This is a genomic window from Polaromonas sp. DSP2-3-2b2 (assembly GCF_049895905.1).
Lineage (GTDB): Bacteria > Pseudomonadota > Gammaproteobacteria > Burkholderiales > Burkholderiaceae_C > Polaromonas.
Window position 1 is genome coordinate 1 of the sequence record NZ_JAFCTH010000021.1, and the last position, 56,124, is coordinate 56,124.

At 63.7% G+C, this 56,124-nt stretch carries 51 protein-coding genes and 2 pseudogenes (1 of these 53 only partly in view); 19 read left to right on the forward strand and 34 right to left on the reverse strand.

Translation table 11 applies throughout. The annotated features are described in order from the left end of the window. Nucleotides 1–123: 123 nt before the first annotated feature. The 4 genes from ACP7AD_RS15045 to ACP7AD_RS15060 form a co-directional block, all read right to left on the reverse strand. Nucleotides 124–363, reverse strand: a complete 240-nt coding sequence (locus ACP7AD_RS15045) for a helix-turn-helix transcriptional regulator (protein WP_426148562.1) — start codon at nt 361–363, stop codon at nt 124–126. 387 nt (nt 364–750) lie between these two features. Continuing rightward, complete coding sequence (locus ACP7AD_RS15050; RefSeq protein ID WP_426148563.1) at nt 751–1,326, reverse strand: RcnB family protein; 576 nt, start codon at nt 1,324–1,326, stop codon at nt 751–753. A 499-nt stretch (nt 1,327–1,825) separates the two neighbouring features. Then, on the reverse strand, nt 1,826–1,975 hold the full coding sequence (locus ACP7AD_RS15055) for a hypothetical protein (RefSeq protein WP_426148564.1): 150 nt from the start codon (nt 1,973–1,975) through the stop codon (nt 1,826–1,828). 268 nt (nt 1,976–2,243) lie between these two features. Then, entirely contained in the window at nt 2,244–3,377 is a 1,134-nt protein-coding gene (locus ACP7AD_RS15060; RefSeq protein WP_426148565.1) for a sensor histidine kinase, read from the reverse strand. Between the two features lie 461 nt (nt 3,378–3,838). On the opposite strand from ACP7AD_RS15060, the gene ACP7AD_RS15065 reads away from it, so the two are divergent. After that, entirely contained in the window at nt 3,839–4,255 is a 417-nt protein-coding gene (locus ACP7AD_RS15065; RefSeq protein ID WP_426166200.1) for a response regulator, read from the forward strand. 131 nt (nt 4,256–4,386) lie between these two features. Here the strand turns inward: ACP7AD_RS15065 and ACP7AD_RS15070 are convergent, their stop codons facing one another. Continuing rightward, nucleotides 4,387–5,400 (reverse strand): hypothetical protein, encoded by a 1,014-nt coding sequence (locus ACP7AD_RS15070; RefSeq protein WP_426148567.1) that lies wholly within the window; start codon nt 5,398–5,400, stop codon nt 4,387–4,389. A gap of 1,118 nt (nt 5,401–6,518) precedes the next feature. Between ACP7AD_RS15070 and ACP7AD_RS15075 the strand changes: the two are divergent. Next, a pseudogene (locus ACP7AD_RS15075) lies at nt 6,519–6,845 on the forward strand (cation:dicarboxylate symporter family transporter); the annotation flags it as partial. On the opposite strand, the gene ACP7AD_RS15080 reads toward ACP7AD_RS15075, so the two are convergent. Beyond that, nucleotides 6,837–7,589 (reverse strand): 2OG-Fe dioxygenase family protein, encoded by a 753-nt coding sequence (locus ACP7AD_RS15080; RefSeq protein ID WP_426148568.1) that lies wholly within the window; start codon nt 7,587–7,589, stop codon nt 6,837–6,839. The pseudogene ACP7AD_RS15075 and the gene ACP7AD_RS15080 sit on opposite strands and share 9 nt — an antisense overlap. Before the next feature lie 149 nt (nt 7,590–7,738). On the opposite strand from ACP7AD_RS15080, the gene ACP7AD_RS15085 reads away from it, so the two are divergent. After that, nucleotides 7,739–8,035 carry a DUF1840 domain-containing protein gene (locus tag ACP7AD_RS15085; protein WP_426148621.1) on the forward strand — a complete coding sequence of 99 codons (297 nt, stop codon included), beginning with the start codon at nt 7,739–7,741 and terminating at the stop codon, nt 8,033–8,035. Between the two features lie 79 nt (nt 8,036–8,114). On the opposite strand, the pseudogene ACP7AD_RS15090 reads toward ACP7AD_RS15085, so the two are convergent. The 12 genes and pseudogenes from ACP7AD_RS15090 to ACP7AD_RS15145 all read right to left on the reverse strand — a co-directional run bounded on the left by ACP7AD_RS15090 (nt 8,115) and on the right by ACP7AD_RS15145 (nt 22,087). Next, nucleotides 8,115–9,033 (reverse strand): annotated as a pseudogene (locus tag ACP7AD_RS15090) (Bug family tripartite tricarboxylate transporter substrate binding protein). A gap of 130 nt (nt 9,034–9,163) precedes the next feature. Continuing rightward, the gene (locus ACP7AD_RS15095; protein WP_426148569.1) at nt 9,164–10,171 is read right to left on the reverse strand and encodes a tripartite tricarboxylate transporter substrate-binding protein; all 1,008 of its coding nucleotides are present in this window, start codon (nt 10,169–10,171) and stop codon (nt 9,164–9,166) included. Nucleotides 10,172–10,337: 166 nt separating this feature from the next. Beyond that, nucleotides 10,338–10,820: a hypothetical protein gene (locus tag ACP7AD_RS15100; protein ID WP_426148570.1), complete on the reverse strand. Its 483-nt coding sequence runs from the start codon at nt 10,818–10,820 to the stop codon at nt 10,338–10,340. Further along, a complete protein-coding gene (locus ACP7AD_RS15105; protein WP_426148571.1) occupies nt 10,766–11,671 on the reverse strand; it encodes a ferredoxin reductase family protein in 906 nt (301 codons plus the stop codon). The genes ACP7AD_RS15100 and ACP7AD_RS15105 overlap by 55 nt, the downstream gene beginning before the upstream one ends. Before the next feature lie 513 nt (nt 11,672–12,184). Next, on the reverse strand, nt 12,185–13,435 hold the full coding sequence (locus ACP7AD_RS15110; RefSeq protein WP_426148572.1) for a phenylacetate--CoA ligase family protein: 1,251 nt from the start codon (nt 13,433–13,435) through the stop codon (nt 12,185–12,187). 275 nt (nt 13,436–13,710) lie between these two features. Continuing rightward, nucleotides 13,711–14,520: an ABC transporter ATP-binding protein gene (locus ACP7AD_RS15115; protein ID WP_426148573.1), complete on the reverse strand. Its 810-nt coding sequence runs from the start codon at nt 14,518–14,520 to the stop codon at nt 13,711–13,713. A 96-nt stretch (nt 14,521–14,616) separates the two neighbouring features. After that, nucleotides 14,617–15,945, reverse strand: coding sequence for an ABC transporter substrate-binding protein (locus ACP7AD_RS15120; protein ID WP_426148574.1), 1,329 nt, complete (start codon nt 15,943–15,945; stop codon nt 14,617–14,619). A 66-nt stretch (nt 15,946–16,011) separates the two neighbouring features. Then, a complete protein-coding gene (locus ACP7AD_RS15125) occupies nt 16,012–17,088 on the reverse strand; it encodes a branched-chain amino acid ABC transporter permease (RefSeq protein ID WP_426148575.1) in 1,077 nt (358 codons plus the stop codon). A 30-nt stretch (nt 17,089–17,118) separates the two neighbouring features. Further along, on the reverse strand, nt 17,119–18,048 hold the full coding sequence (locus ACP7AD_RS15130) for a branched-chain amino acid ABC transporter permease (RefSeq protein WP_426148576.1): 930 nt from the start codon (nt 18,046–18,048) through the stop codon (nt 17,119–17,121). A 165-nt stretch (nt 18,049–18,213) separates the two neighbouring features. Continuing rightward, nucleotides 18,214–18,999, reverse strand: a complete 786-nt coding sequence (locus tag ACP7AD_RS15135; protein ID WP_426148577.1) for an ABC transporter ATP-binding protein — start codon at nt 18,997–18,999, stop codon at nt 18,214–18,216. Nucleotides 19,000–19,009: 10 nt separating this feature from the next. Next, a complete protein-coding gene (locus ACP7AD_RS15140; protein ID WP_426148578.1) occupies nt 19,010–20,956 on the reverse strand; it encodes an AMP-dependent synthetase/ligase in 1,947 nt (648 codons plus the stop codon). 147 nt (nt 20,957–21,103) lie between these two features. Continuing rightward, complete coding sequence (locus ACP7AD_RS15145) at nt 21,104–22,087, reverse strand: ABC transporter substrate-binding protein (RefSeq protein WP_426148579.1); 984 nt, start codon at nt 22,085–22,087, stop codon at nt 21,104–21,106. Between the two features lie 344 nt (nt 22,088–22,431). Between ACP7AD_RS15145 and ACP7AD_RS15150 the strand changes: the two genes are divergently transcribed. The 7 genes from ACP7AD_RS15150 (at nt 22,432) to kdpE (ending at nt 31,469) form a co-directional block, all read left to right on the forward strand. Then, nucleotides 22,432–23,139, forward strand: coding sequence for a Crp/Fnr family transcriptional regulator (locus ACP7AD_RS15150; protein ID WP_426148580.1), 708 nt, complete (start codon nt 22,432–22,434; stop codon nt 23,137–23,139). Between the two features lie 293 nt (nt 23,140–23,432). Next, nucleotides 23,433–23,531: a K(+)-transporting ATPase subunit F gene (gene kdpF, locus ACP7AD_RS15155; protein WP_426148581.1), complete on the forward strand. Its 99-nt coding sequence runs from the start codon at nt 23,433–23,435 to the stop codon at nt 23,529–23,531. Beyond that, nucleotides 23,531–25,339, forward strand: coding sequence for a potassium-transporting ATPase subunit KdpA (gene kdpA / locus ACP7AD_RS15160; RefSeq protein WP_426148582.1), 1,809 nt, complete (start codon nt 23,531–23,533; stop codon nt 25,337–25,339). Before kdpF ends, kdpA begins: the two co-directional genes overlap by 1 nt. A gap of 19 nt (nt 25,340–25,358) precedes the next feature. Next, nucleotides 25,359–27,434 (forward strand): potassium-transporting ATPase subunit KdpB, encoded by a 2,076-nt coding sequence (kdpB, locus tag ACP7AD_RS15165; protein WP_426148583.1) that lies wholly within the window; start codon nt 25,359–25,361, stop codon nt 27,432–27,434. Between the two features lie 18 nt (nt 27,435–27,452). Beyond that, nucleotides 27,453–28,043: a potassium-transporting ATPase subunit KdpC gene (gene kdpC, locus ACP7AD_RS15170; RefSeq protein ID WP_426148584.1), complete on the forward strand. Its 591-nt coding sequence runs from the start codon at nt 27,453–27,455 to the stop codon at nt 28,041–28,043. 18 nt (nt 28,044–28,061) lie between these two features. After that, on the forward strand, nt 28,062–30,761 hold the full coding sequence (locus tag ACP7AD_RS15175) for a DUF4118 domain-containing protein (RefSeq protein WP_426148585.1): 2,700 nt from the start codon (nt 28,062–28,064) through the stop codon (nt 30,759–30,761). A 9-nt stretch (nt 30,762–30,770) separates the two neighbouring features. Continuing rightward, nucleotides 30,771–31,469 (forward strand): two-component system response regulator KdpE, encoded by a 699-nt coding sequence (kdpE, locus tag ACP7AD_RS15180; RefSeq protein WP_426148586.1) that lies wholly within the window; start codon nt 30,771–30,773, stop codon nt 31,467–31,469. 85 nt (nt 31,470–31,554) lie between these two features. On the opposite strand, the gene ACP7AD_RS15185 is transcribed toward kdpE, so the two are convergent. Continuing rightward, entirely contained in the window at nt 31,555–32,079 is a 525-nt protein-coding gene (locus ACP7AD_RS15185) for a DUF2244 domain-containing protein (RefSeq protein ID WP_426148587.1), read from the reverse strand. A gap of 184 nt (nt 32,080–32,263) precedes the next feature. Between ACP7AD_RS15185 and ACP7AD_RS15190 the strand changes: the two genes are divergently transcribed. Together ACP7AD_RS15190 and ACP7AD_RS15195 are read left to right on the forward strand one after the other, a co-directional pair. Further along, nucleotides 32,264–33,100: a pseudouridine synthase gene (locus ACP7AD_RS15190; protein ID WP_426148588.1), complete on the forward strand. Its 837-nt coding sequence runs from the start codon at nt 32,264–32,266 to the stop codon at nt 33,098–33,100. 129 nt (nt 33,101–33,229) lie between these two features. Then, nucleotides 33,230–34,579: an esterase/lipase family protein gene (locus ACP7AD_RS15195; RefSeq protein ID WP_426148589.1), complete on the forward strand. Its 1,350-nt coding sequence runs from the start codon at nt 33,230–33,232 to the stop codon at nt 34,577–34,579. A gap of 27 nt (nt 34,580–34,606) precedes the next feature. Here the strand turns inward: ACP7AD_RS15195 and ACP7AD_RS15200 are convergent, their stop codons facing one another. Next, nucleotides 34,607–34,789: a hypothetical protein gene (locus ACP7AD_RS15200; protein WP_426148590.1), complete on the reverse strand. Its 183-nt coding sequence runs from the start codon at nt 34,787–34,789 to the stop codon at nt 34,607–34,609. Here ACP7AD_RS15200 and htpG point away from each other — a divergent pair. The 3 genes from htpG to ACP7AD_RS15215 all read left to right on the forward strand — a co-directional run bounded on the left by htpG (nt 34,778) and on the right by ACP7AD_RS15215 (nt 38,977). Beyond that, the gene (gene htpG / locus ACP7AD_RS15205; RefSeq protein ID WP_426148591.1) at nt 34,778–36,667 is read left to right on the forward strand and encodes a molecular chaperone HtpG; all 1,890 of its coding nucleotides are present in this window, start codon (nt 34,778–34,780) and stop codon (nt 36,665–36,667) included. The two genes, ACP7AD_RS15200 and htpG, sit on opposite strands and share 12 nt — an antisense overlap. A gap of 181 nt (nt 36,668–36,848) precedes the next feature. Continuing rightward, complete coding sequence (locus tag ACP7AD_RS15210) at nt 36,849–38,423, forward strand: L,D-transpeptidase family protein (RefSeq protein WP_426148592.1); 1,575 nt, start codon at nt 36,849–36,851, stop codon at nt 38,421–38,423. Then, nucleotides 38,420–38,977, forward strand: coding sequence for a YcbK family protein (locus ACP7AD_RS15215; protein WP_426148593.1), 558 nt, complete (start codon nt 38,420–38,422; stop codon nt 38,975–38,977). Before ACP7AD_RS15210 ends, ACP7AD_RS15215 begins: the two co-directional genes overlap by 4 nt. 213 nt (nt 38,978–39,190) lie before the next feature. On the opposite strand, the gene ACP7AD_RS15220 is transcribed toward ACP7AD_RS15215, so the two are convergent. From ACP7AD_RS15220 to ACP7AD_RS15240, 5 genes are all read right to left on the reverse strand, one after another. Continuing rightward, entirely contained in the window at nt 39,191–39,754 is a 564-nt protein-coding gene (locus ACP7AD_RS15220) for a M23 family metallopeptidase (protein WP_426148594.1), read from the reverse strand. Then, a complete protein-coding gene (locus ACP7AD_RS15225; protein ID WP_426148595.1) occupies nt 39,747–40,268 on the reverse strand; it encodes a L,D-transpeptidase in 522 nt (173 codons plus the stop codon). The genes ACP7AD_RS15220 and ACP7AD_RS15225 overlap by 8 nt, the downstream gene beginning before the upstream one ends. 96 nt (nt 40,269–40,364) lie before the next feature. Further along, the gene (locus tag ACP7AD_RS15230; protein WP_426148596.1) at nt 40,365–41,414 is read right to left on the reverse strand and encodes a serine/threonine protein kinase; all 1,050 of its coding nucleotides are present in this window, start codon (nt 41,412–41,414) and stop codon (nt 40,365–40,367) included. Nucleotides 41,415–41,520: 106 nt separating this feature from the next. Continuing rightward, nucleotides 41,521–41,940, reverse strand: a complete 420-nt coding sequence (locus ACP7AD_RS15235; protein WP_426148597.1) for an organic hydroperoxide resistance protein — start codon at nt 41,938–41,940, stop codon at nt 41,521–41,523. Nucleotides 41,941–42,007: 67 nt separating this feature from the next. Next, on the reverse strand, nt 42,008–42,502 hold the full coding sequence (locus tag ACP7AD_RS15240; protein ID WP_426148598.1) for a MarR family winged helix-turn-helix transcriptional regulator: 495 nt from the start codon (nt 42,500–42,502) through the stop codon (nt 42,008–42,010). Nucleotides 42,503–42,617: 115 nt separating this feature from the next. On the opposite strand from ACP7AD_RS15240, the gene ACP7AD_RS15245 reads away from it, so the two are divergent. Beyond that, nucleotides 42,618–43,562 carry a class I SAM-dependent methyltransferase gene (locus ACP7AD_RS15245; protein ID WP_426148599.1) on the forward strand — a complete coding sequence of 315 codons (945 nt, stop codon included), beginning with the start codon at nt 42,618–42,620 and terminating at the stop codon, nt 43,560–43,562. A gap of 118 nt (nt 43,563–43,680) precedes the next feature. Then, a complete protein-coding gene (locus ACP7AD_RS15250; protein WP_426148600.1) occupies nt 43,681–44,346 on the forward strand; it encodes a hypothetical protein in 666 nt (221 codons plus the stop codon). 178 nt (nt 44,347–44,524) lie between these two features. On the opposite strand, the gene ACP7AD_RS15255 is transcribed toward ACP7AD_RS15250, so the two are convergent. From ACP7AD_RS15255 to ACP7AD_RS15275, 5 genes are all read right to left on the reverse strand, one after another. Further along, a complete protein-coding gene (locus ACP7AD_RS15255) occupies nt 44,525–45,550 on the reverse strand; it encodes a chemotaxis protein CheB (protein ID WP_426148601.1) in 1,026 nt (341 codons plus the stop codon). A gap of 152 nt (nt 45,551–45,702) precedes the next feature. Beyond that, the gene (locus ACP7AD_RS15260) at nt 45,703–46,557 is read right to left on the reverse strand and encodes an ABC transporter permease (RefSeq protein WP_426148602.1); all 855 of its coding nucleotides are present in this window, start codon (nt 46,555–46,557) and stop codon (nt 45,703–45,705) included. Further along, nucleotides 46,554–47,495 (reverse strand): ATP-binding cassette domain-containing protein, encoded by a 942-nt coding sequence (locus ACP7AD_RS15265; protein ID WP_426148603.1) that lies wholly within the window; start codon nt 47,493–47,495, stop codon nt 46,554–46,556. The genes ACP7AD_RS15260 and ACP7AD_RS15265 overlap by 4 nt, the downstream gene beginning before the upstream one ends. Before the next feature lie 211 nt (nt 47,496–47,706). After that, a complete protein-coding gene (locus ACP7AD_RS15270; RefSeq protein WP_426148604.1) occupies nt 47,707–48,927 on the reverse strand; it encodes a glycosyltransferase family 4 protein in 1,221 nt (406 codons plus the stop codon). After that, complete coding sequence (locus ACP7AD_RS15275) at nt 48,924–49,673, reverse strand: polysaccharide deacetylase family protein (protein WP_426148605.1); 750 nt, start codon at nt 49,671–49,673, stop codon at nt 48,924–48,926. Before ACP7AD_RS15275 ends, ACP7AD_RS15270 begins: the two co-directional genes overlap by 4 nt. Nucleotides 49,674–49,890: 217 nt before the next feature. On the opposite strand from ACP7AD_RS15275, the gene purT reads away from it, so the two are divergent. Beyond that, a complete protein-coding gene (gene purT, locus ACP7AD_RS15280) occupies nt 49,891–51,093 on the forward strand; it encodes a formate-dependent phosphoribosylglycinamide formyltransferase (RefSeq protein WP_426148606.1) in 1,203 nt (400 codons plus the stop codon). Between the two features lie 27 nt (nt 51,094–51,120). After that, on the forward strand, nt 51,121–52,218 hold the full coding sequence (locus ACP7AD_RS15285) for a mechanosensitive ion channel family protein (protein WP_426148607.1): 1,098 nt from the start codon (nt 51,121–51,123) through the stop codon (nt 52,216–52,218). Nucleotides 52,219–52,477: 259 nt separating this feature from the next. Here ACP7AD_RS15285 and ACP7AD_RS15290 read toward each other — a convergent pair whose 3' ends face one another. The 4 genes in view from ACP7AD_RS15290 to ACP7AD_RS15305 are tightly spaced (at most 29 nt apart) and all read right to left on the reverse strand, a layout consistent with a single transcriptional unit that may run on beyond the window. Next, entirely contained in the window at nt 52,478–53,713 is a 1,236-nt protein-coding gene (locus tag ACP7AD_RS15290) for an acetate/propionate family kinase (protein ID WP_426148608.1), read from the reverse strand. Then, nucleotides 53,710–55,146, reverse strand: a complete 1,437-nt coding sequence (locus tag ACP7AD_RS15295; protein WP_426148609.1) for a bifunctional enoyl-CoA hydratase/phosphate acetyltransferase — start codon at nt 55,144–55,146, stop codon at nt 53,710–53,712. The genes ACP7AD_RS15290 and ACP7AD_RS15295 overlap by 4 nt, the downstream gene beginning before the upstream one ends. Before the next feature lie 29 nt (nt 55,147–55,175). Continuing rightward, the gene (fabI, locus tag ACP7AD_RS15300; RefSeq protein WP_426148610.1) at nt 55,176–56,003 is read right to left on the reverse strand and encodes an enoyl-ACP reductase FabI; all 828 of its coding nucleotides are present in this window, start codon (nt 56,001–56,003) and stop codon (nt 55,176–55,178) included. 11 nt (nt 56,004–56,014) lie between these two features. Next, a protein-coding gene (locus tag ACP7AD_RS15305) for a PHA/PHB synthase family protein (protein WP_426148611.1) crosses the window boundary here: on the reverse strand, nt 56,015–56,124 show its 3' portion. It continues 1,630 nt past the right edge of the window; only the last 110 of its 1,740 coding nucleotides appear in the window; the start codon falls outside the window, past its right edge — the gene reads right to left on this strand; its stop codon occupies nt 56,015–56,017.

The following is a 56,124-nucleotide window of genomic DNA, read 5'->3' on the forward strand; positions in this document are numbered from 1 at the left end:
ATATTTTTGCCATTTCCGTTTTCCTTGTCTGAATTGAACCACTCAGCAAGGGATACGTTTTTCAGGGGCAAGGTCAGAACGCCAGGCACCCGGCCGGCCGAGGTGGCGACGAAGCGGGAAGGGTCAAACGCCCGCGATGGGTTGCTCATGACGCGCTCCTGCTGACGGCTGGACTGCCACAGGCTGAAGCCGGGCTTGAATCCAAGCCTCCACGGCTGCCCCGTCGTACTTGATGGAACTACCGATCATGATGTGAGGGGGAATGTCGGCAGGGCTTTGCGCACGAAGCCGCTCGATGGTGGTGACCGACAGGCCCAGCCGTTTGGCAAGCCAGGCAGTCGATTGGAGAGAGTTGGGGGTCATTTTTTGTCCTTTGTAATGACAGCAGATATTTGCTGATCATTTGTTCGCGCCAAAGGTGACAAAAGATGACGGTTTGGGGCGGCTGAATGTTTTCAGCAGAATGAGACGACGGTTCATGACCGCTACTCTGTCCCTGACCTGCGATGGATATTTTTCACTGACACGGCTGGCACACCGACACGGATCAGGCGTGTTCGTGGTGCCGGTGTATCGGCTGTGCCGGTATCAACCATCAGGTGTTCGGGAGGTTGACCGCCTATTCACCAACGTACCGTGTCCCAATACCCAGCCGCTGACGGCAATCGGGTAGGCAGCGCTTAACGTGCCCCCACAGGTGTCACTGCTGCTTTGCCCGTGATACCCGCTGCGTCGGCTGCTCGAATCAGATCAGCCGAGCAGGCCGATGATGATGTCCACGATCAGGTTGTTTTGTTGCTGCACCAAGACGATATCGCCGCCGATTTGGGCGTAACGATAGCCGTATGGGGCCGGCGGCAGCAGGCGAATCACGGGCTGAGGCACCGCGTAAACCGTCACGCCCCTGGGCACAGGCTGGCCGACTTGCCAGTTTTTGGATTGCCCCGGAGACATGCAGCCATTGTGCTTTTTGGCCAGTCCCGGTGGGCAGTTTTTGCCATTGCCGTAGGTCTGGGTGTAGTACTGGCGCACAGAGGTACGTTGCCGGTCATCGAAGTAGCGGCCTTCCTTAATGTCTTCACGCTGACGCTTTTCGGCCTGCTTCTGATCCTTTTCATACTGCTTGTGATCATCCTTGCGATCCTTGGCATATTCTTTTTCAGCGTGTTTTTGGGCTTTTTGGTATTCCTTCTGCGCGTGTTTTCCCTCGCCATTTTCCTCGTCACCGTGGTCCTTGGCAAAGCTAGGAGCTGCCGCAAAAAAAAGGGAGGTTATGGCCAGCGCGACAATGCGGCGTGGGGTCGTGGAGTGCAGGAAGCGGGTCATTGTGGAATCCATTAAGTTCGAAATAAGCTCATCAGTTAGCTTCACGCGGCCACTGATCGGCGTCTGTAGGACGCGCCCGCATGTTACCGCCCCGCTTGGCTCGACTTGTTCGGGGCAGGGGGTAGCCGGCATTCCGACACGCAGCCGCCCTGTTCACCGTGCCGGTGTGCCAGTTGTGTCAGCAGGCGGTAAAGCTCGCCTTGAAAGCCTGCCTACCAAGTCCATATCCCGGCCGCAAAGCGTTGCCGAATCAAGTCGGAGTTGGGGGATATATTATTTTCATGGTTGATTCCAGCCATCCCATCAAGCCCAAAGCCCTTCATCAGCCTCGATGTGTCCTTTTCCTTGCGTTACCGGCGATAAGCCGCAAGGCCAATCGGCAATAACTGCCAAGCATCAGCATTTCACTTTACGCGCCCTATGACGGAAATCGTCATAGGGCTTTGCTTTGTCAAAACCAATTCACACCGCGAGCACACCATGCCCAAACACTATCCTGTCAATGAAGCCCTTGCCAGCCTTGAGTCGGCTGAACCCCGAGATAAGCACTAATTGCGTGTCGTGGCCGTTGGTTGATTTTGGCAATAGTTGCCGCCAGTTTGCCGGTAATCTCAATACCCAGGCGTGCGCCGGTTTTGTTCTGCACCATCTCAAATGTCTGTCCGCTTGAGCTTGAGCACATCAGCGGGCCGCTGCCCGGTCAGCAAAGCCATATCCATGGCATCCGCCACAGTGAAATGCGCCTGCGCCTTCACCTGGTCGAATTCCAAATCGGTGATGTACCTTGAGCGGCCAGTTTCCTTGAAGCCCTTCACGCCCTGGCATGGGTTTTGAGCGGCCGTGCCTTGTTGAAGAGGCGTCGCCAACGGGCGTCAGCGTGGCATCAGCGACGCGCGCACTGCGCCGCCCGATGCTGTTTACCCCAGCGAGTGGCGCGGCAGGTCGATGGTGAAAATGCATCCCGCACCCGGCACATCCCGAACGCTCAAGGTGCCGCCGTCGGCCTCGACACTTTTTCGGGCAATGGACAGGCCCAGGCCCATGCCCGTCCTGTCACCGCTGCGCTGACTGAACGGGGTGAACATCTTTTCGGCGTTTCCGGGGGGCAGGCCGCCGCAGTGGTCCTTCACATCGATCAAGATGCGCTCGCCTACGGCGTACGCCTCCAGCGTCACCTCGGTATGCCGGTGCGTGAACTTGAAGGCGTTGTGCAGCAAGTTCATCAGCGCAGCCAGCATCAGGTCGCGGTTGACCTCGATGCCCAGGCTTGGGTCCACGTGGGCCACGGTGAAACGGCACCCGCGCGTGGTCGCATCCAGGTCGGCGTCGCTTTTGGCGTCGGCGATGAAAGCCGCCAGCGAGATGGGCTGCGTTTGACCGGGCACTGCGCTTTTGACGGCCACCTCGGCCAGGGCGTTGCTGATGAGTCTGGCCATGGACGCAAGACTGCGCTTTAACACCGCGCCGGTGGCGCCTGCCAGGGTCAGGTTGCCCATCTCCATGGCTCTGACCGCAAGGCTTGCTGTTCCAAGCGCATTGCGCAGCTCGTGCATCAAAAAGCCGAACTGCTCGTTCTCCTGCAGGCTTTGCTGCACCATGAGGGCCGCGTCACGCTGGGCGCTGAATTCGCTCACGGCATCGGCCATGACATTGTCCAGGCAACGGTTCAAGGTTCGGTATTCGTCGATGCTGAAAGGCGCGTCCCGCTCGAAGGCCAGGTCCGTGATGGCCTGACACAAGTCGCCATAATCATGCACGACCTGGTCCACGCTGTAGCCCAGGTGCAGCAAGGCCTTGCCATGCGCCGCCGCAGTCAGCCCCATTTCAGACAACTTAGAGGCATCGCCGCCCGCCGGGCCGGAAATCTGAAGGCTGGTCGCGTCTTCATTGCGTTGCTCGGCCTTCAGTGTTCTGGTCAGCTGGTCGATGAACATCGGGATGCCGTTTTTCAATTGCTCCGTGGTGGCAGCCCGTTTCGGTCTTTGGGCGACCTTTTCAATGCACCTGGCAATCAGGTTGTCGCGATTATTGGCTAAAAATTCGTTCATCATGGGGTCGATATTCCTGGCGTTTCAAGCCGTTTGCTTGCGATGGACAGGCGCCACCGATTCTTTGATGACCCAGCACGCTCGCTGCGTCAATCCCGTGACGGCCAGAGCGAAACCGCCCCGGCCCTGTACCACGACGCTCAAGACATTTACTGCTTCTCGCTACTTAATTTATAGCTGCTTGCGCATGCTGTTAGTGCGCTAGAGGCATATTTGATGTTAAAAATATGTTTGCTGGCTAAAACGAATGCCAAGACTGTCGCGTCGAAGATTTGCCGCCGGACTCTACACGTTGACATGAAACATGTATGTGCGTTGGCGTACATACCTGGCGGGCGGGCGATGCCGGGTGCGCAGCGGATGCCCCGCCTGCGGACAAAAAAATGCACAACGGGCGTATCAACCTTAGGCGCAGAAAGGCCGGTGTCCTACCAATGCCCGCCGGGCGTTGGCTACCCTTGTTTATGCAGTTGAGAATCTATCTTGTTGAAGACAACCCGATCATTCTTAAATGGCTTGCCGAAGCGCTGGAGGAGCTGACCGATACCAAGGTGATCGGCTCGTCGGGGACTGAAGGCGAAGCATGCCGGTGGCTGAACGCACACAGGTTTTCCTGGGACGTGGCGGTGGTGGACCTGTGGCTGGCCCAGGGCAATGGCTTGCAGGTGATCAAGCACCTCAACCCGACGGATTCGCAGAAAATTGTCGTCCTGACGAATTACCCGACTCCGCAAATGCGCGAACTTTGCATGTCCGCGGGCGCCGATGCGTTTTTTGACAAGTCAACCGAGCTTGATGAGTTCACGACTTACGTGTTCGAGGAAGGCGCGCATCATCAGGATCCGCCAGAAGGTGAAAGCTTTTCTCGCTTGGCGAATTGAAAACACTGCCATGTGCGCGACTTCAAGCCGGTGCATTCGCCCAAGCCCCTTCACCGAACTTGGGGCTTTGCACATTTTTAAACCCGTGGCCAAGCCAGGTCCAGGTATTGGCCCACAGGTTCAGAAAACCCTTAGCAGACGTACTGCGACCAGTAGTAGGTGCTGATGGTCGGGTCGTAGCCAGGGTTGGAGACTTTGGCGATGTACAGCTTTCTGTCCGGGTAGGACACGACGCTGCCAGCCGCGTACTGCTTGCCCTCGTTCCAGTTCGAGGCGCTGCATGTTTGCGCTGCGGCCCGTGCCTGCGTCGGGGCTGCGGCTGCGGTCACAGCGCCGCCGCCGGCAGATTTAAAGATGTTGTAGAACTGGAAATCGGATTGCGCCACACCGCTGAATGAGCTCAGGTTGTTCGAGCCATTGTGGGCTTGCGCGCGGTCTCGCTGAAATGACCAGTAGGAAATAAGGCCCAGGCCGTTTTGCCTGGCAAAGTTGGCAACCGTTTGCGCATCGTCCAGGGTGAAGGTCGCGCCATCGTCGTTCTTGCCAATCATGGGCGTGATCCCCATCATGGCGTAGATCTGTCCCTGGGTCTTGCTCCGAAAGACCGATGTCATCTGGTTGGCCACGGCGCGGACCGTCATGAGCGATGCCTCGCCCACCGTGGAAGGCGACACCATGGTCCGCAGGTTATCGACGCCGAAGCTCTGCGTCATCACATTGACCATGTCGATTCGCACGCCTGCCTCCACGGTCGTGTTCAGCAAATTCATGGCATCGGAGCCAAGGCCCAGCAGCCAGCCTGGCAATGAAAAGGAAACATACAGGTCGGGATACTTCGCCTGGAGACGCGCCAGAACACGTGCTCTGCGGGCCGTGCCTTCCACATTCTTCAACTGGGGGCCTTCAATGTCGAAATCGAAGCGGCGGGTATTCGCGTCGCTCATCAGCTTTTCCATCAGGCTGAACAGCTGGTCGTCGTTCTTGCAGGCAATTTCGGCATACACGCCTTCCGCGCCGCCGAACGAAACAAGAAGTCGTCCGCCAGCCGCGACGAAATTGCGCGCATCGGGGAGCTTGTTCGTGAGATCGGTAACCAGGGCGCAGCTGCCGTTGGTGGTGGCAAATGCAAGGATTGCACTGTTCATGCCGACGGATTGCTTCGCATCAACCAACGAGCCGCCCCATGAATGAAAAAACGGGGTGACCTCGGTCGCGCTGGCTGCCTGGCCCAGGCAAAGCAAGAGGGCGCCAGTCAGGGCTTTGGTGATCGATTTGAATTGGGGACGTGAATGCATCATGTTGAATTTTGGGCGTGGAAGGATCATTTGATCCAATGAATGAACCGAATAACTGCGGATTAAACAGGAGCCTGACGTTCAGCCAGCGCTGAAAATTCAGTCTGGCGCCGGGCGACGAAGCCAAGGCAATGCACGCGCCATCAAGCAATGCTTTCCCCAGACTGCAATCCGTTCGAAAGTGGCAAATGAGCCGGTGAACGAAAAGTGAGCGGATTTTGTCTGTCGGGCTGTTGAGGGTCAACCCGAATGAGGTAACACACAGTTTCTATAGAAATAGCGAGTAACAGCAACATAGGGTGGCTATATCGCCGTGTATCAAGTCTGCTGCAAGGGCGCAAAAAACGTATTGCACGGACGCGGACGGGGGAAGAAACGGCTCCGCCGCGAGCCGGCAGTGCCTTTTCACCGCCTCCGAAACAAAGTATTTCTGTCCGTGATTGTGTTAACGCAGCGTGAACCGCCCGCAACAACTTGTTGCGATCCAGTAAAAATGAACTGAATCGATCCGCCTTGAAAGCGGCTGTTCAGTCTTGGCGGTTTTTCGCCCGTGCCTCGGCCAGCGCCGCCACCTGCCTGCAGGTCATCGCCGGAAAGTTCCGGCCCATGGTCTGATGATCAGGGTGTTTGCGAAGGAGTCTGCAGACAGGGCCGCAGGGAACAGCGCAAACCGTCGGGAATGCGCACCGCTTGGCCTGGCGTAACGGTTGAATAGACGACGATCCATCTGCTCTTGATTTGATAGCTAGTGGCCCGCCTGGAATATGCGCGGGAGCATGAATTTCATAGTGCATGCGAAGGCTGGCGCCCCCGATTGCTTAGGGTTGAACTAATTTCGTCAAGCGCGTTTTCAGCAGAACATGCGCCCTGCCCATGCCGAAAATGCTATCAAGCGCAAAGCCACACTCAAAACTGGCGGCCAAAGCTGCAACCCTGAACTATGAAAACCCTGACATGACTTCCATCGCGCGACCATCAACATGGCCGGCGCGGCCATCCCCATCACCGTGATGACGCTGGCGGCGGCGCACACGCTGGGCATCAGCGTCGACATTCCCACGGCATGGTTGCTGTGTGGTGGCTTCGCTGGCCGCCTGCGGGGGGTTCCGGCGTGGCGGGCGGCTCGCTGCTCGTGATTCCGATGGCGCTGAGCCTGTTCGGCATTTCGGCTGACGTGGCCATGCAGGTGGTGGCGACCGGCTTTGTCATCAGCGTGGTGCAGCAACTCGGCGGAAACCGCGCTCAATTCATTGACTGACGTCTTGTTCACGGCCGTCGCCTGTCTTTCAAGGCGACTGAAAGCCTTCTGCCCGGTAGGTCAGCACCAGCGTGTCGCGCACGCCGCCCTGGCGGTCCTGGCCGTCGGCCGGGAAGATCGGCGTGGTTTCGTGAATCACCCGCTCGTCGTCCATGAGCAGCGCCGTCAGCGGCTCCTGCATCAAAAAGCGCATGCCGTGCGGGCCGTGGGCATCGAAGACGCGGGTTTCGCCGCCTTTCACGCCGCGCCGCGCCACCAGCAACACGACGACGAAATCGACGCCGTCGCGGTGCGCGCCCTCGGGCGTCGGCCGGCCCACGCCTTCGGTGGTGTCGATGCGGAACTGGTGTGCCTCGATGAACCAGCGCGGCACCGCCTTGACCTGCGCGAACAGGCGGCCCAGGCTGGCCAGCAGTTCACGCCATGCCGGCGCCTCGGCCACGGCCGGCTCGACCGGGTCAAACCAGCGCTCAAAACCGCCATGCAGCGCGTTGTAGTCGGTTGGCTGCCAGTGCGCCCGGTGCGGCGTCTGCTCAAGCGTGCCGCTGGCCAGTTCCTGCACCAAGCAGGCATGGCGGCGGCGCCGGTAGTGGCCGCCATCCTTCAGGTGCGCGTCGGGCGGCAATCGGTCCCAGGAAGCGGTCAGGTCATTCCAGCCCTGCTGCCACTGCGGCGCATCGAGCTTCAGGCTGGCGGTGAGATCAGCTGGCGCAAGCAGGCTCAGTCCGTCCTGGCGCAGGGCCTGGTCGGCGGGTTTTTGAACGGTGGCAATATTGAACATGCTTGCTATTTTGCTTGATGCGGGCTAGACCGTGGCAGGCGGTTTGCGGGCTCTGGGCCATGCCGCGAGAAATGAATCCGACCTACATACAAGCCGTGCAAAGCTGCGGATAATGAGTTTTGATGTTTCAACCCAAGGAGGCGCATTCAATGCTGTACCGATTCAAGTCAAAAAATATGGGTGACGTGATCATGCTGGAGTCCAATGGCCGGCAGATGCTGGAAATCATCGGCAAGACGCCCGGCCCGCGCGGCATCATCCTGCCCGAGCAGATGCCAGCCGCCATCGAGGCGCTGAAGGCCGCGATCACGCTCGAAGAGTCGGGCGATGACAAGGACGGCGAAGGCCTGCCCGAAGGCGTCGGCCTGCACCAGCGCGCCAAGCCCTTCATCGACATGCTGCGCTGGAACATCAAGGCGGGCCAGGAAGTGGTCTGGGGCGTTTAAGCCTGCCCAAGCCGTCACTGCGCTGAACTGAAAAAGCCCCGGCAACGGGGCTTTTGTGCGTCTGGCGGCAAGCGCCTCGTCAATCCACCTTGGCCCCTGAGGTCTTCACCACCTTCGCCCATTTCACGTGTTCAGCGACTTGGCCGCTTCCTGCTGGATGCGGCTGATGACCTCTGGCGGCGTGCCGGCGGGTGCCAGCAGGCCGAACCAGGAGCTGGCCTCGAAGCCCTTGAGCGCCGGGCCGCCCGCCTCTTCAACCGTCGGCACATCGGGCAGCGCGGCCGAGCGCTGCGCGCTGGTCACGGCCAGCGCCTTGAGCTTGCTAGATTTGATCAGTTGCATTGACGAGGGCAGGTCGAACATCACATCCATGTCGCCGCCCGCCAGCGACATCAGGGCCGGGCCCGAGCCGCCGCAGGGGAAATGGATCATGTAGGTGCCGCTCATGGTCTTGAACAGCTCGCCAGCCATGTGGATCGAGGTGCCGTTGCCGCTGGACGCCATGTTCAGCTTGCCCGGGCTGGCCTTGGCCACGCGGATGAAATCGGCCACGTTGTTGATCCCGGCAGCCCTGGCTTTTTCGGCGTTCACGACCATGACATTGGGAACGCCGGCCACCAGCGTGATCGGCGAAAGTCCTTTTGCGGATCGAAAGCCAATTTGCTGTAAAGCGCCTTGTTGATGCCGTGCGTGCCGACGGTTCCCATCAGCAGCGTGTAGCCGTCGGGCGCCGACTTGGCCACCACGTCGGCGCCAATGTTGCCGCCCGCGCCGGCGCGGTTTTCCACCACGAAGGGCTGGCCAAAGGCCTTTTGCAATTCGGGCGCCATCGCGCGGGCCAGGATGTCGGTGGTGCCGCCGGGCGCAAACGGCACCACGATCTTGACCGGGCGCGCCGGCCATGTGCTCTGGGCCATGACCGGATTTGCTACATAAATAATAGCTGTCAGTGCAATGTAAATAAGCGCGGAACGGCGATTTGGCTTGAAAAAATGCATCAACAGGGTCTCCGTTTGTGTTGTGGGGCAACCTTAGCCTTGGCGGGCGGCACTTTCAACAGGGTTAATCCGGGCATGAAAAAAGCCGCCAGGCATTCACCGGGCGGCTTGATGGAACGCGCAGGGCGTGTCAGTCGGCGAACTTGCCGCCGGCTTCAATCACCGGCTTGAGCTTGCTGATCTCGGACGTCACGAAAGCCTTGTGCGCGGCAGGCTCGACACGGTTGTCGGCCACCACCACGGCGCCCAGGCCTTCCTGTTTCTTGATGAAGTCGGGGTCTTTGAGCGCCTTTTTCAAAGCGGCGTTGATCTGCGCCAGCACGGCAGGCGGCGTGCCCTTGGGCGCGTACAGGCCGTGCCAGATCGTCAGGTCAAAACCCTTCAGGCCCGCCTGCTGCAGGGTCGGTAGGTCCTTGAGCAGCTTGTTGCTGGTCAGGGGCTTGGATGTCGTGACCGCATAGGCCTTGACGCGGCCGGCTTCGATCTGGCCGGTGGTGTTGGTGGTCTGGTCGCACATCATGTCCACCTGGCCGCCGACCAGCGCATTCATGGCCGGCGCGGTGCCGCCGAACGGAATCGTCGTCATCGCCTCCGTGGCATTGATGGCCGACTGCCACATCAGGCCGCACAGGTGCGAGGCTGATCCCAGCCCGGCATGGGCGATGTTGAGCTTGCCGGCATTGGCGCGGATGTAGGCTTCGAGTTCGCGGTAGTTCTTGGCTTCAAGCTGCGGCTTGCCGATCAGCGTCATCGGCACTTCGTTGATCAGGCCGAGGTATTCGAAGTCTTCCAGCGGCTTGAACTGCAGCTTGCGGTACAGGCTGGGCGAGGACGCCATGCCGATGTGGTGCAGCAGCAGCGTGTGGCCGTCGGGCGACGCCTTGGCCACCTTGTTGGCGCCAATCGTGCCGCCGGCGCCGTTGACGTTTTCCACCACGAAGTTGGCGCCGCCGCCCATGGACTTGCGCATGGCTTCGGCCAGGTCGCGCGCCACGCGGTCGGTCGGGCCGCCTGCGGCAAAGGGCACGACGAAGGTGATGGGCTTGGAGCCGGGAAAGGTTTGGGCGCCGGCCGAGAAAGCCGAAAAAGCCGAGAGGAGGGTGACCGCAGCGGCGGCAAGAACTGACAGGCGTTTCATGAACATTTCCTTGGAATGAAGGGTGTAGTCTAGATGCGGACCTGGTCCAGCGCATCGCGGAAACTACTTAGGAATCTGCGATCTCCCGGCTGCAAACCCTTGGTGCACGACGCCAGCAAGGACATAGAGGCATCAGGCCCGTGCCGCGCATGCACATGGGCTGCCCTCAGCGCATTTCGAACAGTTCCTGGTGGAAGTCCTCAGGCGCCAGCCCGGCTGCCACGAAGTCCCGGCGCAGGGCCTGTCCAAAGGTGCCGGGACCGCAGAACCAGATGCTGGCCGACGGCCACTCGGGCACTGCAGCGCGGATGCGCGCTGCATTCAGCCTGCCGTCCGTCCTGCTGACCAGCAGGTGCAGGCGCACGTTGGCGGCCCGGGCATCGGCTTTGAGCTTGTCGATGGCGGCCTGCTCGTAATCGGCGGTGGTGTGGAAAAGGTCGATGACTTGGTACCCCGGCGCGTTGGCCAGCGTCTTCAGGCGGGCGACAAAAGGCGTGATGCCGATACCGCAGCCGACCCATATCTGGCGCGGACGCGGGTCGATAAAATTGAAGCATCCATAAGGGCCTTCGACGGTCACTGCGTCGCCTGTTTTCAAGCGCTGCTGCAGGCTGCTCGTGTGGTCGCCCAGCGCCTTGGTGATGAACACGATGCGCCTGTCGCCAGTCCATGCCGAGGCGATGGTGTAGGGTGGGCGCCTTCGCGCCGGTCGGAGGTCACGAATGCAAATTGCCCGGCCTCATGCCCGCTCCAGCCTTCCTGCAGCTTGATGGCCGTCTCAAGTACGCGCAATTCGGGGTAGTAGGTCAGCGATTCGATCGTGCCCTTGGTCTGGCGGCCCGCGCCGATGCGGCCGGACAGGGACATCAGCGCCGCCACTGTGCCGCCCGCCATCAACAGCGCCATGACAACGCCAATCGGCTGGGTCCAATAGCTGAACTTCATCAGCACCACCGAGTGAAATACCAGCACCAGATAGACCACGGCCAGCCACTTGTGCAGCTTGACGAACTGGCGGTACGGAAAGCGTTTGATCAGGGCCAGTGCAATCAGCACCACGGCCGCATAAAAGGCCCATTCACCCAGCGACTCGGCCAGGTCGCGCTGGCTGCGAAAGAATTGCTCAATCGGACCGACTACCTCACCTTGTGCCCGTTGCCCCCGCGCCGGGCGTACCAGCCAGCCCCAGCCCACCATCCACTTCGCCCCCTGCGCCCATAACCAGTGCGTGATGGCAAGGACCAGGCCCGCGATGCCCAGCCACTTGTGCAGGCGATACATCTTGTCAAGCCCGTCCAGTCGCGGCTCCAGCCATTTCGGTCTGGCGGCAAGCCACACGGCCGCACTCATGGCGCCGATGCCGATGACGCCGGTGTATTGAATGAACACGCCACGCAGCGAAAAGAAGTTAACTGTGGATGGCACAAACGTATCGGCCAGCAGCCACAGCGCTGAGCACGCGGCCAGCAAGGCCCAGAAAGTGAGTTGGATGCGCTTCATGTTCGGTCTTTCATGGTTCCCGACGGGTCGTTTGCGGACGCCTCGAAAGCAGGTATCCCATGTTCAGGGTGCGTGCTTCAGCAGCCTCCTTGCCTGGGCCGCCAAGGCCGACAGGGCGTTTGACCTCCGTTGGGTAGGGCCGACACATAGGTTGTCCGATAACACAGACGCATCGCACAAGACCAGCTTGCGGGTCTCGAAGCACCACGGCGCTTGCCCATGGCGGACATGAGTTTATGCAGGTGCATCCTGGCGCGCATTGATGTATCTCAACGTCAGGCAGGAGCCGTTCCCGCCCGCGCAGGAATCACGCGATGCACCGGGAGCCTGGCCGGCTGATTCAGCACTGCTATTTTTTTCAATAGCATGTTGTGCGGTTTATGAAAGGGCTTGAAGCTGATTTGATGATGAATCCGCTGCGCTTGCTGATAAGTTTTTCACCACTCTGGCAAGCTCGGCAGATACGAAGCGGGAGTGGGTTTTTTGCAAGTCCGGATCGAAATGGAAACGAAATTATTGATAGCTGCGCGCGTCCTCGATGACCTTGCCGTCGTTCGGAAGGCTGCCGGGGGTCAGCAGCTGCACCGTGCCGCGCAGCTTGGTGACATCGCGAATCGCGTCGCTGATGCGCTGGTCCAGCCCGGATGGCGAAGACGTGGTTTCAACCTGCAGCGCCATGCTGTCGTTCGCCATCTCGCCGCTGACCACCAGGCGGGCCTTGATGACCTCGGGAAAGCGCCTGGCAATCTCGGCCACCTGCGCTGGATGCACGAACATGCCGCGCACCTTGGTGGTCTGGTCGGCCCGGCCCATCCAGCCCTTGATGCGGGTGTTGGTGCGCCCGCTCGGGCAGGCGCCCGGCAAGACCGCCGACAGGTCGCCGGTGCCGAAGCGGATCAGCGGGTAATCAGCGTTGAGCGTGGTGACGACCAGTTCGCCGACTTCGCCTTCGGGCACCGGCTCGCCGGTGCCGGGACGCACGATCTCGACGATCACGCCTTCGTCGATCACCAAGCCTTCACGCGCCTCGGTTTCATAGGCAATCAGCCCCAGGTCGGCGGTGGCATAGCACTGGTAACCGGCAATGCCGCGCTCGGCCAGCCAGTCGCGCAGGGACGGCGGAAAGGCTTCGGCCGACACCAGCGCCTTGGTCACGCTGGGCAGTGCCACCTTCATCTCGGCGGCTTTCTCGACAATGATTTTGAGAAAACTCGGCGTGCCGATATAGCCCGCCGGTTTCAGCTCGGCCATGGCCTGCACCTGCTGCTCGGTCTGGCCGGTGCCGCCCGGGAACACGGTGCAGCCCAGCGCATGCGCGCCGCTTTCCATCATCGAGCCGGCCGGTACGAAGTGGTAACTAAAGCAGTTGTGCGCCAGCTCGCCGGGACGGAAACCCGCCGCGTACAGCGCGCGCGCCATGCGCCAGTAGTCGCGCCGCGTGCCTTCGGGTTCGTACATCGGGCCGGGGCTAGAAAACACGCGAGGCATGGCGGCGCCAAAACCCAGCGTGCTGAAGCCGCCGAACACGTTTTCAGCCCGCTGCGCCTGCTGGCGCGCCAGCAACTCGTGCTTGCGTGTCACCGGCAGCGCGGCCAGGGCGGCGCGACTGGTGATGGTGGCCGGGTCGATGCCAGCCAGGATGTCGGCAAAAGCCGGCGAGGCGGTGCGGGCGTGGGCGATCTGCGCGGGCAGGGCGGCGAGCAGGGCCGCTTCGCGTTCGGCCGGGGCGCGGGTTTCCAGCGCATCCATGTGGAGTGATGTCATGAAAGGGTGTTGGGTTGAGCGTTAAAGCACGCGGGGGCACGGGTTGAAGTCATTGGCGCAGGCGACAACCCCAGGCCAGCCAGGGCCGCAGGCGCAGCAGCCCATGTTTGTTCGGAATAAGCGTAGAGCGCGTTGCGAGTAGCGTGGAGGGCGGCGGTTTCATACCAGCCAGGGCCGCGGAACCGGCTTTGCCGGGCCGCAGGCGCAGCGGCCCCCTCGGGGGGCAGGAAGCCACACGCAGTGGGCGACCGTGGGGGTCTTCCACCCGGGGCCATCTAGGCCAGCCAGCGCTTGCGGCGCTTGTAGCTTTTCACGTCCTTGAAGCTCTTGCGCTCACCACCGCCCACGCCGAGGTAGAACTCTTTCACGTCCTCGTTGTTGGCCAGGTCGCTGGCCACACCGTCCATCACCACCCGACCCGACTCCATGATGTAGCCGTAGTCGGAGTACTTCAGGGCCATGTTGGTGTTCTGCTCGGCCAGCAAAAAGGTGACTTTTTCCTTGGTGTTCAGGTCCTTGACGATGTTGAACACTTCTTCGACGATCTGCGGCGCCAGGCCCATCGACGGCTCGTCGAGCAGCACCATGCTCGGGTTGGTCATGATGGCGCGGCCAATCGCGCACATCTGCTGCTCGCCGCCCGAGGTGTAGGCGGCTTGACTGGTGCGGCGCGTCTTCAGGCGCGGAAAGTAGGTGTAGACCTTTTCCAGGTTGGCGGCAATCTCGCCCTTATTGCTTCGCGTGTAGGCGCCAGTCAGCAGGTTTTCCTCGATGCTCAGGTGGGCAAAGCAGTGCCGGCCTTCCATGACCTGCACCACGCCGCGCTGCACCAGGTCAGCGGGCGACAGGTTCTCGATGCGCTCGCCGCGCAGCTCAATCGAGCCCTTGGTGACAGCGCCGCGCTCGCCCTGCAGCAGGTTGGAAATGGCGCGCAGCGTCGTGGTCTTGCCCGCGCCGTTGCCGCCCAGGATGGCGACGATCTTGCCCTCGGGCACCTGTAGCGAGACGCCCTTGAGGACCAGGATCACGTGGTTGTAGATCACCTCGATGCCGTTGACGTTCAGAACGATTTTTTTGGTTTCCATAGGGTTTCTCTTGTCAATCTGTCTGTGCCAGGTGAAAGGACTGCCCGCAGACCTTTCACCTGGCGGCTCCCGGGGGAGCCGCACAGGGTCAAGTCATCAGGACTGGCAGTCGGCTGCCGTGCGGCGTGTCAGCTTCTTGTCGGCCAGGTACTTGTCGGCGCCGGTTTTCACCAGCGGCTTGATGATCTGGTCGTCCGACTGGTACCAGTCGGAACTCATCGCCCACTTCTTGCCGTCCCAGGTCTGCACGCGCGCCCAAGTCGAACCCATGTGGTCGGCGCAGCTGGTCGAAATCGGGCGCATCAGGCCGGAAAAACCCAGAGCGTCAAGCCTTTTCTGGTCGAGCGACAGGTTTTCCAGGCCCCAGCGCACCTGTTCGCCGGTCATGACCTTGCCCTTGCCGAAACGCTCCTGCGCCCGGCGCACGGCCTCGATGCTCAGCATCTGGATGATCACGCCGCGGGTGTACAGCACCGAGCCGACTTCGTCCTTTGGTCCCGTGCCCTGGCCCTTGTCATGCACGTTTTTCATGATGTCCTGAATGACCTTGGACTCGGTGCCCGAGCCATTGAGCGCGAGCGCTTGGTAGCCCTTGGCGCCTTCGCCAACGTCGCGCACATCCGGCTCGGCGCCAGCCCACCACACGCCGTACAGCTTGTCGCGCGGAAAGCCGGTGGCCTGCGCTTCCTTCAGGGCGGTGGAGTTCATCACGCCCCAGCCCCAGAGCAGCACATAGTCAGGCCGGCTCTGGCGCACCTGCAGCCAGGCGGCTTTCTGCTCGACGCCGGGCGCGGTGACCGGCAGCATCTGCAGCTCGAAGCCATGCATCTTGGCCCGCTCCTGCAGCAGCGGAATCGGCTCCTTGCCGAACGGGCTGTCGTGGTAGACCAGCGCGATTTTCTTGCCCTTGAGCTTGTCCAGGCCGCCGGCGCTCTTGCCAATGTGCTGGATCAGGATGTCGGCGGCGGTCCAGTAGCTGCCCATCAGCGGAAAGTTCCACTTGAAGGCCTGGCCGTCCTGCGCCACCGACAGGCCATAGCCCAGCGTGATCAGCGGGATTTTGTCGGTCGGAACTTTTTCGGTCAGCGCAAAGGTGATGCCGGTGGCCTGCGGGTCGATCAGTGCCACGCCGGGTTTGTTTTTCAGGCGTTCGTAGCATTCGACGCCCCGGTCGGTGGCATAGCCGGTTTCGCATTCTTCAAAGGTGATCTTGACGCCGTTGATGCCGCCGTCGCGGGCATTGACCATCTTGATGTAGTCCTGCTTGCCGTTGGCCCAGGGCGTGCCGTTGGGTGCGTAGGGTCCGGTGCGGTAGGACAGCAGCGGGAAGAACTGCTCCTTGGCCTGCGCGAAGGCGCTGGTGGACAGCGACGCCGCCCCGGCAGCGACCACGGCTGCGGCAACGACGAGTTTAGAAAGCTTCATGGATGTCTCCTTGGAATAAAAGTGTTGAAGCACGGTGAAAAAACGAAGGTCTTGCAAAGAATGCATTCAGTGGGGGAAGGGCCAAAGACGCAGTTTCTGTTTGGCCATCGACCACAGCCGGGCCAGGCCATGCGGCTCGACGATCAGGAACCAGACGATCAGGCCGCCGAAAATCATCAGCTCGGCATGCGACACGCCGGCGGTCGAAATCTCGATGCCGAACATTCCCATGAAGGCCGGCAGGAAGCGGTTCAGGGCAATCGGCAGCACGACGATGAAGGCCGCGCCAAAGAAGCCGCCCATGATCGAGCCCAGGCCGCCGATGATCACCATGAACAGCAAACGGAACGAGATCTCGACCGAGAACGCCGCCGGCTCCCACGAACCGAGGTGCACGAAGGCCCACAGCGCGCCGGCCATGCCGATGATGAAGGAGCTGACCGCAAAGGCGCTGAGCTTGGCGTACATGGGGCGGATGCCGATGACGGAAGCCGCCACGTCCATGTCGCGGATCGCCATCCATTCGCGACCGATGGCGCCGCGCACCAGGTTCTTGGCCAGCAGCGCGACGATCACCAGGAGGGTCAGGCAAAACAGGTACTTGGACACCGGGCTCTGGATCGGCAGGCCGAACACCTGCAACTGGCTGACCGACACCGAACCCGAGGCCGAATCGTTGGTCAGCCACTTGATACGCAAAAACATCCAGTCGCTGAAGAACTGCGCCGCCAGCGTGGCCACCGCCAGGTACAGGCCCTTGACGCGCAGGCTGGGCAGGCCGAACAAAATGCCGAAGGCCATGGCGCAAAAACCACCCAGGATGACCGTCGGGATCAATGGCATGCCGGGAATGCGCACGAAGAAGTTGTACGCGCCGTAGGCACCGACCGCCATGAAGGCGCCGGAGCCAAGCGAAATCTGGCCGCAATAGCCGACCAGGATGTTCACCCCGATGGCCGCCAGCGACATGATGCACAGCGGAATCAAGATCGAGGCGTAGAAGTAGTCGCTGGCCATCAGCGGCACGGCGACAAAAGCAAACAGCAGCATCAGGCCAATGGCGATGCGGTCCTGCGTGATCGGGAAGATCTGCTGGTCAGCCCGGTAGGTCGTCTTGAACTGGCCGTTTTCGCGGTAGAGCATGGGGTTTCCTTGTTCTTCTTTTTATTCAGGTCAGACACGGTCGATGATTTTTTCACCGAACAGGCCTTGTGGACGGAACAGCAAAAACACCAGTGCCAGCACATAGGCGAACCAGATCTCGATGCCGCCGCCGACAAACGGGCCCAGATAGACCTCGGACAGCTTCTCGCCCACGCCAATGATCAACCCGCCCAGAATCGCGCCGGGCACCGAGGTCAGGCCGCCCAGGATCACCACCGGCAGCGCCCGCAGCGCAATCGTCGTCAGCGAGAACTGCACGCCCAGCTTGGAGCCCCAGATCATTCCGGCGACCAGCGCCACGACGCCGGCCACGCACCAGACGATGACCCAGATGCGGTTGAGCGGAATGCCGATCGACTGCGCCGCCTGGTGGTCGTCGGCCACGGCGCGCAGGGCGCGGCCGGTGGTGGTTTTCTGGAAGAAGATGCTCAGCAGGATGACCATGCTGGCGGCGATGGCGGCGGCAATCACGTCTTCCTTGTTGATCAGGATGCCGCCTGGAAACACCGAGTCCAGCATGAAGATCGGGTCTTTCGGCATGCCGATGTCGATCTTGTAGATGTCGCTGCCAAACAGTGTCTGACCCAGACCTTCAAGGAAATAAGCAATGCCCAGCGTGGCCATCAAGAGCGTCGCGCCTTCCTGATTCACCAGATGGCGCAGCACCAGCCGCTCGATCAGCCATGCGACGACGAACATCAGCACGGCGGCAATCGCAAACGCAATCAGGTTGGCGACGAACAGGTTGTCGATGCCGGTCCATCTCGGAATCCACTCCGAGAACCGCGCCATCGCCAGCGCCGCGAACAGCACCATTGCGCCCTGCGCGAAGTTGAACACGCCCGATGCCTTGTAGATCAGCACGAAGCCGAGCGCGACCAGTGAATACAGCATGCCGGCCATCAGGCCGCCAATCAAGGTTTCAAGAAAAAATGCCATCTAATCAAACTCCTAAAGATTCAGTGCAGCGCAGCACACGAAGTGGCAAGCGGGGGCAACATCCCACCCCAGCAGGGGCCGCGGGACTGGCTTTGCCAGACCGCAGGCGCAGCGGCCCCCTCGGGGGGCAGCGCAGTACGCGAAGCGACAAGCGTGGGGGTCATATCAGTGGCTGGTGCCGAGGTAGGCGCTGATCACGTCCGGATTGGCGCGGACTTCTTCGGGCTCGCCGTCGCCGATCTTCTTGCCGTAGTCGAGCACCACGACGCGGTCGGAAATGTCCATCACCACGCCCATGTCGTGCTCAATCAGCACGATGGTGGTGCCGAATTCCTCGTTCACGTCGAGGATGAAACGGCACATGTCCTGCTTTTCCTCGACGTTCATGCCGGCCATGGGTTCGTCGAGCAGCAGCACCTGCGGCTCCATCGCCAGCGCGCGGCCCAGGTCGACGCGCTTTTGCAGGCCGTAAGGCAGCTGGCCGACCGGCGTCTTGCGAAAGGCCTGGATTTCCAGGAAATCGATGATGCCTTCGACAAACTCGCGATGGCGGGTTTCCTCGCGCTCGGCCGGGCCGATGCGCAGCGCCTGCAGCAGCAGGTTGCTTCTGATCTTCAGGTTGCGCCCGGTCATGATGTTGTCGATCACGCTCATGCCCTTGAACAGCGCCAGGTTCTGGAAAGTCCGGGCCACGCCCATTTCGGCCACCTGGCGAGAGGACATGTGCGAGAACTTCTTGCCACGGAAGGTGATCGAGCCTTCCTGCGGCGTATAGACGCCGTTGATGCAGTTGAGCATCGAGCTTTTGCCGGCGCCGTTGGGGCCGATGATGGAGCGTATTTCGTGCTCCTTCACGTTGAAGGAAATGTCGGTCAGCGCCTTGACGCCGCCAAAACGCAGGCTGATGTTGTTGACGTCCAAAATGACGTCGCCGGTCTTCTTTTTTGTCATGGTTTTTTGTTCAAGCAGCGGCCTGGACCGGGGTAAAGGTTTTGGCATCAAGCAGCTTGAGCGTGGCGCTGACGCTGCCGGTGCGGCCGTCCTCGAACTTGACGACGGTTTCGATGAACTGCTCGGCGCGCCCGGCATACAGCGCCTCGACCAGCACGCCGTACTTGTCGGCGATGAAGCCGCGTCGCACCTTGTTGGTCCGCGTCAGTTCGCCGTCGTCGGCGTCGAGTTCCTTGTGCAGGATCAAAAAGCGGCTGACCTGGCTGCCGGCCAGCAGCGCATCGCTGGCCAGGTCGGCATTGACCTTCTCGACGCATTCCTTCATGAGCTGGTACACCTCGGGCTTTTGCGCCAGGTCGGTGTAGCCGGCATAGGGCAGGTTGCGCCGCTCGGCCCAGTTGCCCACGGCGTCGAAGTCGATGTTGATCATGACGCAGACGCGGTCGCGCTTGTCGCCCAGCGCCACGACTTCCTTGATGAAGGGGAAGAACTTGAGCTTGTTCTCGACATACTTGGGCGCGAACATCGCGCCGTCGTTGACGCCACCCTTGATGCGGCCCACGTCTTTCACGCGGTCGATGATCTTGAGGTGGCCGTGCGCGTCGAGAAAGCCGGCGTCGCTGGTGTGGTACCAGCCGTCGGCGGTCAGCACCTCGGCCGTGGCGGTTGGATTTTTATAGTATTCCTTGAGCAGACCGGCCGACTTGACCATGATCTCGCCGTTGTCGGCGACCTTGATCTGCACGCCGCGAATCGGCACGCCCACGGTGTCGGCGCGCGCCTGGTTGTCAGGCTGCAGGCAGACGAACACGGCGGTCTCGGTCGAGCCGTAGAGCTGCTTCAAGTTGATGCCGATCGAGCGGTAAAAGCTGAACAGGTCGGGGCCGATGGCTTCGCCGGCGGTGTAAGCCACGCGCACCCGGCTGAACCCCAGGTTGTTGCGCAGCGGGCCATAGACCAGCACATTGCCGATGGCGTATTTCAGCCGGTCCAGCGCGCCGACCGACTCGCCGTTCATCAGCGCCGGCCCGACGCGACGGGCGACGTTCATGCAGGCCTCGAACATCTTGCGCTTGAGCGTGCCGGCGTCTTCCATGCGGATCATCACGCTGGTCAGCAGGCCTTCGAACACACGCGGCGGCGCAAAGTAGTAGGTCGGCCCGACTTCCTTCAGGTCAATCGTCACGGTGCTGGCCGACTCGGGGCAGTTGACCACGTAGCCGCAGGCCAGCCACTGGGCGTAGCTGAAGATGTTCTGGCCGATCCAGGCAGGCGGCAAATAGGCCAGCACTTCCTCGGCACTCGTCAGCTTGTCGAATTCGGCCCCGGCCGTGGCGCGGTCGAGCAGCGTGCTGTGGGTGTGCACCACGCCCTTGGGGTTGCCGGTGGTGCCGGAGGTGAAGAACATCGCAGCCACGTCACCCGGCTTGACTTTTTCGATTTCGCTGCGGAACCACTGCGGCTGAAGGCTTGCAAAAGCGGCGCCTGTCTCGATCAGCGCATCGAGCGATTGCAGGCCGGGTTCGCTGTAGGTCCGAAGGCCGCGCGGGTCGTCGTAGTAGATGTTCGAGATCTGCGGGCAGCGGTCGCGGATTTCGACCAGCTTGTCGACCTGCTCCTGGTCCTCGACCATGGCAAAGCGCACTTCGGCATTGTTCAGCGGAAACACGCATTCGGCGCCGACCGCATCCTGGTACAGCGGCACCGGAATCGCGCCCAGCGACTGCACCGCCAGCATGGTGGCGTACAGGCGCGGGCGGTTGGCGCCAATCACCACCATGTGCTCACCGCGCGTGAGGCCTGCCTGGTGCAGTCCTGCCGCCAGCTGCTCGACCAGGCCGGCCAGGGCGGACCAGCTGTGGGCCTGCCAGATGCCATATTCTTTTTCGCGCATGGCCGGCGCTGCCGGGCGCTCGGCGGCATGCTTGAGCAGCAATTGGGGGAACGTGGTCTGCATCCGGTCCTTGTCTTCAGGTTGGGCAGCTTTTTTTCATGAAAGCTGGTAGTAGGTGATGAATAGTAGGACCGCATTTGACGTCCGCTTGTCATTGCAATGACAATTTACGGGTAAGTCCTACTGGGGTCTGCCCGTGGTTCGTTGCCTTTATCGGATAAAGCGGCCTCTGCGCGAAACCATGTTGAGTTCTACAAAGCGCGAGGCACTCCGGGCAGAGTCGGTGAAGCTCACCTCAAAGCCGCCCAGGTCGTAACGCTTCATCGCCCAGGCGCTGTCGATAAAACTGCCGCGCGTGGGGCTGCGCCCGGCCCGGCGCAGCACTTCGGCAAAAACCCGGGCATTGACATAACCCTCCAGCGCCAGGTGCGACGGCTCCAGCGCCACGCCTGCGGTCTTCCAGGCCTGCTGGAATTCGCGCACCAGCGGCAGCACATTGTTCCCCGGCAAGGGCATGACCTGCGACACGGTGATGCCGGTGGCGTCATCACCCATGGCTTTCAGCGTGGCGGCGGCGCCCATGACCGACAGGGCGTAAAGCTGCAGTCCCTTGCGCTGCTGGCGAATGGCTTTTACAAAATTGACAGTAGGTTTTCCTGCCAGGCCCATGATGACGGCTTCGGGCTGGGAGCCGGCAATTCTGGCCGCCGCTGCGGTGGCGTCCGACGAATCATTTTCAACGGTGGCGATGGCCGTTTCTGTCAATTTGCTGCTGGCAATGTGCTGCCTGGCCACGCTGGCAACGTCCTTGCCGAAGGCGTTGTTCTGGTGAACGATGGCGATGCGCTTGATGCCGATGGTGGCCAGGTGCTGCACCAGATACGCTGTTTCGTCGGCATAACTGGCGCGGATATTGAATACATTGCGGGCGTTCTTGGGACGGGCCGACAAGGCACCGGTAAAGGGTGCAAAAAACGGGATGCCTGACGCCATGACCTGCGGCAGCATGGCTTCGACCATCGGGGTGCCCAGGCAGTTGAAGATGGCAAAGCAACTGCGCTCCGCAATAAAACCCTTCGCGTTGGCCAGTGCGCGCTGCACGTCGTAGCCATCGTCAACCGCGTTGAGCTCAATAAGGCGGCCATAGATGCCGCCCTGGGCATTGATGGCTGAAAAGTAGGCTCTCGCCCCCATGGTTCATGGCCTGGCCGAGGTCGCCGAGCGGCCCCGTCAGGTCGGTGGACTGGAAAATCCTCAGCGGGCCGGTGTCATCCGCATGCAATGGTGTGTGAATGGCAATGGGCCATGCGGCCAGAGCCCCCGGAACACCCCTGCGCGACAGTGTTGCTAGCGCGGCGTGAAAGCGGGCGGTGTAGGGGACGGGTATGAAATGGGTCATCTTTTCAGGGGTTGGGTGGAGGTTGGGGCAGCCTGAAGCGTGCCGATGGTAGGCTTTCAATTGACATTTAATTGTCTATATGACGACAATCCAAGGGTTTCCCTTTTTCTTTTCCTGCTGGAAGAAACCTTCACGATCCATGTCAACTGACCTGACCCTTCACCAGCGCCGCAGACTGCCCACGCCGGACGAATTGCTGGGCATTCCGTGGCTGGCCCTGCTGCGGCCGGATGAACGCGCGCGCGCCGTGACGAGCCTGCTGGTGGGCGATGCGCAGGCCGGCGACTATGTGTGCCGCGTCGGCAAGCCGGTGACCTACTGGTTCGGCGTGGTCGAAGGACTGCTCAAGATGAGCGCCGACAATGCCCAGGGCCTGACCATGACCTTTGCCGGCGTGCCGCCCGGCGGCTGGTTTGGCGAAGGCACGGCGCTCAAGCATGAGCCCTACCGCTACAACATCCAGGCGCTGCGCAAAAGCGTGGTGGCCGGTTTGCCGGTTGAAAGCTTCCACTGGCTGCTTAACCATTCCATCGGCTTCAATCGCTTCGTGATGAACCAGCTCAACGAGCGCCTGGGCCAGTTCATTTCTGCCCGCGAGATCGACCGCATGAACAACCCCGACCAGCGCGTGGCGCGCAGCCTGGCAGCGCTGTTCAATCCGGTGCTCTATCCCGGCGTGGGCGAGGTGCTGCGCATCACGCAGCAGGAGATGGCCTACCTGGTCGGCCTGTCGCGCCAGCGGGTCAACGAGTCACTGCGAACGCTGGAGGCGCAGGACATTATTCGCGTTGAATACGGCGGCCTGCGGGTGCTCGACCTCAAGGCGCTGCGCTGCGGCATTTTTTAAGAAAAAAGTACGCTTTGCGCAGGTTGCGCATGTGTTTTTAGCTATTAAATTAATAGCGTTGACGGTTGAATGCGCCATCGCAGCCGGCGACAGCATTTTTACGCTTTCTTTACGCGGCGCCAGCGTTCTTCTACCCCGTTTTTATACCTCCACGGCTAACCTTCCTCCATCGTTTTACGTGGGAGAAGGTTGATGGATATGGTCTATGTCGCAGGGCTGCTCCTGCTGTGGGGCCTGATGGCGCTGCTGGTCCGGGGTTTCAAAAAACTCGATAAGCCGCAGGGAGGCCGCTCATGATCGGCCTTGAAGTGCTTTACGGCTTTGGCGGCCTTTGCGCCGTCCTGCTGCTGGCTTACCTGGTTTACGCGCTGATCTGCGCCGAGGAGTTTTGATGAGCAGCGCTTCATGGGGCCTGCTGGCTCTTTACCTGGGCGTTTTGCTGCTGGCGTCCTGGCCGCTCGGCATCTGGCTGGCGCGCATCAGTTCGGGCCGGCTTCCAGGCTGGATGCAGCGGCTGGAAGCGCCGCTCTACCGACTGGCGGGCACCTCCGCCGACAAGGCTATGAACTGGTGGCAGTACGCGCTGGCCTTGCTGGCGTTCAATGCCGTGGGCCTGCTGGCGGTCTATGCGCTGCAGCGTTTTCAGGCCGTGCTGCCGCTCAATCCTGCGGGCATGGCGGCCATTTCGCCCGACTCGGCCTTCAACACCGCCATCAGCTTTGTCGCCAACACCAACTGGCAAGGCTATGGCGGCGAGTCCACCATGAGCTACCTGACGCAGATGCTGGCGCTGGCGGTGCAGAACTTTTTATCCGCCGCCACCGGCATCGCGGTGGTGTTTGCGCTGTTTCGCGGCTTTGCTGCGCGCGCCACCGGGGCCACCGGGGCCATCGGCAACTTCTGGGTCGATGTGACGCGCATCACCGCCTGGCTGCTGGTGCCGCTGTCGCTGGTGTTCGCGCTGCTGCTGGCGGGCAATGGCGTGATCCAGAATTTCGACGCCTACAAGGACGTGGGCACGCTGGAAACGACGAGTTATCAGCAGCCGAAAAACGGCCCCGACGGCCAGCCGCTGAAAGACGCTCAGGGCGCTGCGGTCATGGAGGACGCCAGGACCAGCAAGCAGACGCTGGCCATGGGTCCCGTGGCCTCGCAGGAAGCCATCAAGATGCTCGGCACCAACGGCGGCGGGTTTTTCAACGCCAATTCCGCCCACCCGTACGAAAACCCGAATGCGGTCACCAATTTCTTCCAGATGCTGGCGATCTTTTTGATTCCCGCCGCGCTGTGCTTTGCCTTTGGCCGCGAAGTCGGCGACCTGCGCCAGGGCTGGGCCGTGCTGGCGGCGATGACGGTGCTGTTTGTCATTGCCGTGGCCGCCATTATCCCGGCCGAGCAGGCAGGCAATCCGCTGTTGACGCCCCTGGGCGTGGACCAGTTGGCCAGCGCCCTGCAGGTGGGCGGCAACATGGAAGGCAAGGAAACGCGCTTTGGCATCAACGCCTCCGCTTTGTTTGCCGTCATCACCACGGCGGCGTCGTGCGGCGCCGTCAATGCCATGCACGACTCCTTCACGCCGCTGGGCGGCATGGTGCCGATGGTGATGATGCAGCTGGGCGAGGTGGTGTTCGGCGGCACCGGAACGGGCCTCTACGGCATGCTGGTGTTTGCCATCCTGGCAGTGTTCATCTCGGGCCTGATGATTGGCCGCACGCCGGAATACCTGGGCAAGAAGATCGAGGCGCATGAGATGAAGCTGACGTCCATCGCCATCCTGGTTACGCCGATCCTGGTGCTGGCCGGCACCGCCATCGCCGTGCTGGCGGATGCGGGCCGGGCGGGCGTGGCCAATCCCGGCGCGCACGGATTCTCGGAAATCCTGTACGCCTTGACCTCGGCCGCCAACAACAACGGCAGCGCCTTTGCCGGCCTGTCGGCCAACACGCCGTTCTACAACACCTTGCTGGGGCTGGCGATGTGGCTGGGCCGCTTCGGCGTGATCGTGCCGGTGCTGGCGATTGCCGGCAGCCTGGCCGCCAAGAAGCGACTGCCCGTCACGGCTGGCACCATGCCGACGCATGGCCCGCTGTTCGTGACCCTGCTGATCGGCACGGTGCTGCTGGTGGGGCTGCTCAATTACGTGCCAGCGCTGGCGCTGGGCCCGGTGGTCGAGCACCTGATGCTGTGGCCCGGTCAATAAACCGCAAGGTATTACAACCATGACAACTCAAAAACCTTTCGTCCTGCTTGATCCGGCGCTGCTCAAGCCCGCCATTGCAGCGTCCTTCGCCAAGCTGAGCCCGCGCGTGCAGTGGCGCAACCCGGTGATGTTTGTCGTCTACATCGGCAGCATTTTGACGACCCTGCTCGGCCTGCAGGCCTTGCAGGCCCCCGGCGAAGCGCCGGCCGGCTTTATCTTTGCCGTCGCCCTGTGGCTGTGGTTCACCGTGCTGTTCGCCAATTTTGCCGAGGCGCTGGCCGAAGGCCGCAGCAAGGCGCAGGCGGCTTCGCTGCGCAGCCTTAAAAAGAGCACCTGGGCTAAGAAGCTAAAGGCGCCTGTACACGGCGCGACCTGGCTGCCAGAAGAGGCTGAAAACCTGCGCAAGGGCGATGTGGTCTTGATCGAGGCCGGCGACATGGTGCCGCTCGATGGCGAGGTCATCGAGGGCGTGGCCTCGGTCGATGAGAGCGCCATCACCGGCGAATCGGCGCCGGTGGTGCGCGAGTCGGGCGGCGATTTTTCATCGGTCACCGGCGGCACGCGGGTCCTGTCCGACTGGCTGGTAGTGCGCATCACAGTCAACCCGGGCGAGTCCTTCCTGGACCGCATGATCAGCATGGTCGAGGGCGCCAAGCGCGCCAAGACGCCCAATGAAATCGCGCTGACCATCCTGCTGGTGGCGCTGACCATCGTGTTCTTGATCGTCACCGTCACGCTGCTGCCGTTTTCAATCTTCAGCGTGGCCGCGTCTGGCGCGGGCTCGGTGGTCAGCATCACCGCGCTGATTGCGCTGCTGGTCTGCCTGATTCCCACGACCATCGGCGGGCTGCTGTCGGCCGTCGGCGTGGCCGGCATGAGCCGCATGATGCAGGCCAATGTGATCGCCACCTCGGGCCGGGCGGTCGAGGCGGCCGGCGACGTGGATGTGCTGCTGCTCGACAAGACCGGCACCATCACCCACGGCAACCGCCAGGCGTCAAGCTTTTTGCCAGCGCCCGGCGTGACCGAAGTCCAGCTCGCCGTCTGCGCCATGCAGGCGTCGATGGCCGACGAAACGCCCGAAGGCCGCAGCATCGTCACGCTGGCGCAGCGCGCGGGCGCCGCCGAGCCGCTGGTCGGTGAAATTTCCGAAGTTCCCTTCACGGCGCAAACCCGCATGAGCGGCATGGACGTGCAAAAACCCGATGGCAGCGTTCGCCAGCTGCGCAAGGGCGCGGTCGATGCGATTCGCAAGCACGTCGAGTCGCTGGGCGGCAGCGTGCCGGCGGAAGTCACACGCGCTTCCGAGGAAGTCTCGCGCCGGGGCAGCACGCCGCTGGCGGTCAGCGATGGCGCGAATGTGCTGGGCGTGGTGGAGCTGAAAGACATCGTCAAGGCCGGCATCAAGGAGCGCTTTGGCGAGCTGCGCCGCATGGGCATCAAGACGGTGATGATCACCGGCGACAACCGGCTGACGGCGGCGGCCATTGCGGCGGAGGCCGGCGTCGATGACTTCCTGGCCGAGGCCACGCCCGAGGACAAGCTCAAGCTGATCCGTCAGTACCAGGCCGAGGGCAGGCTGGTGGCCATGACCGGTGACGGCACCAACGACGCCCCGGCGCTGGCGCAGGCCGACGTGGCGGTGGCGATGAACAGCGGCACGCAGGCGGCCAAGGAAGCGGGCAACATGGTTGACCTGGACTCGAACCCGACCAAGCTGCTGGAAATCGTCGAGACCGGCAAGGCGCTGTTGATGACGCGCGGCTCGCTGACGACTTTTTCGATTGCCAACGACGTGGCCAAGTATTTCGCCATCATTCCGGCGATTTTCGTCACCACCTATCCGCAGCTCGCCGCGCTCAATGTCATGCGCCTGGGCAGCCCGTCGTCGGCGATCCTGTCGGCGGTGATCTTCAACGCGCTGATCATCATGTTCCTGATCCCGCTGGCGCTCAAGGGCGTGAAGTACCGCGCCGTGGGCGCGGCCGCGCTGCTGCGGCGCAACCTGCTGATCTACGGGCTGGGCGGGCTGGTCGTTCCCTTCATCGGCATCAAGGCGATTGACCTGCTGCTGGTCGCGCTGAATCTGGCTTGAGTTTCAAAGGAACCCATCATGAACAACATACTTCGTCCCGCGCTCGTCCTGTTCCTCGCGCTCACGCTGCTGACCGGCGTGGCTTACCCGCTGGCCGTGACTGGCGCGGCGCAGCTGCTGTTTCCGGCACAGGCCGGCGGCAGCCTGATCCTGCGTGATGGCAAGCCGGTCGGCTCTGCGCTGATTGGCCAGAACTTCACCGACCCCGGCCATTTCTGGGGCCGGCCTTCGGCCACCGGCACCATGCCCTACAACGCCTCGGCGTCCGGCGGCTCCAACAAGGGGTCGCTGAATCCGGCGCTGCTTGACGCGGTCAAGGGACGCATCGACGCCTTGCGCGCCGCCGATCCGGGCAACGCCGGCACCATTCCGGTCGATCTGGTCACTGCGTCGGCGAGCGGGCTCGACCCGCACATCAGCCCGGCCGCTGCCCGCTACCAAGCCGCGCGCGTCGCCCGGGTGCGCAATCTGCCGCTGGAAAAGGTGCAGCAACTGGTTGCGCAGGAAACCGAAGCGCCGCTGTTCGGCCTGCTGGGCGAGTCGCGCGTGCATGTGCTCAGGCTCAACTTGGCGCTCGATGCGCTCAAGCCTGTCCATGCGCCCGGCTGATTGCCGTAAGCTGAAGGCATGAACATTCCCGCCGGCCAGCGCCCCGACCCAGACGAGCTGCTGCAGCGGCTGCAGCAGCAGGAAGCGCAGGGGGCGCGCGGCCGGCTGCGCATCTATTTCGGCGCCAGCGCGGGCGTCGGCAAGACCTTTGCCATGCTCAGCGCCGCCCAGCGCGAGCGCAAGGACGGCCGCGACATCGTGGTCGGGGTGATCGAGACCCACGGCCGCAGCGAAACCGCCGAACTGCTCGCCGGGCTGGAGCAGCTGCCGCTGCGCGAGGTCGCCTACCGGGGCCGAACGCTCAGGGAATTTGACCTGGACGCCGCGCTGGCGCGCAAGCCGGACGTAGCGCTGGTCGATGAGCTGGCGCACAGCAATGTGGAAGGCTCGCGCCACCCCAAGCGCTGGCAGGACGTGCAGGAGCTACTTAGCGCCGGCATCGATGTCTGGTCGGCCATCAACGTGCAGCATCTGGAAAGCCTCAACGGCACGGTGGGCGCCATCACCGGCATCCGCGTCAATGAAACCGTGCCCGACACCGTGCTGGACGCGGCCGACGAAATCATTCTGGTCGATGTCACGCCCGACGAGCTGACGGCACGGCTCAAGGCCGGCAAGGTCTACCTGCCGCAGCAGGCCGAGCGCGCGGCGCAAAACTTTTTCCGCAAGGGCAACCTGATCGCGCTGCGCGAGATTGCCCTGCGCCGAACCGCCGAGCATGTCGAGGACGATGTGCGCAGCTACCGGGTCGAGAAATCGATTGCCCCGGTCTGGAACACCGAAGGCGCGTTGCTGGCCTGCATCGGCCCGCGCGAAGGCGCCGAGCAGACCGTGCGCACGGCAGCGCGGCTGGCCGGCCAGCTCAATGTTCGCTGGCATGCGGTTTATGTCGAAACCCCGCGCCTGCAGCGGCTCGGGGAGGCTGAACGCGACCGGATTCTGGCCGTCATCAAGCTGGCCGGCGAGCTGGGCGCCGCCACCGCCGTGCTGGCCGCCAGCGATGAGGCGACCGAACTGGTGGCGCAGGCGCAAGTGCTCAACTGCGCCACGCTGGTGCTCGGGCGGCCCGCGCTGCCGGGCTGGCGTACGCTGTGGAGCGGGCGCAGCATGACGCGCCAGCTGGCCCGGCTGGCGCCCGCGCTGGACATCGTGGAAGTGGCTGATGCCCGCAGCAGCCGGCGACTGGCCCCGGCCGTGCCGCGCAGCGATGAAGACGCGGCTGCCGCCTGGCACGGCAGCCTGCCGCGCTATGCCTGGGCGCTGACCAGCAGCGTGGCCATCACCGTGCTGGCCACGCCGCTGCTCAATGTTTTCGATCTGGCCAACATCGTCATGCTGTTTTTGCTGGGTACGGTGCTGGTGGCGCTGAAATTCGGGCGCGGCCCGGCGGCGCTGGCGGCTTTCCTCAATGTCGCCGCGTTTGATTTTTTCTTCGTCGCGCCGCGCCTGTCGCTGGCGGTCAGCGACGTGCAGTACCTGGTGACGTTCGCCGTCATGCTGGTGGTCGGGCTGCTGACCGGCCAGCTCACGGCGGGCCTGCGTTTTCAGGCGCGCATCTCAAGCAGCCGCGAGCGCCGCGCGCAGTCGCTGTTCGAGCTGACGCGCGATTTGTCGGCGGCCTTGCTGCATTCGCAGGTGGCCGAGCTGGGCGAAGCGGCGGTGCAGCGCGACTTCGGCGGGCAGGCGCTGGTGCTGATCACCGATGCCCGGGACCAGCTGGTGCTGCCCGAGCACGCGCCACCCGGCTTTGACGCCAGCGTGGCCGACTGGGCGTTTCGCCATTCGCAGGCCGCCGGGCTGGCCACCTCAACGCTGTCGGCCCAGCCCTGGCATTACCTGCCGCTCAAGGCGCCCATGCGGGTGCGCGGCGTGCTGGCGCTGCAGCCCGCCAGGCCGCGCTGGCTCTTGATTCCCGAGCAGTTGCAGCAGCTCGACACGCTGGCGCGGCAAATCGCCATTGCGCTGGAACGCGTGCATTACGTGGACATTGCCCAGCAGGCGGTGGTTGACATGGAGTCGGAGCGCTTGCGCAACACGCTGCTGGCAGCGATTTCGCACGATCTGCGCACGCCGCTGACGGCGCTGATCGGGCTGGCCGAATCGCTGCAGCGCTCGCAGCCGCCGCTGCAGCCGCAGCAGGTCGGCATGGCGCAGGCGATGACGCAGCAGGCGCGCCAGCTCAATGCGCTGGTGAGCAACCTGCTCGACATGGCGCGACTGCAAAACGGCGGCGTTAACCTGCATGCCGAATGGCAGTCGGTCGAGGAGGTCGTGGGTTCGGCGATTCGCGCCGCCCAGCCCGCGCTCAATGGCCGGGCGGTGCGTGCCGATGTGCCGCGGGACTTGCCGCTGGTCGAGTTTGACGCGGTGCTGATGGAGCGCGTGCTGGTGAACCTGCTGGAAAACGCCGCCAAGTACGGCGCGCCGCCGTTTAAAATCCATGCCCGCGTGACGCAGGGCAGCCTGGTGCTGAGCGTGCGCGACCACGGGACTGGCCTGCCGCCCGCGCTGCGCGGCCGCGAGGCCGAACTGTTCGAGAAATTCACCCGGGGCCAGAGCGAGTCCGCCACGCCGGGCGTCGGGCTGGGGCTGGCCATCTGCAAGGCCATCGTGGACGCGCATCGGGGTGCCATCGTGGCTGGCAATGCCCAGGGCGGCGGGGCGGAGTTCACCGTCACGCTGCCGCGCAGTTCGCCGCCCGAGCCGGCGCCGGAATAAACTCTGCCGATGTCCACCCCCGTTGTTGTCATCATCGAAGACGAGCCGCAAATCCGCCGTTTTGTCCGCAGCGCGCTCGAAGTCGAGGGCTGGCAGGTGTTCGAGGCCGACACGTCTAAAAAAGGCCTGAGCGAAGCGGGCACCCGCAAGCCCGATTTGCTGGTGCTCGACCTGGGCTTGCCCGATGGCGACGGCCTGGACCTGATCCGCGACGTGCGTGGCTGGTCGGGGGTTCCCATCATCGTGCTGTCGGCGCGCAGCGGCGAAGCCGACAAGATTGCCGCGCTCGACGCCGGCGCCGACGATTATTTGACCAAGCCTTTCGGCACCGGCGAACTGCTGGCCCGGGTGCGCGCCAACCTGCGCCGGCCGCGCGCCGCCGCCGGCGCGCTTGAAGAGGAAGCCGACCCGGTGTTCCGCTTCGGCGAAGTCGAAGTGGACCGGCAAGCGCGATGGGTGCGCCGTTCTGGCGCTGAAGTGCACCTGACCCCCATCGAATACCGCCTGCTGGGCGTGCTGATGGCCAACGCCGGCCGGGTGCTGACGCAGCGCCAGCTGCTGCGCGAGGTGTGGGGGCCGTCGCACGCCGGGCAAAGCCACTATTTGCGCATCTACATGAGCCACCTGCGGCAAAAGCTCGAAGCCGACCCGGCCCAGCCGCAGCACCTGCTGACCGAAACCGCCGTCGGTTACCGGCTGGTCACCTGAAATTCAAGTAAAACAGGCCGTTTGCGCTTGTTCAGCAAGCAAAAACTGCTATTGATTCAGGAGCTGATTGCGGCGGGCCGGAGAGTTACCCTGCATCCACTGGCGTGCCCGCCCGTCTTGCGGCCAATGCCTGCTTCAATTCCCGCTCCACCCGCCGCTTCTGGCTGGATGCCAGTTGCGTCGCCACCTCGACCCGCTGCGGGCTGCAGCACAGCCACAGGCGGTCCTTGCGCGCGCCGCCCCGCTCCAAGTGCGCCCAGGCCGGGTTCATGCGGTAGTGCGCGGTGTTCATGCCGCGCACGACCTCGATGGCCAGTTCGCCTTCGGGGCCGAAGCTGATCTGTTCGCCATCGGCCGCATGCACCATGTAAAAAAGGTACAGCGCCCCGGCCACCGTGATCTCCAGCAGGCACCACAGCGGAATCATCCACACGCCGTGCCAGCCAAAAAACAGGGCGATGGTGATGCTGAACGCCACCAGCGCCGCATAGCTCAGCAGCAACTGGCCAGGCGTCAGCGCGCAGCGGCGCTTGAGTTTCCAGCAGAACGCGTTTTCACTGGCGTCCGCGGCGGGCTGTAAGCCGTCCGGTGTCGATGGGAAGGTGTTCATGGCTTGAGACGATGAGGAGAACGGCAAGGCCGAACGCGTGCGACGCCGGCAGTCGCCTGGACAAAAAACAAAATATACCCGTGCCAGCCCAAAAGCCCATGCCGGTCCTGCCAACGACCCTATCGGCACCGGCAAGCCACGCCGGCCATCGGCGTCAGCGCAGCCGTCCTAAAATACCCAGTCCATGTCCGATCAAAATTTCCCCAAACCTCCTGCCTCCGGTGCGGTGCGAATTCGCGCCACGCCGGCCGCTGACGGCGCGCCCGCGCCGACCGTCCGCCTGAATAAACGCATGGCCGACCTTGGCCTGTGCTCGCGCCGCGAGGCCGACGACTGGATTGCCCGGGGCTGGGTGCGCGTCAACGGCCTGCCCGCCGTCATGGGCCAGCCGGTGGCCGGCAATGCGCGCATCGACGTCGCCCGCGAAGCCGAGCAGCAGCAGCGCCAGCAGGTCACCATCCTGATCAACAAGCCGGTCGGCTACGTCAGCGGCCAAGCCGAGGACGGGCACGAGCCCGCCGTGGCGCTGGTGCAGCCCGAAAACCGCTGGCGCGAATGCAACAGCCGCATGCGCTGGGGTTTTGAGCAACTGCGCGGCCTGGCGCCGGCCGGCCGGTTAGACATCGACTCGATCGGCCTGCTGGTGCTGACGCAGGACGGCCGCGTGGCCCGCCAGCTCATCGGCGAAGACTCGGAGATGGAAAAGGAATACCTGGTGCGCGTGAGCTACGGGCCTGAAAACGTCAATGTGCAGGCGGCGTTTCCCGCTGAACGGCTGGCGATGCTGTGCCACGGGCTGAGCCTGGACGGCCAGCCATTGCGCCCGGCGCAGGTCAGCTGGCAAAACCCCGAGCAGCTGCGCTTTGTGCTGAAAGAAGGCAAGAAGCGCCAGATCCGCCGCATGTGCGAGCAGGTCGGGCTGTTTGTCACCGGCCTCAAGCGGGTGCGCATCGGCCGCGTCAACCTGGGCCATCTGCCGATCGGCCAGTGGCGCTACCTGGCGCCGCACGAGCAGTTCTGAACGGATTTTTTAAGTAAAACCAGCGTTTTGCGCAGGCAGGGTGGGCGTATACAGCTATTTAATCCATAGCAGTATGCGGTCAGACGCAGGGCACTGGCGCAAGCAGCCCAAACTCCGCACAATCGGCGCATGTCCACCGCTCCAGCCGCCGAAAAGGCCACCCCCCGTTTTCCGCCCCTGCCTGGCTACCTGCACCTGTCCGACATTCAGGGGCTGGCGCAACTTGCCACGCAAGGCACGCTGGGCGTGACCGGACTGGCCGAGAACGTGCAGGGCAGCGCATACAAGGCGGTGGCCTCTTTTTTTGGTCCGCACGGGGAAAAATTCATCGATGGCACGCCGGGCCGCAGCGGCATCAAGGCGAATGGCATCACCGGCCTGGTGTATGGCGGCCTTAACGGCATCACGCGGCTGGCCGGCGGCACGGTCAATGCCGTGCTCTCAGGCCTGGTGCCGCTGGTGGGCGAAAAGCCTTCGTCGCGGCGGCGCGAAGCGATGCTCGCCGCGCTCAACGGCGTGCTTGGCGACCATTTGCAGGGCAGCGCCAATCCGCTGGCCATCCGCATGCGCCTGCGCCACGAAGGCCAGGCGCTGGTGATTGAAAAATCCGCGCTGGCGCAGCGCCTGCCCGGGGCCACCGGCAAGGTGCTGGTGCTGCTGCACGGCCTGTGCATGAACGACCTGCAGTGGCGCACGCACAGCGCTGCGGACGCGCTGCATCCGGCGCATGACCACGGCCTGCTGCTGGCCAACCAGCTCGGCTACACCCCGGTGTACCTGCACTTCAACAGCGGCCTGCATATTTCGGCCAATGGCGCGCAGCTGGCCGAACTGCTGGAGCAGCTGCTCGCCGCCTGGCCGCAGCCGGTTGAGGAACTGGCGCTGCTGGCGCACAGCATGGGCGGCCTGCTGGCGCGCAGCGCGTTTTATCAGGCCACGCAGGCGAACCACGCGTGGCCAGCGCGGCTCAGGCGGCTGGTGTTCCTGGGCACGCCGCACCATGGCGCGCCGCTGGAGCGCGTCGGCCACTGGGTCGATAGGCTGCTGGGCCGGCAGGCGGTGACCCGGCCGTTTGCCAGCATCGGGAAAATCCGCAGCGCCGGCATCACCGACCTGCGCCACGGCAATGTGCTGGCGGCCGACTGGCAGCACGCCGGCCGCTTTGACAGCGCGGCCGATGCCCGCACGGTGCTGCCGCTGCCGGCTGGCGTGGCCTGCTACGCCGTGGCCGCCACCACCGTGTCACACGACGCCGGGCCGCTGAAGTCCGTGCGGCATGCGCTGAGCCACCAGTTCGTGGGCGACGGTCTGGTGCCGCTGCGCAGCGCACTCGGCCAGCACGAATCGCCCGAACGCTGCCTGGCGTTTGCGCCGCAAAACCAGTGGATCGCGCAGGGCATGAGCCATCTCGAACTGCTGAGCCGGCCCGAGGTGACGCGGCAACTGGTGGAGTGGCTGGGCACGGCGGCTTCGCCCTGAAGCGCTGGTGCCCATTCAGGTTGCTATTTAAAAAATAGCTGCAGATGCCCGCTGGTATTGCGCAATCGGCCTATTTTTCATAAAAAACGGCGCTTCCAGCGTTCCGGCTGCGGCAGCTGGCCGGCGCAGGGTTGAAAATGGCGCGCTGCGGGCGCATCTGATACCTTGCATTTTTCTTATTTTTCTTCCTCCATACTTATGCAAAAACAAACCCTTTCCTTCCAGGCCGAAGTCGCACAGCTGCTCAAGCTCGTCACCCATTCGCTGTATTCCAACCCCGACATTTTTCTGCGGGAGCTAGTCTCCAATGCCTCGGACGCCTGCGACAAGCTGCGTTTTGAAGCGCTGAACGATGCCGGCCTGTACGAAAACGACAGCGAACTGAAGGTGCGCGTGAGCTTCGACGCTAGCGCCAAGACCCTGACCATCGCCGACAACGGCATCGGCATGTCGCAGCAGGAAGCGATTGACCACCTTGGCACCATCGCCAAGAGCGGCACGCGCGATTTTGTGTCCAAGCTGTCGGGCGACCAGAAAAACGACTCGCAGCTGATCGGCCAGTTCGGCGTCGGTTTTTACTCGGGCTTCATCGTCGCCGACAAGATCACGGTGGAAAGCCGCCGCGCCGGTCTGGCGGCCGCCCACGGCGTGCGCTGGGTCAGCGACGGCACGGGCGAGTTCGAGGTCAGCGAGATTGAGCGCGCCGAACGCGGCACCAGCGTCACGCTGCACTTGAAGGACGAGTCCAGCGACTACCTGAACGCCTGGAAGCTGAAAAGCATCATCAACAAGTATTCCGACCACATCTCGCTGCCCATTGTGATGGCCAAGGAAGAATGGAAAGAGGGCGAGAACGACCAGCCCGGCGCCATGGTCGCCACCGGCGAATGGGAAACCGTGAACCAGGCCGCAGCCCTCTGGACACGCGCCAAGAAAGACATCACGCCCGAGCACTACGCCGAGTTCTACAAGCAGATCAGCTACGACAGCGAAGACCCGCTGGCCACCACGCACAACCGCGTGGAAGGCTCGACCGAATACACCCAGCTGCTGTTCATCCCGTCCAAGGCGCCAATGGACATGTTCAACCGTGACAAGGCCGCCGGCGTCAAGCTGTATGTCAAGCGCGTCTTCATCATGGACGACGCGCAGGCGCTGCTGCCGAGCTATCTTCGTTTCGTCAAGGGCGTGGTCGATTCGTCTGACCTGCCGCTGAACGTGTCGCGCGAACTGCTGCAGGAAAGCCGCGCCGTCAAGGCCATCCGCGAAGGCAACACGCGCCGCGTGCTGTCGATGGTCGAGGACCTGGCGAACAACGAGCCGGAAAAATTCAAGACCTTCTACGCCGAATTCGGCGCGGTGCTCAAGGAAGGCCTGGGCGAGGATTTCACCAACCGCGAACGCCTGGCCAAGCTGCTGCGCTTCGCCAGCTCGACCACCGACACCACCAGTGTGAGCTTTGCCGACTACAAGGCGCGCATGAAGGACGGTCAGGACGCGATCTACTACATCACCGCCGACACGCTGGCCGCCGCCAAGAACAGCCCGCAACTCGAAATCTTCCGCAAGAAAGGCATCGAGGTGCTGCTGATGGCCGACCGCGTGGACGAGTGGGCGCTGAACTACCTGAACGAGTTCGACGGCACGCCGCTGCAGTCGGTCGCCAAGGGTGCGGTCGATCTGGGCAAGCTGCAGGACGAGGACGAGAAAAAAGCCGCCGAGGAAGCGCAGACGCAATTCAAGCCGATCCTGGACAAGCTCAAGGAAGCGCTCAAGGACAAGGCCTCCGACGTTCGCGCCACCTCGCGCCTGGTCGATTCACCGGCTTGTCTGGTGGTGCAGGACGGCGACATGTCCACGCAGCTGGCGCGCATGCTCAAGCAGGCCGGCCAGGCCGTGCCGGAAAGCAAGCCGATCCTGGAAGTCAACGCCCAGCACCCGCTGGTGAGAAAACTCGAAGCGAGCAGCGAATCGGCCAGTTTCGACGACCTGGCCAACATCTTGTTCGACCAGGCGCTGCTGGCCGAAGGCGGCATGCCGGCCGACCCGGCGGCTTATGTGCGCCGGGTGAATGCTCTGCTGGTGTAAGGCGCGTAACGCCGTAACGCCCGCAGGCTGACCGGAACGGATCGCCTGCCGAAAGTCCCGCCGGTACTGCCTGCGGGACTTTTTTTGTTTGCAGGATGAAGGCGTGCCACCGGCCATCGGCTTCTTCGCATTGAGGGCATGGAGCCGGTCCTTCTGCAGCGGCCGATAATGGGCGATGAACATGAAGCACTGCCTGTCCTCAATTTTTCGCCGCGCGGCCCTCGTGCTGTGGCTGAGCTGCGGCACCGCCATGGCGGCGCAGGGGCTGCCGTGGTTTGACGGCGACAGGCCCGGCGCCCAGGCGCGTGAGGCGGTGGCCGTGCTGGCCGCTGCCGCCAGCCACGGCCTGGCGCCGCAGGACTACAGCGCCGCCGCGCTGGGACGGGCGATTGCCGGGGCTGCCCAGGGTTCGCCGCTTGACGCCGCCGCCATGGCGCGCCTGGAGCAGGCGCTGACCACGGCCATGGAGCGCTACCTGGCCGACGTGCACTCGGGCCGCGTCGATCCGCAAAAGATTCACCACAACTTCAGCCCGCTAGAGCGCGAGCCGTTTGATGCTGCTGCCCACCTGCAGGCCGCGCTGGCGGCCGGACGGCTCAAAGATGCGGCGCTAGAAGCCGCGCCACGCCTGCCGATCTACGCCAGCCTGCGCGAGGCGCTGGCCGCCCACCGCGCGCGCATCGACCATGCGGCCTGGCGCGAGCCGCTGCCGCCGCTGCCGGGTGGCAAGGCGGCCAAGCTGGCGCCGGGGCAGGCCTATGCGGGGCTGGCCGCGCTGGCCGAGCGGCTGGCTGATCTGGGCGACCTGCCGCCCGGCCTGGCGCTGCCGGCGCGCTACGACGAGCCGCTGGTCGGGGCGGTCAAGGCCTTTCAGCAGCGCCACGGCCTGGCCGCCGACGGCGCGCTTGGCAAGGCCACGCTGGCGCAGCTGCAGGTGACGCCCGCTGCCCGCGCGCGCCAGATCGAACTGGCCTTGGAGCGGCTGCGCTGGACGCCCTTGATGCAGGGTCCGCGCATGATCGTCGTGAACATTCCCGAGTTCGTGCTGCGCGCCTACGAAGTGCAGGACGGCCGCATCCAGGTGCAGGAGGAAATGAAGATCGTCGTCGGCAAGGCGCTGGACACGCGCACGCCGCTGTTCGACGAGGACATGCGCTTCATCGAGTTCAGCCCGTACTGGAACGTGCCGCCGTCCATCGCCCGCGCCGAAACCGTTCCCCGGCTGCGGCGCGACCCGGGTTATCTGGCGCGGCAGGAGATGGAGTTCGTATCAAACGGCGGCCGCGTGGACCGGACGGTATCGGCCGACCTGCTGGACGCCGTGCTGGCCGGTAAGGCGCGCATCCGCCAGCGGCCGGGGCCGAAAAACGCGCTGGGCGACATCAAGTTCGTGTTCCCGAACCGCGACAACATCTACCTGCACCACACGCCGGCCACCGACTTGTTCCAGCGCGACCGGCGCGATTTCAGCCACGGCTGCATCCGTGTCGAGCATCCGGTGGAACTGGCCAAATTCGTTCTGAAGAACATGCCGGACTGGTCCGACGAGCGCATAAGCACGGCGATGAGCCGGGGCCAGTCGGCCACGCTCAAGCTGCCCGAGCCGGTGCCGGTGCTGATTGCCTACGGCACCGCGCTGGTCAAGGACGGCCGCACCTTTTTCTTTGACGACCTCTACGGGCTGGACCGGCTGCTCGACGCTGCCCTGCGCCAGCATTCGCAAACGCTGCCAACCCTCTACGGAGACGCCCCATGACCCATCCCAAGACCCCGGCCCGCCGGCACTTTCTGCGCCAGACGGCTAGATTTGCCGCCGCTGCCCTGCCGGCGCTGGCCGCGCCTGCCGCCTGGGCCTCGGTGCCCGATGCGCGCGGCCTGGCGCTGGTGCACACGCATACCCACGAGAAGATCGACCTGGTGTATGCCAGCGGCGAGCGTTATGTGCCGCAGGCGCTGGGCTGGCTCAACCGCTTCCTGCGCGACCACTACACCGGCGACATCGGCGTGATCGACCCGCAGGTGTTCGACCTGCTGTACCGGGTGCAGCAGGCGCTGGGCAGCAAGGGCGCGTTCGAGGTGATCTCGGGCTACCGCTGCCCGGCCACCAACAGCCGCCTGCGCCAGACGCGCAGCGGCGGCGTGGCGACCAAAAGCCTGCACATGGAAGGCCGTGCGATTGACATTCGCCTGCCCGGCGTGCCGCTGGCCGACCTGCACCAGGCGGCCTTGTCGCTGAATGCGGGCGGCGTGGGTTTTTACCCGCGCGACCAGTTCGTGCATCTGGACACCGGCCGCGTGCGCAACTGGTGATTCCATTTCAAGCCGGCAGGTCGTTGCCTTGCCTTGGCCGTCACAGTACTGCCTGCGGCTTCGCGCTCAAGGCAGCTCCGGTTTGACCAGCAAACGGTTTTTTGGCATCAAATGGGCTGCTTGCGCACTACTGGTGTGTGCAAGCAGCTATTGATTAAGTAGCAAAAGCTGCCATGCGCCTTGCGCGCTTTGGGTGATGCCCCAGGCCGGCGCTCAGGGCGGCTTGCCGCCCAGGTAGGGGAAGGGGTTGACCGGCTCGCCTTTCCACCACTGCTTTTCCGGACCGAGCCGGAAAATGGCGAAATGCAGATGCGGCGCGTCTACCCTGGCATTGCCGGTCGCGCCCACGTAGCCGATCACGCTGCCGCGCCGCACATTCTGGCCCTCGGCCAGCCCGTCGGCATAGCGCTCCAGGTGCGCGTAGTAATAGGCGAATCGCCCGCTCGGGTCGAACTGGTACACCGTGATGCCGCCGGGCTGGCTCAAAAACAGCTTGACGATGCGGCCGTCGTCCACCGCCAGCACCGGCGTGCCGGCGGGCGCCAGGATGTCGATGGCTTCATGGCCGCGCTGGCCGCCGTCCCGGCCATCGCCAAAGGTGTCGCGCAGCGCGCTGGCGGTAATTCCCTGCACCGGCAGCAGCAGGGCGGGCGGCCCGGCCGGTGGGGCGGTGGCGGCCGCAGCCGAAGCGCCCGCAGGGGCAGCGGCAAACGCGCTGCCAGCCCAGGCCAGGCAAAACAGCGTGGCCATGCGCCGGCCCACCCGATGCTCAAGCATGGACATCCACCGCAAACCCGACCTTGGCCGCCTGCGCCAGTCGCAGCACATCCCAGTTGGTCAGGTGGATGCAGCCGTTGGATTCGGCCGAGCCGACGCGCGCCGGCTCGGATGTGCCGTGGATGCCCCCGTGCGGCTTACTCAGCCCCAGCCAGTACACGCCGACCGGGTTGTTCGGCCCGGCGGCAATGTTGGCGGTGAGTGTGTACTCGCTGAGCACCGGCGCAGGCGCATCGCCGGCCAGGTCTTTCCAGGTGGCGCCGTCGATCTCTCCCGGAGAAAACCAGGCATGGGCGAGCAGGACCTGCGCGCGCAGTACGGCATCGCCGCGCGCGCCCTGGGCCAGCGCCGGCATGCCGGTGTCTGCGTTGACACGCTCCATCAGCGCGAGGCCTGGCAGGGCGCTGGCCTGCTGGCGGTGCTGCGAAACCATCGAGGGAAAGGCCGCTGTGGCGGCGCCTGCGGCCAGCCAGGCCAGCAGCGGCCGGCGCGAAACCGGGACGGGGGAGGGCATCGAGGCTCCAGTAGAGGAAAGTGTTGCCATGCTAGGGTCGCCGGCAGCTCGACCGTTTCAGCAAACGCCGTGTTGCCGGGTCGCTGTAAACCGCCTTCAGGCGACCAGCGGCGGCGCCTGCATGGCCTCGGTCTGTTCAATCAGCATGTCCACCTGGCCTTTCCAGTAGTCGCTGGAGCCGAACCACGGAAAGTTGATCGGGAAGATCGGGTCATGCCAGCGCTGCGCCAGCCAGGCGCTGTAATGCACCAGGCGCAGCGTGCGCAGCGGCTCGATCAGCCTGAGTTCGCGCCGGTCGAACGCGCCGAACTCGTCATAGCCATCGACCAGCGCGCCGAGCTGGCGCAGCTGCTGGGGCCGGTCGCCCGACAGCAGCATCCACAAGTCCTGCACCGCCGGGCCGCTCCTGGCATCGTCGAGATCGACAAAATGCGGCCCGGCCAGCGGCAATCCTTCGGGCGTCCACAAAATGTTGCCGGGGTGGCAGTCGCCGTGTAGGCGCAACTGGCGCGCATGGGGAACACTGTCAAACACGCCTTGGGCGACGGTCATGGCTTCTTCAAAAGCCTTGAGCCAGCGCGATTCCATGTCCAGCGGCAGGTAGCCGCCCGCCAGCAGGACATCGCGCGACGCATGGCCAAACGTCTGCAGGTTCAGCGCGGGGCGGTGCACGAAAGGCCGGGCGCTGCCGACGGTGTGGATGCGCGCCAGGAAACGGCCTATCCATTCCAGCACGTCCAGGTTGTCCAGCTCAGGCCGGCGGCCGCCCCGGCTGGGCGATACGCTGAAGCTGAAGCCCTTGAAATGGTTCAGCGTCGTGCCGTTCAGTTCGAGCGCGCCGACCACGGGAATCTCGGCGGCCATCAGCTCGGCGGCAAACGCGTGCTCTTCCAGGATCTGCTCATCGGTCCAGCGGTCGGGCCGGTAGAACTTGACCACCACGATGTCGCCTGCCAGTTCCGCGCTGCCGACCGGGCTTTCCAGGTGCACCTGGTACACCCGGTTTTCATAGCTGGACAGCGCCATCAGGCGGCCGTCGCCCAGCAGTCCGACGCTGGCCAGCGCGTCCAGCACCACGTCGGGCGTCAGGTGTTCGTAGACATGGATGTCGTGGCGCGCCGCAGCCGCCTTGTTGTATTGGGTCATGCTTGATTGTCGCGCCACCGGGGGCCGGGCTTCAAGGGCGGCAGGCGCAAAAAAGCCCGCTGGCTGCCAAACCGGCGGGCCCTGGGCGCGGTCTGGGCCAGCGCGCTTATTTCAGCGTCAGCGTCACATCGATGTTGCCGCGCGTGGCGTTGGAGTACGGGCAGACCTGGTGGGCGGCGTCGATCAGGTCCTGCGCTGCGGCAGCTTCCATGCCGGGCAGGGAAATGTCCAGGCGAACGGCGATGCCATAACCATTGGGAATCTTGCCCAGGTCCACGCTGGCGTCGATGCTGGTGTCGGCCGGCAGGGTGATTTTTTTCATGCCAGCCACGGCCTTCAGCGCGCCGATGAAGCAGGCCGAGTAACCGGCGGCAAACAGCTGCTCGGGGTTGGTGCCGTTGCCGGTGGTGCCGGGCGAGCTCAGGGTCACGTTCAGGCGGCCGTCGCTGGATTGGGCCTGGCCGTCACGGCCGCCGGTGGTGTGGGTCTGGGCGGTGTAGAGCACCTGGTCAAGTTTCGTGGTCATGCGAAATTTCCTGTGGAAAAGCCTTGGGTCAAGGCAGGGTTGAGAAAACAAAAATCAAAGCCGAAAATCATGCAACGCCGCCGTGCACCAGCCGCTGGCGCAGGGCCTGCACTTGGCGCGTCAGCGCCACCAGTTCGGACACCGGGCACTGCGCGGCATTCAAAATGCAGCCCGGAATGCTGGCGGCCCGGGCTTTCACTTCGCGGCCGGCAGCAGTCAGCGCAATGTGAACGCGCCGCTCGTCGTGTGCGTCGCGCTGGCGCGTCACCAGGCCGGAGGACTCCATGCGCTTGAGCAGCGGCGTGAGCGTTCCCGAGTTCAGCAGCAAGCGCTCGCCGAGTTCGGACACCGACAAGCCGTCCTGCTCCCAGAGCACCAGCATCACCAAATACTGCGGATAGGTCATGCCCAGCGCCCCCAGCAGCGGCTGGTACAGCCGTGTCATGGCCAGCGACGCCGAATACAGCGCAAAGCACAACTGGTTGTCCAGCCGCAGCATCGCGTCAGAGGTTGCGCCTGGCGGTGTCAGGTCAGGGGCCGGATCGGGCATTTCATGGGGCATGCCAAAATTATTGCACGCAATTAAATTGTGTGCAATTTAATTGTTGGAGTGGCCATGCAAGGTCATGCACTTCCCGGGCGGGGCATCGAAAAGCACAGGACTAAACTTGCCAGCCATGCAAGACAACAGCCCACCCCTTAGCGACAAGTCCCTCGGCAAGCCCTCCCGCAAGGCTGCGGCCATCGCGCACGCCGGCAAGCCCGCCCAAGTCATTGAAGAACTCCGCCCCGGCCAGTCAATCGAATTGCTGCAGGAACTGCACATCCTGACCCGCGAAGGCAAGCTCAACCAGGACACGCGGCGCAAGCTCAAGCAGGTCTACCACCTGTACCAGTTCATCGAGCCGCTGCTTAATGAAGTGTCGGCTGGCGGCCACGGCTTCACGCTGGCCGACCACGGCGCCGGCAAGTCCTACCTGGGCTTCATCCTGTACGACCTGTTCTTCAACGTGGCGCACCGGGGCGAGCCGGTCAGCGGCCATGTCTACGGCATTGAAACCCGCGCCGAGCTGGTCGAGAAATCGCGCCTGCTGGCCGCGCGGCTGGGTTTTGCGAACATGTCCTTCCTGAATTTGTCGGTGCAGGAAGCTACGCTGTCCAGCGCACTGCCGCCCCGGGTGGACATCGTGACCGCCCTGCATGCCTGCGACACCGCCACCGACGACGCGATAGCCTTTGGCCTGGCCCGGCAGGCGCGCCACATGGTGCTGGTGCCGTGTTGCCAGGCCGAGGTGGCCGGCGTGCTGAAGAAGTCACGCGCCTTGAACCTGGCGAAGTCCCCGCTGGCCGAACTCTGGCGCCATCCGCTGCACACCCGCGAATTCGGCAGCCAGATCACCAACGTGCTGCGCTGCCTGCAGCTCGAAGCCAATGGCTATCAGGTCACGGTGACCGAACTGGTGGGCTGGGAGCATTCGATGAAGAACGAACTGATTTTGGCCAGCCGCCCGTCAACACCCAGCCCGGCCAAAACCAGCGCCGCGCAAACGCGCCTGCAGCAGGTGCTGGCCGAACTGGGCCTGGGCGAACTGACGGCGCGGTTCGCGGTGCCCGCCGGGTAGGGCAACGATTCAGCGCAATCGGCCGATAGGTAATTGCGCTCTTGAACCCAAGGCGCTCCTGCCGTAGCGTATGGAGATCCGTCCTCTTGCAAACCCCGCTTTCCTCAAGGAGACTTTCATGCGCTCAAGTCTGAAATTCGCGGTTCTGGCCGCCACCGCCCTCCTGGCTGCCTGCGCGCCGACGCCCCGGACGCCGCAAAATGCCATGAGTTTTTTTGTCACCAGCGCCAATCCGGGCCAGGGCGCTGATTTTGGCGGCTTGGCCGGCGCCGACGCCTATTGCCAGAAGCTGGCGGCATCGAGCAATGCCGGTGGCAGGAACTGGCGCGCCTACCTCAGCGCCGCGCCCAGCGCTTCCAGCCCGGCCGTCCATGCGCGCGACCGCATCGGCCGTGGCCCGTGGCAAAACGCCCGGGGCGTGGTGGTGGCCACCAGCGTCGAGGACCTGCACGGCCCGGCCAACAAGCTGAACAAGCAAAGCTCACTGACCGAAAAGGGCGCGATCGTCAGCGGCCGGGGCGATGCGGTCAACATGCACGACATCCTGACCGGCTCCACCCCGGACGGCCGGCTGGCCACTTCGGCCAGCGACACGACCTGCGGCAACTGGACCCAAAGCGGCGAAGGATCGGCCATCGTCGGCCACCACGACCGCGACGGCATTAACCCCGATCCGGTCGCGAACGTTTCGTGGAACTCGTCGCACGGCACGCGCGGCTGCGGCATGGAGGCGCTCAAGTCCACCGGCGGCGCGGGGCTGATGTACTGTTTCGCCGCAAACTAAAAAAGTTTCTGGTGGCCAGCCGGCGAGCCAGAACGCATGTTTTTCAGGGTGAAAACAAGGTTTCACCATCAAATAGGCTTGTAGCGCAAGACTGCTAAGTGCGAGCAGCTATGAATTTAGTAGCGATAAGCTGTCAGGCACGTTGAGCGCCGTGATGCAAGTGCACGGTGATGCCGCGCTAATTCCCGGGTGTGTGCCCGAACAAGTCCGGATCCAGCACCAGTTCGCGCAGCGGCTGAAGCCGCTTTTCCGACTCGTCAGCCTGCCCGCGCCACTGGGCCGCTTCTTCGAGCGCACCCGAGCCTTGCGCAAGCTCTTCCATCTGGTGCAGCAGCATCACCCGCTCCTCGACCGCGCGCAAGGTCGCCCACAGGCTGTTGTCGATGGCTTCGTTGATCTCGGCCAGCAGGGTCTTGAGCGAAAACGCATGGCCGGTGTGGCAGCGAAAGCGAACGATCGGGCCTTGCTCGATCTGCACCAGCACGCCGTGGCAGTCGGGGCAGGTGTATTTTGAAACCTTGCCCAGCTGCATGACCCCGGCCTTGAGCGCATTGCCTTCCATGGCGATGTGGTTTTCCAGTGCCAGCAGCGTGCTGGCCGTTTGCAGCACCTCGGGCGCGGCGGTGCCAACCAGTTCGCCGACCTTGGCGGCCAAGGCTTCTACTGTGCCGACAAGATCGACCTGCACATGCGCAATCGCGCTTTGCGGCATGGACGGCTGCATGGCCTCGTCAGGGGCCTGCACCAGCGTCACGCCCTGGTGATCCTTGACGGCCCAGAGCCCGGCCGTGCCGTCGTCCAGCGCGCCGCTCAGGATCACGCCGATGACGCGCGAGCCGAAGGCCGTGGCGGCCGAGCGAAACAGCACATCGATGGACGGCCGGGACCGGCCTTCTTTCGGACCCCGGCTGAGCCGGATGCCTTGCGCCGTGGCCAAGAGGTGACGGTCGGCCGAGGCGACATACACATGCCCGTTGCGCAGCGGTTCCCCATCCTTGGCAATGTCGACAGCAAGCTGCGTCGTATGGCCCAGCACCCGGTCCAGCTGGCTTGGCATGTCCGCCGGAATGTGCAGGACCACCAGGAAAGCAGCTTCCAGATCGGCGGGCAAGGCATGAAAAAAGCCCCGTAGCGCTTCAACCCCGCCGGCCGAGGCGCCGACGACCACGATGTCGCGTTTTGGCAAGTCTGCGGGTGATGTCATCACGCCAGTCTACGGCAATGCGGCCTGGATGCCTAGCCGGGTGCGGGAGACACGCAAGAGAAGGTCCTGCGTGTGAATGTAGTGTTTGCTACATAAAATATAGCTGTCAGCACCCGCCCATAATGCGTAAAAGCCTTTTTTGATTAAACAATTTAATTCTGGAACCGCCTGCGCGTCAGCGCCAGCGCTAGCCAGAACGCCACGACGCCGTACACCACCAGCACGGCCAGGTGGCGCAGGCCGTGATTCGGCCACTGGCCCATGAACAGCGGGCGGATCAGCTCGACGGCGGCGGTCAGCGGCAGCCAGTCCGAGATCGTCCGCATCACGCCGGGCAGCTGGTCGCGTGGGAAAAACACGCCGCTCAGAAACATCGTCGGCGTCAGGAACAGCGAGAAGTAATAGGTGAAAAAGTCGTAGCCCTTGGCCAGCGCATTGAAAATCAGCGCGATGCTGGCAAACACGATGCCGACCAGCCCCAGCAGCGGCAGCACCAAAATCAGCATCGGGGTGTGGGTGATGCCCAGCGCCAGCATCACGCCCAGAATCACCGCGCTGGTGAACAGCGACTTGAAGGCCGCCCACAGCATCTCGGCGAACACCACGTCGTCCAGCCGCACCGGCGCGTTCATGATGCCGTCCCAGGTGCGCTGCACGTTCATGCGCGAAAACGCCGAATACAGCGCCTCGAAACTGGCCGCATTCATCGCGCTCATGCAGATCGAACCGCTGGCCAAAAACAGGATGTAGGGCACGGCGCTGCCGTTCAGTTGCACCTGCCCGATCAGCGCGCCCAGCCCATAGCCGAAGGCGACCAGCGTGATCAGCGGCTCGGCGATGTTGCCGACCAGGCTGGGCACGGCCAGCTTGCGCCAGACCAGCAGGTTGCGCCGGAACACCGGCCACCAGCGCCAGCTGATCTGCGGCGGCCGCAGCAGGGCCGGCTGGGGGGCTGGCGCAGGCGCCGGCTGGGTGGTCGGTGTGGAGGTGGTGGCCTCGGTCATCATGCGGCCTCGCGGATCTGGCGTCCGGTGAGTTTGAGGAACAGGTCTTCGAGGTTGGCCGGGCGGTGCAGCGTTCGCAGCTCGGGGTAATCGCTCAAGGCGGCCAGCAGGCCCTTGGCTTCGCGGGTGTAGAAAAACACGGTTTCGCCGCTGACCTCGACCCGTGCGGCCAATGACTTGAGCGGCGAGTCCATCAGCGCCAGCGCCCCGGCGCCGTACACCTCGACCACGTCGGGCTCCAGGTTGCTGGCAATCAAATCGCGAGGCATGCCTTCGGTCATCTTCTTGCCGTGGTCGAGCACCAAGAGGCGGTTGCACAGGCGTTCGGCCTCGTCCATGAAGTGCGTCGTCAGCAAAATCGACTTGCCCTGCTGCACCAGCCGCTGCAGCCGCTCCCACATCAGGTGCCGCGCTTGCGGGTCCAGGCCGGTGGTTGGCTCATCGAGCAGCAGCAGCTGCGGGTCATTGACCAGCGCGCGCGCCAGGCTCAAGCGGCGCTTCATGCCGCCCGACAGTTCGCTGAGCTTGGCGTCGGCCTTGTGGGTGAGGGCGGCGAATTCCAGCAGTTTCGGGATGCGTTCCTTGATCACCGCGTCCTTCATGCCGAAATAGCGGCCGAACACCAGCAGGTTTTCAGCGCACGAGAAATCCGGGTCCAGGCTGTCGAACTGGCTGACGATGCCCAGTTGCGCCTTGATCGCCAGCGCGTCCTGCGGCATGGCCAGGCTGGCGGTCTGGCCGCCCGGAAAGTAGCGGATGCTGCCCGAATCGGGGCTGGTCAAGCCCAGGCACATGCGGATGGTGGTGGTCTTGCCGGCGCCGTTCGGGCCGATGACGCCCAGGCATTCGCCCGGCGCGATGGAAAAAGACAACTGGTTGACCACCAGGTTGCCGCCGTAGCGCTTGCTCAGGTCAAGGACTTCAAAAAGGGGCTGGGTCATGCGGCCTATTGTGCCTATCGGGTGTGGCGCCTGCATGGGTTCGATGCGTGTCCCAAACTCTTCATGATTGGCCTTTTCCAGGCCAACAGTCGATTTCACGCGCCGGCGCTCAGCCCTCCCTGACCGAAGCGGGCATTGCCACGGCGCCGGCCACCGCGCCCGCCATGGATGCGCTCAGGAAATCACGTTTTTTCATCAGAATCTGCCGGGTTCAATGCGCCGCATCGGGTAGCGGCCGGGCTTTTTGGGCAAGCACTGAGAAGTACAGCAATTCCTGCTTCCTGGCCAACTCGCTCCACTGGTAGTCGCCCGCAAAGGCTGTCGCGGCCTGGCTCAAGTCATTTTGCACCGCTGTTTGCGTCAGGATGCGTTCCAGCGCCTGGTGAAGCTGGGCGGCATCCTTGGGATTGTCAAGAATTGCAGCGTTGACGCCATGCCGCAGCAATTCCGACACGCCACAGTATCGGGGCCCGCTGACGACCACGGCCAGGCCATGGGACATGGCTTCGAGAACCACCATGGCGAAAGTATCTTCAAGCGTCGGATGGGCCAGACAATCGGCTGCTTCGTAGGCGGGCGCGATGTTTTTCAGCGAACCCAGGAAGAAAACACGCTTTTCCAGATTCAAGGCTTTCACTTGCGCAGTGAAGCCGGCCTGTTGTGACGGATTGCCCACGACGGCCAATGCCACATCCACGGGAAGCCGGGCCAGCGCCTCCAGCAAGGTCGGTAGCCCTTTTTTCCGGTAATCGTTGGCCACGAACAGTATGCAGCGCCCTGCGCAAGGCAGGCCCAGCAGCGCCCTGGCTTCATTTTTGCGCTGCGGAGTGACTGGCAGCTGCGGCATCGTGATGCCCGGCGTGATGACGGCGATGGCTGCTGTGCAGGCCGGATAGCTGGACTCCATGATGGCGCGCAAACTTTCGGAAGTGACCACCACCTGGCGGCCCTGACGCGTCGCATACCGCCAGTGCTCAAGGCTCAGGTAGGCCAGCAGGCGCGGACTGCTTGCCACCTTGATCCAGCGTAAAACCCGCCGCCAGCCGGTACGCTCATGAAAGAGGTTGTACTTGACCGGCAAAACATGCACCGTCTGAATGTCGCCGTGCCAGGTGTTTTCATGCGAATGCACGACATCAAAACCGCGCCGGGTCAACAGCCATGTACGCGTGGCAAACCACAACTGATTGATCCAGCGGGATTTGCGCAGCGGCGCGTCAACCCGGTGGTAGGTGACACCCGGCCACTGGTGATCTATTTCCTGCGCAAACACATGAATCTCGTGCCTGGCTGCCAGCTGCTCCACCAGCGCGATGGAGTAGCGCTCCGCGCCGCCGCCCGTGGCCGAAAACGTGCGGTTCAGGACCGCTATGCGCAATCTTCCTTTGCCCTTGTTCGAAGGCTCGGCGGAGCTTGAAAGTGGGGGTGTCATTTCTTGCGGCGATCTTCATAGCTTGTCGCGATTTTGAGCCAGAAAACCGGCAAGCTGGTCGAGCGCAAGACGGGGACGCGCGGCAGTTGCAACAGATCGGTTTGGGCGTGGCAGCGGCTGCGCCGGGTGGTGGTGGCGGTCACAAACCCCAGCGCATCGGCCATGACCCGGTGCCTGGATTCGTAGTGTCCGTAGGGATAGCAAAAGTGATCGATCGGCTGCCTGACGACGGATTCAAGCTCGGTTTTTCCCAGCTTCATCTCGATGCGGCACGCCTCCTCGTCACTGGCCGTCAAATCGATGTGCCGGCGCGTATGCGAGCCCGCCTCTTGCCCGGCGTCAATCCATTGACGGACCTGGGACTCGTTCATCAACGGACTCTGCGCGATGCCCAAGTGTTCGTCCCATGTATTGGTCTTTCCCAGCAAACCGCTCACGACGTAGCAGGTGGACGAAAAATCCTGCTTCACGAGAACTGGCAGGGCCTGCGAGAGGTTGTTCAGGTAGCCGTCATCGAAGGTGATGCCCACCACCTTTCCTTCCTTGTCTCCGCGCAGGTAGGGCTGCAAGGCACTCATCGACAAACCCCTGTAGCCCAGCAGCTTGAGCCAGGCCATTTGCCTGGCAAAAGCTTGTGGCGCTACATACAGGCTGCGAAAAGGACTGCCCTTTGGCGGCGCCTGGGCGATCTGGTGGTACACCAGGATGGGGATGGGCCGGCGGTTGGCGGTGTGGGTTTTCGACATGTCAGGGCAGGGGGGAACGGTGGCGGATTCAAAAAAAAAGAGAGACGCGCCGCATGCAGCTCGCTGGCAATTGTAGAAGGCCATCCCGTCGGCCACTGCTTGCAGGGGTGCCTGCCCGGTGGCGATGTCAGTGAAGTACAGTAACCGTCAGCGCGCTGAGCCTGCGCATCCGGCTTTGAACGCAGCCTGTTTTTCCATTTTTATTCTGCTGCCACCTATGACCACATTCGGAACCCCTTTGTCTCCCCACGCCACCAAAGTCATGCTGCTCGGTTCGGGCGAGCTGGGCAAGGAGGTGCTGATCGCGCTGCAGCGCCTGGGCGTGGAAACCATCGCCGTTGACCGCTACGAGAACGCGCCCGGCCAGCAGGTCGCGCACCATGCGCGCACCATCACCATGAGCGACCCGGCGCAGCTCAAAGCCCTGATCGAGCGCGAAAAACCCGACCTGGTCGTGCCCGAGATCGAGGCGATTGCCACGGCGATGCTCGAAGAACTCGAAGCGGCCGGCGTGGTGCGGGTGGTTCCCACGGCCCGCGCTACGCGCCTGACGATGGACCGCGAGGGCATCCGCCGCCTGGCCGCCGAAACTTTGGAACTGCCGAGCAGCCCGTTTGTGTTTTGCGATTCGCTTGAGGAATTGCAGACCGCGATTGATTCAAGCATCGGCTACCCGTGCGTCGTCAAGCCGGTGATGAGCTCGTCGGGTAAGGGCCAGAGCAAGATTGCCGGGCCGGGCGATGTGCAGGCCGCCTGGGACCACGCGATGGCGGGCGGGCGCGTCAGCCATGGCCGGGTGATCGTCGAAGGCTTCATCGATTTTGACTATGAAATCACGCTGCTCACCGTCCGTGCCGTAGGCGCTGACGGCAGCGTTGAAACGCGGTTTTGCGAACCCATCGGCCATGTCCAGGTCGGCGGCGACTATGTGGAAAGCTGGCAGCCGCAGCCGATGCGCCCTATGGCCCTGGAAAGAAGCCGCACCATTGCCAGGGCCGTGACCGACAACCTGGGGGGCCAGGGCGTGTTCGGCGTCGAGCTGTTCGTCAAGGGCGACGAGGTCTGGTTCAGCGAAGTCAGCCCGCGTCCGCACGACACCGGCATGGTGACGCTGTGCACGCAGTGGCAAAACGAGTTCGAGCTGCATGCGCGGGCGATTCTGGGCCTGCCGGTCAACACCGCGCTCAAAAGCCCGGGCGCCAGCGCCGTGATTTATGGTGGCGTCGATGCCACGGGCATCGTGTTTGACGGCGTGGCCGAGGCGCTGCGGGTGCCGCAAACCGACATCCGCCTGTTTGGCAAGCCCGAGAGTTTTGTCAAGCGGCGCATGGGCGTGGCGCTGGCCTTCGATGACGATGTCGAGGTGGCGCGCACCCTGGCCAAGCTGGCTGCGTCGAAAGTCACGCCCCGCGCTGCCTGACAGCAGGCGAGGCAGGATCAGCAAGCCATGCCACTTTCAAGGCTGATATCGTGGGCCGACGATTCAACGCTGCATGTGCTGCTGGCGGCGGCGGTCAGCGTGCTGCTGGCCTTGCTGGTGCACCGCATCAGCGCGAAAGTGGTGCTGCGCCTGACGCGTTCGCTGCCGATATCGAACCGCACGGCGCAGCAATGCCAGACGCCCGCGCTGCTGCTAATGCCGCTGATTGCGCTGCAGGCAGTCTGGCAGGTCGCGCCCAATACCTTTCCGCTGATTGCCGGGGTGCGCCATGTCAATGTCCTGCTGCTGCTGGCCGGGCTGACCTGGCTGGGGCTGCGCGCGGCGCGTGGCGTGGCGCAGGGCATCATTGGCCTGCATCCGGTCAATGTCGAGGACAACCTGAACGCACGCCGCATCCACACGCAAACGCGCATGCTCTCGCGAACGGCGATGTTCATCATTGTGCTGGCCGGTATTTCCCTGATGCTGATGACCTTTCCCGAAGCGCGCCAGATCGGCGCCAGCCTGCTGGCGTCGGCCGGCGTGGTCGGGCTGGTGGCGGGCATTGCCGCGCGGCCGATTTTCAGCAACCTGATCGCCGGTCTGCAGATTGCGCTGGCGCAGCCGTTTCGCCTTGACGACGTGCTGATCATCCAGGGCGAATGGGGTCGGGTCGAGGAAATCACCGGCACCTACGTGGTGCTCAAGATCTGGGACGAGCGGCGCATGGTCATTCCGCTGCAGTGGTTCATTGAAAACCCGTTCCAGAACTGGACGCGCAACAGCGCGCAGATCATCGGCACGGTGTTCATCTGGGTGGACTACCGCATGCCGCTGGCGCCGCTGCGCGAAGCGGCCCGGCTGGCGTGCGAGTCTGCGCCTGAATGGGACCGGCGGCTGTGCCTGCTGCAGGTGGTGGAGGCGGGCGAGCGCAGCATGCAGTTGCGGGTGCTGGTGACGTCGAGCAATTCGAGCCTGAACTGGGATTTGCGCTGCAAGGTGCGCGAGGCGCTGGTGGATTGCATGCAGCGCGACTGGCCGGAGCATTTGCCTTTGATGCGGGCTGAGGTGGGGGAGCGTGCTGGGGCTGCGTCTCGGCCTGCTGGTGGGGAGCCGTTGGTTTGAATTTTTCTCTGTTTGGTCGCTGGGTGAGCGCTGCTTGGCTTTGCTGGCCGGGAATCGCCCGGCGGCGACTCACTTTTCTTTGCTTCGCCAAAGAAAGTTACTTGCTGCCGGGCAACCCCCGGCCAGCCCAACCCAGCAAAGCCCCAGCCGCCCATCAACCAACAGAGCATGACCAGAAATTCAAGCTAAAAAAATCAAGCAAAAAAGCACTCCCACGCAATAACCACAGGCGCAAACAGCTATGAAATCAATAGTGAAATCAAGCCAAGCCAGAACGCCAGTCGTGCGCCCCGCGCCCCTGCAAAACAGCCTGCGTATGCCGCGCAATCATCAACTCCTCATTGGTCGGAATCACCCAAACCGCCACGCGGCTGCCCGGCGTGCTGATGCAGCGCGCGCCAGGCAAATGCGCTTCGTTGGCATCAACGTCCAGCGCAACGCCCAGCCAGGCCGCGTCTTCGCAAACCCGGCGCCGCAGGCTGGCGCTGTTCTCGCCAATGCCGGCCGTGAACACCAGCGCTTCCAGCCCGCCCAGCGACGCGGCCAGGCCGCCGAGTTGCTGCGAGATACGGTACACATACAGGTCGATGGCCTGCCGCGCCTCAGGCGTATCGCTGGCCTCCACCGTGCGCATGTCGCCCGAAATGCTAGAGACGCCCAGCAGGCCTGACTGCTCGTACAGCAGCTTTTCCACCGCCTGAAGACTCATGCCCAGGTTGCCCAGCAGGTAGAGCACGACGCCAGGATCCAGGCTGCCAGAACGCGTGCCCATCATCAGGCCGTCGAGCGCGGTGAACCCCATGGTCGATGCAACGCTGCGCCGGTCCTGCATCGCGCACAGGCTCGCGCCATTGCCCAGGTGGGCGACCACCACCCGGCCATTGGCCGCCGCGCCAAGGTGGCTAGGCAGCATGCTGGCGATGTATTCATAGGACAGACCGTGAAAGCCGTAACGCCGCACGCCGGCCTGGGTGATCTGGCGCGGCAGGGCATAGGCCTGGGCGACCCAGGGCTGGGTGGTGTGAAACTCGGTGTCAAAGCAGGCCACTTGCGGCAGGTCCGGATACAGCCTGGCGATGGCATGGATGGCCGACAGGTTGTGCGGCTGGTGCTGGGGCGCCAGCGGCGTGAAGCCGTCGAGCTGGGCCAGAATGTCGGGCGTGACGCGTGCGGGCCGCGTAAAGCGCTCGCCGCCATGCACCACCCGGTGGCCCACGGCCCCCAGTGTGCGCCCGGCCGCATGCTGGCCCAGCCAGTCAAACAATTGTCTGAACGCTTCTTCCGGACCGCGCACCGTGTCGGCTGGCACGTCGATGCGGCGGTCTTCCAGGCAGGCGCCGTCCTGTCCCCACACCAGCAGCCGGGGGACGCTACCGATGCCTTCGATCTTGCCGTTGGCAATGCGCTGCAAGGCTAAACCGGGCCGGGCCGCGTCGTAGGCGGCAAACTTGACGCTCGACGAGCCCGAGTTGATGACCAGCAGCGCCTGCGTCATGCCGGTTCTGCCAGCGCCCGCAGCCGGTGGGCAATGAGCAGCATGGCGATGGCGCACGAGGCGATGCGCGAATGCGCCGAATCGGCGCGGCTGGTCAGCACAATCGGGACTTTCGCGCCCATCACCAGCCCGGCGGCTTGCGCGCCGCCCAGGTATTCAAGCTGCTTGGCCAGCATGTTGCCCGATTCCAGGTCGGGCACGACCAGGATGTCGGCGTCGCCGGCGACTTCCGAATGGATGCCCTTGGTTTTGGCGGCGGCCAGCGACACGGCGTTGTCGAAGGCCAGCGGCCCATCGACCAGGCCGCCGGTGATCTGCCCCCGGTCGGCCATCTTGGACAGCGCGGCGGCGTCCATCGACGAGCGCAGCTTGGGCGTGACGGTTTCCACCGCCGACAAAATCGCCACCTTGGGCCGGTCAATGCCCAGCGCGTGCGCCAGGTCGATGGCGTTTTGCACGATGTCCACCTTGGCATCGAAGTCGGGCGCGACGTTGATCGCCGCATCGGTGATCAGGAGCGGCTTGGGGTAGCGCGGCACGTCGAGCACGAACACATGGCTGACGCGGCGCTCGGTGCGCAGGCCGCATTGCGTGTTGACCACCGCGCCCAGCAGCTCGTCGCTGTGCAGGCTGCCCTTCATCAGCGCCTCGACCTCGCCGGCGCGGGCCAGCTCGACCGCCCTGGCGGCCGCCGCATGGCTGTGCGGCACATCGACGATGGCAAAGCCGCTCAGGTCGAAGCCGCATTCGCCCGCCAGGCTGCGGATGCGCGTCTCGGGTCCGATCAGGATGGCCTGGATCAGCCCCAGCCGGTCGGCGTCCAGTGCGCCTTCGAGCGCCTCGCGGCTGCACGGATGCACCACGCCCATCTTGATGCGGGGCAGGGCCTTGGCAGCGTTGAGCAGCTGGTCGTAGCGCAGGTTCTTGTCGGCCATCAGCGGCTCGGGCAGGTCGGTGCGCAAGATGCGCAGCTTGTCAGCCGGCGCGCTGACCTGGGCTTCGCCCTTGATCACCGTATCGCCGTCCTGATCGACGCAGAGCGTCTCCAGCCACACATGGCGATGGGCGTCCTCCAGCGCGGTCACGCGAACCGTCACGGTCAGGGTGTCGCCAATATGCACCGGCTTGAGAAATTTCAGCGTCTGGCTGAGGTAAATCGTTCCCGGGCCGGGAAACTGCGTGCCCAGCACGGTCGAGATCAGCGAGCCGCCCAGCATGCCGTGCGCGATGATCTCGTGAAAGTGGCTGCTCCGGGCATACAGCGCATCGACATGCGCCGGGTTCACGTCGCCCGAGACGGCGGCAAACAGCTGGATGTCGCGCTGCGTCACCTGGCGCTGCAGGCTGGCGCCGTCGCCCACGCGAATCTCGGCAAAGAGATGGTTTTCAAGAAATTCGGCCGGCGAGTCGGATTGAATGAAAGGCGCGTCCATGGGTTTCCTTTTGTGGTGTTGCTGGCAACTCAGCCCATGATGTGATAGCCGGCATCGACAAAGATGACGTTGCCCGTCAGCGCGCGGGCTGCGTCGCTGCACAGCATGGCCGTCACCGCGCCGACATCACCGATGGTGACGAGCTGGTGCTGAGGCGCGCGGGTCGCGGCATCGTCCAGCAGATTCTCGAAATCCCCGATGCCCGAGGCGGCCCGCGTCTTGATCGGACCGGGCGACACGGCATGCACGCGAATGCCGCTCGGGCCGAGTTCAGCGGCCAGGTAGCGCACCGAGGCTTCGAGCGCCGCCTTGACCGGCCCCATGATTCCGTAGTTCTCGATCACTTTTTGCGCGCCGTAGTAGCTCATCGTGACCAGTGCGCCACCGTCTTTCATCAGCGGCTCGGCCAGCCTGGCCATGCGAATGAACGAATGGCACGACACATCCATGGCGCGGGCAAAGCCTTCGGCGCTGCAATCGACGATGCGGCCGTGCAGGTCGGCCGCCGGTGCAAAGGCGATGGCGTGGAGCACAAAGTCCAGTTTGCCCCAGCGCTGCTCGATCTGCGCAAACAGCGCTTCGAGCTGGCCCGGGTCCTCGACATCGAGCGGCGCGATGATGTCGGCTTCGAGCTGTTCGGCCAGTGGGCGCACATAGGGTTCGGCCTTGGCGTTGAAGTACGTCAACGCCAGCGAGGCGCCCAGCTGCCGCATGACCTGTGCGCAGCCGTAGGCAATGCTCTGGTCGTTGGCAATGCCCACCACCAGGCCTTTCTTGCCCGCCAGGATCGGCAGCGCGAGCGCTGCGTTTGCGCCGAAGGCGGAGGGGGTGGCGTGGGTGCTTGGGTTCGTGTTCATGGTGTGCTCTTTCAGGGAGTCAAGACATAGTGGCCGGGTGCGTCTGCAAGCGCCGGGTAGCCGCGCGCCGGGTTGCCCGCCGGCGGTGGTGCAACGCGCTGGCCGCTGTGCTGCTGCAGCC

Coding starts and splice junctions, on each gene's coding strand:
- kdpB (WP_426148583.1), top strand. CDS start 25,359: ATGACAACTCAAAAACCTTTCGTCCTGCTTGATCCGGCGCTGCTCAAG.
- ACP7AD_RS15250 (WP_426148600.1), top strand. CDS start 43,681: ATGCGCTCAAGTCTGAAATTCGCGGTTCTGGCCGCCACCGCCCTCCTG.
- ACP7AD_RS15245 (WP_426148599.1), top strand. CDS start 42,618: ATGCAAGACAACAGCCCACCCCTTAGCGACAAGTCCCTCGGCAAGCCC.
- kdpE (WP_426148586.1), top strand. CDS start 30,771: ATGTCCACCCCCGTTGTTGTCATCATCGAAGACGAGCCGCAAATCCGC.
- htpG (WP_426148591.1), top strand. CDS start 34,778: ATGCAAAAACAAACCCTTTCCTTCCAGGCCGAAGTCGCACAGCTGCTC.
- ACP7AD_RS15210 (WP_426148592.1), top strand. CDS start 36,849: ATGAAGCACTGCCTGTCCTCAATTTTTCGCCGCGCGGCCCTCGTGCTG.
- ACP7AD_RS15225 (WP_426148595.1), bottom strand. CDS start 40,268: ATGCCCTCCCCCGTCCCGGTTTCGCGCCGGCCGCTGCTGGCCTGGCTG.
- ACP7AD_RS15285 (WP_426148607.1), top strand. CDS start 51,121: ATGCCACTTTCAAGGCTGATATCGTGGGCCGACGATTCAACGCTGCAT.
- ACP7AD_RS15080 (WP_426148568.1), bottom strand. CDS start 7,589: ATGTTCAATATTGCCACCGTTCAAAAACCCGCCGACCAGGCCCTGCGC.
- ACP7AD_RS15065 (WP_426166200.1), top strand. CDS start 3,839: ATGCAGTTGAGAATCTATCTTGTTGAAGACAACCCGATCATTCTTAAA.
- ACP7AD_RS15190 (WP_426148588.1), top strand. CDS start 32,264: ATGTCCGATCAAAATTTCCCCAAACCTCCTGCCTCCGGTGCGGTGCGA.
- ACP7AD_RS15115 (WP_426148573.1), bottom strand. CDS start 14,520: ATGGAAACCAAAAAAATCGTTCTGAACGTCAACGGCATCGAGGTGATC.
- ACP7AD_RS15255 (WP_426148601.1), bottom strand. CDS start 45,550: ATGACATCACCCGCAGACTTGCCAAAACGCGACATCGTGGTCGTCGGC.
- ACP7AD_RS15175 (WP_426148585.1), top strand. CDS start 28,062: ATGAACATTCCCGCCGGCCAGCGCCCCGACCCAGACGAGCTGCTGCAG.
- ACP7AD_RS15235 (WP_426148597.1), bottom strand. CDS start 41,940: ATGACCACGAAACTTGACCAGGTGCTCTACACCGCCCAGACCCACACC.
- ACP7AD_RS15120 (WP_426148574.1), bottom strand. CDS start 15,945: ATGAAGCTTTCTAAACTCGTCGTTGCCGCAGCCGTGGTCGCTGCCGGG.
- ACP7AD_RS15295 (WP_426148609.1), bottom strand. CDS start 55,146: ATGGACGCGCCTTTCATTCAATCCGACTCGCCGGCCGAATTTCTTGAA.
- ACP7AD_RS15055 (WP_426148564.1), bottom strand. CDS start 1,975: ATGGTGCAGAACAAAACCGGCGCACGCCTGGGTATTGAGATTACCGGC.
- ACP7AD_RS15050 (WP_426148563.1), bottom strand. CDS start 1,326: ATGACCCGCTTCCTGCACTCCACGACCCCACGCCGCATTGTCGCGCTG.
- ACP7AD_RS15270 (WP_426148604.1), bottom strand. CDS start 48,927: ATGACACCCCCACTTTCAAGCTCCGCCGAGCCTTCGAACAAGGGCAAA.
- ACP7AD_RS15145 (WP_426148579.1), bottom strand. CDS start 22,087: ATGGGGGCGAGAGCCTACTTTTCAGCCATCAATGCCCAGGGCGGCATC.
- ACP7AD_RS15230 (WP_426148596.1), bottom strand. CDS start 41,414: ATGACCCAATACAACAAGGCGGCTGCGGCGCGCCACGACATCCATGTC.
- kdpF (WP_426148581.1), top strand. CDS start 23,433: ATGATCGGCCTTGAAGTGCTTTACGGCTTTGGCGGCCTTTGCGCCGTC.
- kdpC (WP_426148584.1), top strand. CDS start 27,453: ATGAACAACATACTTCGTCCCGCGCTCGTCCTGTTCCTCGCGCTCACG.
- ACP7AD_RS15110 (WP_426148572.1), bottom strand. CDS start 13,435: ATGACATCACTCCACATGGATGCGCTGGAAACCCGCGCCCCGGCCGAA.
- ACP7AD_RS15290 (WP_426148608.1), bottom strand. CDS start 53,713: ATGACGCAGGCGCTGCTGGTCATCAACTCGGGCTCGTCGAGCGTCAAG.
- kdpA (WP_426148582.1), top strand. CDS start 23,531: ATGAGCAGCGCTTCATGGGGCCTGCTGGCTCTTTACCTGGGCGTTTTG.
- ACP7AD_RS15060 (WP_426148565.1), bottom strand. CDS start 3,377: ATGATGAACGAATTTTTAGCCAATAATCGCGACAACCTGATTGCCAGG.
- ACP7AD_RS15260 (WP_426148602.1), bottom strand. CDS start 46,557: ATGATGACCGAGGCCACCACCTCCACACCGACCACCCAGCCGGCGCCT.
- ACP7AD_RS15265 (WP_426148603.1), bottom strand. CDS start 47,495: ATGACCCAGCCCCTTTTTGAAGTCCTTGACCTGAGCAAGCGCTACGGC.
- ACP7AD_RS15085 (WP_426148621.1), top strand. CDS start 7,739: ATGCTGTACCGATTCAAGTCAAAAAATATGGGTGACGTGATCATGCTG.
- ACP7AD_RS15105 (WP_426148571.1), bottom strand. CDS start 11,671: ATGAAGCGCATCCAACTCACTTTCTGGGCCTTGCTGGCCGCGTGCTCA.
- fabI (WP_426148610.1), bottom strand. CDS start 56,003: ATGAACACGAACCCAAGCACCCACGCCACCCCCTCCGCCTTCGGCGCA.
- ACP7AD_RS15130 (WP_426148576.1), bottom strand. CDS start 18,048: ATGGCATTTTTTCTTGAAACCTTGATTGGCGGCCTGATGGCCGGCATG.
- ACP7AD_RS15045 (WP_426148562.1), bottom strand. CDS start 363: ATGACCCCCAACTCTCTCCAATCGACTGCCTGGCTTGCCAAACGGCTG.
- ACP7AD_RS15275 (WP_426148605.1), bottom strand. CDS start 49,673: ATGTCGAAAACCCACACCGCCAACCGCCGGCCCATCCCCATCCTGGTG.
- ACP7AD_RS15095 (WP_426148569.1), bottom strand. CDS start 10,171: ATGAAACGCCTGTCAGTTCTTGCCGCCGCTGCGGTCACCCTCCTCTCG.
- ACP7AD_RS15135 (WP_426148577.1), bottom strand. CDS start 18,999: ATGACAAAAAAGAAGACCGGCGACGTCATTTTGGACGTCAACAACATC.
- ACP7AD_RS15215 (WP_426148593.1), top strand. CDS start 38,420: ATGACCCATCCCAAGACCCCGGCCCGCCGGCACTTTCTGCGCCAGACG.
- ACP7AD_RS15125 (WP_426148575.1), bottom strand. CDS start 17,088: ATGCTCTACCGCGAAAACGGCCAGTTCAAGACGACCTACCGGGCTGAC.
- ACP7AD_RS15220 (WP_426148594.1), bottom strand. CDS start 39,754: ATGCTTGAGCATCGGGTGGGCCGGCGCATGGCCACGCTGTTTTGCCTG.
- ACP7AD_RS15140 (WP_426148578.1), bottom strand. CDS start 20,956: ATGCAGACCACGTTCCCCCAATTGCTGCTCAAGCATGCCGCCGAGCGC.
- ACP7AD_RS15240 (WP_426148598.1), bottom strand. CDS start 42,502: ATGCCCCATGAAATGCCCGATCCGGCCCCTGACCTGACACCGCCAGGC.
- ACP7AD_RS15150 (WP_426148580.1), top strand. CDS start 22,432: ATGTCAACTGACCTGACCCTTCACCAGCGCCGCAGACTGCCCACGCCG.
- ACP7AD_RS15185 (WP_426148587.1), bottom strand. CDS start 32,079: ATGAACACCTTCCCATCGACACCGGACGGCTTACAGCCCGCCGCGGAC.
- ACP7AD_RS15070 (WP_426148567.1), bottom strand. CDS start 5,400: ATGAACAGTGCAATCCTTGCATTTGCCACCACCAACGGCAGCTGCGCC.
- ACP7AD_RS15195 (WP_426148589.1), top strand. CDS start 33,230: ATGTCCACCGCTCCAGCCGCCGAAAAGGCCACCCCCCGTTTTCCGCCC.
- purT (WP_426148606.1), top strand. CDS start 49,891: ATGACCACATTCGGAACCCCTTTGTCTCCCCACGCCACCAAAGTCATG.